Annotated in this window: 54 protein-coding genes and 1 pseudogene (2 of these 55 cut by a window edge); 27 read left to right on the top strand and 28 right to left on the bottom strand. The window is 61.9% G+C overall.

The features are described 5' to 3' along the window. Positions 1-622: the 5' portion of a sulfite exporter TauE/SafE family protein gene (locus AC0IW7_RS03615; protein WP_471815803.1), read on the bottom strand. It extends 89 nt beyond the left edge of the window; only the first 622 of its 711 coding nucleotides appear in the window; the start codon lies at positions 620-622; its stop codon lies beyond the left edge, outside the window. 304 nt (positions 623-926) lie between these two features. Between AC0IW7_RS03615 and AC0IW7_RS03620 the strand changes: the two genes are divergently transcribed. The 5 genes from AC0IW7_RS03620 (at position 927) to ureC (ending at position 4,741) form a co-directional block, all read left to right on the top strand. After that, positions 927-1,778, top strand: a complete 852-nt coding sequence (locus AC0IW7_RS03620) for an urease accessory protein UreD (RefSeq protein WP_471815805.1) — start codon at positions 927-929, stop codon at positions 1,776-1,778. 3 nt (positions 1,779-1,781) lie between these two features. Further along, entirely contained in the window at positions 1,782-2,084 is a 303-nt protein-coding gene (ureA, locus tag AC0IW7_RS03625) for an urease subunit gamma (protein ID WP_471815807.1), read from the top strand. Between the two features lie 10 nt (positions 2,085-2,094). Beyond that, positions 2,095-2,607, top strand: a complete 513-nt coding sequence (locus AC0IW7_RS03630) for an N-acetyltransferase family protein (RefSeq protein WP_463381783.1) — start codon at positions 2,095-2,097, stop codon at positions 2,605-2,607. Then, positions 2,604-2,909 (top strand): urease subunit beta, encoded by a 306-nt coding sequence (locus AC0IW7_RS03635; RefSeq protein WP_471815809.1) that lies wholly within the window; start codon positions 2,604-2,606, stop codon positions 2,907-2,909. The genes AC0IW7_RS03630 and AC0IW7_RS03635 overlap by 4 nt, the downstream gene beginning before the upstream one ends. A 131-nt stretch (positions 2,910-3,040) precedes the next feature. After that, the gene (gene ureC, locus AC0IW7_RS03640; RefSeq protein WP_122492909.1) at positions 3,041-4,741 is read left to right on the top strand and encodes an urease subunit alpha; all 1,701 of its coding nucleotides are present in this window, start codon (positions 3,041-3,043) and stop codon (positions 4,739-4,741) included. 286 nt (positions 4,742-5,027) lie between these two features. Here the strand turns inward: ureC and AC0IW7_RS03645 are convergent, their stop codons facing one another. From AC0IW7_RS03645 to AC0IW7_RS03685, 9 genes are all read right to left on the bottom strand, one after another. Then, positions 5,028-5,618, bottom strand: a complete 591-nt coding sequence (locus AC0IW7_RS03645) for an HAD family hydrolase (RefSeq protein WP_471815811.1) — start codon at positions 5,616-5,618, stop codon at positions 5,028-5,030. A 121-nt stretch (positions 5,619-5,739) separates the two neighbouring features. Next, positions 5,740-6,753: a Csu type fimbrial protein gene (locus AC0IW7_RS03650; RefSeq protein ID WP_122492911.1), complete on the bottom strand. Its 1,014-nt coding sequence runs from the start codon at positions 6,751-6,753 to the stop codon at positions 5,740-5,742. Positions 6,754-6,775: 22 nt separating this feature from the next. Continuing rightward, positions 6,776-9,073, bottom strand: coding sequence for a fimbria/pilus outer membrane usher protein (locus tag AC0IW7_RS03655; RefSeq protein ID WP_471816112.1), 2,298 nt, complete (start codon positions 9,071-9,073; stop codon positions 6,776-6,778). 345 nt (positions 9,074-9,418) lie between these two features. Further along, positions 9,419-10,192, bottom strand: a complete 774-nt coding sequence (locus tag AC0IW7_RS03660) for a fimbrial biogenesis chaperone (RefSeq protein WP_471815813.1) — start codon at positions 10,190-10,192, stop codon at positions 9,419-9,421. 39 nt (positions 10,193-10,231) lie between these two features. Then, complete coding sequence (locus AC0IW7_RS03665; RefSeq protein WP_471815815.1) at positions 10,232-10,801, bottom strand: Csu type fimbrial protein; 570 nt, start codon at positions 10,799-10,801, stop codon at positions 10,232-10,234. Next, positions 10,801-11,277: a Csu type fimbrial protein gene (locus tag AC0IW7_RS03670; protein WP_463384637.1), complete on the bottom strand. Its 477-nt coding sequence runs from the start codon at positions 11,275-11,277 to the stop codon at positions 10,801-10,803. Before AC0IW7_RS03670 ends, AC0IW7_RS03665 begins: the two co-directional genes overlap by 1 nt. A gap of 162 nt (positions 11,278-11,439) precedes the next feature. After that, positions 11,440-11,976, bottom strand: coding sequence for a Csu type fimbrial protein (locus tag AC0IW7_RS03675; RefSeq protein ID WP_471815817.1), 537 nt, complete (start codon positions 11,974-11,976; stop codon positions 11,440-11,442). A gap of 419 nt (positions 11,977-12,395) precedes the next feature. After that, on the bottom strand, positions 12,396-13,265 hold the full coding sequence (tesB, locus tag AC0IW7_RS03680; protein ID WP_471815819.1) for an acyl-CoA thioesterase II: 870 nt from the start codon (positions 13,263-13,265) through the stop codon (positions 12,396-12,398). Between the two features lie 112 nt (positions 13,266-13,377). Then, on the bottom strand, positions 13,378-13,950 hold the full coding sequence (locus AC0IW7_RS03685; RefSeq protein ID WP_471815820.1) for a GNAT family N-acetyltransferase: 573 nt from the start codon (positions 13,948-13,950) through the stop codon (positions 13,378-13,380). Between the two features lie 81 nt (positions 13,951-14,031). On the opposite strand from AC0IW7_RS03685, the gene AC0IW7_RS03690 reads away from it, so the two are divergent. From AC0IW7_RS03690 to AC0IW7_RS03705, 4 genes are all read left to right on the top strand, one after another. Then, a complete protein-coding gene (locus AC0IW7_RS03690; protein ID WP_471815822.1) occupies positions 14,032-14,946 on the top strand; it encodes a histone deacetylase family protein in 915 nt (304 codons plus the stop codon). Between the two features lie 26 nt (positions 14,947-14,972). Continuing rightward, a complete protein-coding gene (gene trhA / locus AC0IW7_RS03695) occupies positions 14,973-15,590 on the top strand; it encodes a PAQR family membrane homeostasis protein TrhA (RefSeq protein ID WP_471816114.1) in 618 nt (205 codons plus the stop codon). A gap of 126 nt (positions 15,591-15,716) precedes the next feature. Then, a complete protein-coding gene (locus AC0IW7_RS03700) occupies positions 15,717-16,802 on the top strand; it encodes an L-dopachrome tautomerase-related protein (RefSeq protein ID WP_471815823.1) in 1,086 nt (361 codons plus the stop codon). Positions 16,803-16,893: 91 nt separating this feature from the next. Further along, complete coding sequence (locus tag AC0IW7_RS03705) at positions 16,894-17,592, top strand: CTP synthase C-terminal region-related (seleno)protein (protein WP_471815824.1); 699 nt, start codon at positions 16,894-16,896, stop codon at positions 17,590-17,592. A gap of 114 nt (positions 17,593-17,706) precedes the next feature. Here AC0IW7_RS03705 and AC0IW7_RS03710 read toward each other — a convergent pair whose 3' ends face one another. Further along, a complete protein-coding gene (locus tag AC0IW7_RS03710; protein ID WP_471815826.1) occupies positions 17,707-19,143 on the bottom strand; it encodes a basic amino acid/polyamine antiporter in 1,437 nt (478 codons plus the stop codon). 98 nt (positions 19,144-19,241) lie between these two features. Here AC0IW7_RS03710 and AC0IW7_RS03715 point away from each other — a divergent pair, with 98 nt between their 5' ends. Next, positions 19,242-20,474, top strand: a complete 1,233-nt coding sequence (locus tag AC0IW7_RS03715; protein WP_471815828.1) for a TIGR03862 family flavoprotein — start codon at positions 19,242-19,244, stop codon at positions 20,472-20,474. 87 nt (positions 20,475-20,561) lie between these two features. Further along, a complete protein-coding gene (locus AC0IW7_RS03720; RefSeq protein ID WP_471815830.1) occupies positions 20,562-21,167 on the top strand; it encodes a GNAT family N-acetyltransferase in 606 nt (201 codons plus the stop codon). Between the two features lie 22 nt (positions 21,168-21,189). Here the strand turns inward: AC0IW7_RS03720 and AC0IW7_RS03725 are convergent, their stop codons facing one another. The 6 genes from AC0IW7_RS03725 to AC0IW7_RS03750 form a co-directional block, all read right to left on the bottom strand. After that, entirely contained in the window at positions 21,190-22,662 is a 1,473-nt protein-coding gene (locus AC0IW7_RS03725) for an aldehyde dehydrogenase family protein (RefSeq protein ID WP_471815832.1), read from the bottom strand. Between the two features lie 10 nt (positions 22,663-22,672). After that, positions 22,673-23,503 (bottom strand): ABC transporter permease, encoded by an 831-nt coding sequence (locus AC0IW7_RS03730; protein WP_463551492.1) that lies wholly within the window; start codon positions 23,501-23,503, stop codon positions 22,673-22,675. Position 23,504: 1 nt separating this feature from the next. Beyond that, complete coding sequence (locus tag AC0IW7_RS03735; protein ID WP_463551491.1) at positions 23,505-24,413, bottom strand: ABC transporter permease; 909 nt, start codon at positions 24,411-24,413, stop codon at positions 23,505-23,507. Positions 24,414-24,556: 143 nt separating this feature from the next. Further along, entirely contained in the window at positions 24,557-25,699 is a 1,143-nt protein-coding gene (locus tag AC0IW7_RS03740) for an ABC transporter substrate-binding protein (protein WP_471815834.1), read from the bottom strand. 60 nt (positions 25,700-25,759) lie between these two features. Beyond that, entirely contained in the window at positions 25,760-26,878 is a 1,119-nt protein-coding gene (locus tag AC0IW7_RS03745; protein WP_471815836.1) for an ABC transporter ATP-binding protein, read from the bottom strand. Between the two features lie 173 nt (positions 26,879-27,051). Beyond that, on the bottom strand, positions 27,052-27,873 hold the full coding sequence (locus AC0IW7_RS03750; RefSeq protein WP_471815838.1) for a LuxR C-terminal-related transcriptional regulator: 822 nt from the start codon (positions 27,871-27,873) through the stop codon (positions 27,052-27,054). A 260-nt stretch (positions 27,874-28,133) separates the two neighbouring features. Between AC0IW7_RS03750 and AC0IW7_RS03755 the strand changes: the two genes are divergently transcribed. Together AC0IW7_RS03755 and AC0IW7_RS03760 are read left to right on the top strand one after the other, a co-directional pair. Next, on the top strand, positions 28,134-29,132 hold the full coding sequence (locus tag AC0IW7_RS03755) for a response regulator (protein ID WP_471815840.1): 999 nt from the start codon (positions 28,134-28,136) through the stop codon (positions 29,130-29,132). Between the two features lie 10 nt (positions 29,133-29,142). Beyond that, positions 29,143-29,577, top strand: a complete 435-nt coding sequence (locus tag AC0IW7_RS03760; protein WP_122492929.1) for a PAS domain-containing protein — start codon at positions 29,143-29,145, stop codon at positions 29,575-29,577. 113 nt (positions 29,578-29,690) lie between these two features. On the opposite strand, the gene AC0IW7_RS03765 is transcribed toward AC0IW7_RS03760, so the two are convergent. The 3 genes from AC0IW7_RS03765 to AC0IW7_RS03775 all read right to left on the bottom strand — a co-directional run bounded on the left by AC0IW7_RS03765 (position 29,691) and on the right by AC0IW7_RS03775 (position 32,388). Next, complete coding sequence (locus tag AC0IW7_RS03765; protein ID WP_471815841.1) at positions 29,691-31,019, bottom strand: DEAD/DEAH box helicase; 1,329 nt, start codon at positions 31,017-31,019, stop codon at positions 29,691-29,693. 55 nt (positions 31,020-31,074) lie between these two features. Beyond that, complete coding sequence (locus AC0IW7_RS03770) at positions 31,075-31,686, bottom strand: 3'-5' exonuclease (RefSeq protein ID WP_471815843.1); 612 nt, start codon at positions 31,684-31,686, stop codon at positions 31,075-31,077. A gap of 186 nt (positions 31,687-31,872) precedes the next feature. Further along, the gene (locus tag AC0IW7_RS03775) at positions 31,873-32,388 is read right to left on the bottom strand and encodes an NYN domain-containing protein (protein ID WP_471816115.1); all 516 of its coding nucleotides are present in this window, start codon (positions 32,386-32,388) and stop codon (positions 31,873-31,875) included. Positions 32,389-32,506: 118 nt separating this feature from the next. On the opposite strand from AC0IW7_RS03775, the gene AC0IW7_RS03780 reads away from it, so the two are divergent. Then, entirely contained in the window at positions 32,507-33,166 is a 660-nt protein-coding gene (locus tag AC0IW7_RS03780; RefSeq protein ID WP_471815845.1) for a YciC family protein, read from the top strand. Positions 33,167-33,209: 43 nt separating this feature from the next. Beyond that, positions 33,210-33,644 carry a VOC family protein gene (locus AC0IW7_RS03785; protein WP_471815847.1) on the top strand — a complete coding sequence of 145 codons (435 nt, stop codon included), beginning with the start codon at positions 33,210-33,212 and terminating at the stop codon, positions 33,642-33,644. 6 nt (positions 33,645-33,650) lie between these two features. Here AC0IW7_RS03785 and AC0IW7_RS03790 read toward each other — a convergent pair whose 3' ends face one another. After that, complete coding sequence (locus tag AC0IW7_RS03790) at positions 33,651-34,391, bottom strand: substrate-binding periplasmic protein (RefSeq protein ID WP_471815849.1); 741 nt, start codon at positions 34,389-34,391, stop codon at positions 33,651-33,653. Between the two features lie 182 nt (positions 34,392-34,573). Here AC0IW7_RS03790 and AC0IW7_RS03795 point away from each other — a divergent pair, with 182 nt between their 5' ends. Continuing rightward, positions 34,574-35,677, top strand: a complete 1,104-nt coding sequence (locus AC0IW7_RS03795; RefSeq protein WP_471815850.1) for an endonuclease/exonuclease/phosphatase family protein — start codon at positions 34,574-34,576, stop codon at positions 35,675-35,677. A 65-nt stretch (positions 35,678-35,742) separates the two neighbouring features. Here the strand turns inward: AC0IW7_RS03795 and AC0IW7_RS03800 are convergent, their stop codons facing one another. The 3 genes and pseudogenes from AC0IW7_RS03800 to hrpB all read right to left on the bottom strand — a co-directional run bounded on the left by AC0IW7_RS03800 (position 35,743) and on the right by hrpB (position 40,247). Next, positions 35,743-36,573, bottom strand: a complete 831-nt coding sequence (locus AC0IW7_RS03800; RefSeq protein WP_471816117.1) for a methyl-accepting chemotaxis protein — start codon at positions 36,571-36,573, stop codon at positions 35,743-35,745. A 24-nt stretch (positions 36,574-36,597) separates the two neighbouring features. After that, positions 36,598-37,698, bottom strand: a pseudogene (locus AC0IW7_RS03805) (HAMP domain-containing protein); the annotation flags it as partial. 14 nt (positions 37,699-37,712) lie between these two features. Further along, positions 37,713-40,247, bottom strand: coding sequence for an ATP-dependent helicase HrpB (gene hrpB / locus AC0IW7_RS03810; RefSeq protein WP_471816119.1), 2,535 nt, complete (start codon positions 40,245-40,247; stop codon positions 37,713-37,715). Between the two features lie 213 nt (positions 40,248-40,460). Here hrpB and AC0IW7_RS03815 point away from each other — a divergent pair, with 213 nt between their 5' ends. Together AC0IW7_RS03815 and AC0IW7_RS03820 are read left to right on the top strand one after the other, a co-directional pair. Further along, complete coding sequence (locus tag AC0IW7_RS03815) at positions 40,461-40,880, top strand: polyribonucleotide nucleotidyltransferase (protein ID WP_122492937.1); 420 nt, start codon at positions 40,461-40,463, stop codon at positions 40,878-40,880. Next, the gene (locus AC0IW7_RS03820; RefSeq protein ID WP_471815852.1) at positions 40,877-41,767 is read left to right on the top strand and encodes a cation diffusion facilitator family transporter; all 891 of its coding nucleotides are present in this window, start codon (positions 40,877-40,879) and stop codon (positions 41,765-41,767) included. Before AC0IW7_RS03815 ends, AC0IW7_RS03820 begins: the two co-directional genes overlap by 4 nt. Positions 41,768-41,972: 205 nt before the next feature. Here AC0IW7_RS03820 and clpB read toward each other — a convergent pair whose 3' ends face one another. From clpB to rluD, 3 genes are all read right to left on the bottom strand, one after another. Next, the gene (gene clpB, locus AC0IW7_RS03825; protein WP_471815854.1) at positions 41,973-44,537 is read right to left on the bottom strand and encodes an ATP-dependent chaperone ClpB; all 2,565 of its coding nucleotides are present in this window, start codon (positions 44,535-44,537) and stop codon (positions 41,973-41,975) included. A gap of 200 nt (positions 44,538-44,737) precedes the next feature. Then, entirely contained in the window at positions 44,738-45,466 is a 729-nt protein-coding gene (gene pgeF, locus AC0IW7_RS03830) for a peptidoglycan editing factor PgeF (protein ID WP_471816121.1), read from the bottom strand. Positions 45,467-45,482: 16 nt separating this feature from the next. After that, a complete protein-coding gene (gene rluD / locus AC0IW7_RS03835) occupies positions 45,483-46,427 on the bottom strand; it encodes a 23S rRNA pseudouridine(1911/1915/1917) synthase RluD (protein WP_471815856.1) in 945 nt (314 codons plus the stop codon). A gap of 176 nt (positions 46,428-46,603) precedes the next feature. Here rluD and AC0IW7_RS03840 point away from each other — a divergent pair, with 176 nt between their 5' ends. The 4 genes from AC0IW7_RS03840 to AC0IW7_RS03855 all read left to right on the top strand — a co-directional run bounded on the left by AC0IW7_RS03840 (position 46,604) and on the right by AC0IW7_RS03855 (position 50,952). Next, entirely contained in the window at positions 46,604-47,623 is a 1,020-nt protein-coding gene (locus AC0IW7_RS03840) for an outer membrane protein assembly factor BamD (RefSeq protein WP_471815858.1), read from the top strand. A 176-nt stretch (positions 47,624-47,799) separates the two neighbouring features. Beyond that, positions 47,800-48,027, top strand: a complete 228-nt coding sequence (locus AC0IW7_RS03845; RefSeq protein WP_122492942.1) for a PP0621 family protein — start codon at positions 47,800-47,802, stop codon at positions 48,025-48,027. Next, the gene (locus AC0IW7_RS03850; protein ID WP_471815860.1) at positions 48,017-49,609 is read left to right on the top strand and encodes a sensor histidine kinase; all 1,593 of its coding nucleotides are present in this window, start codon (positions 48,017-48,019) and stop codon (positions 49,607-49,609) included. The genes AC0IW7_RS03845 and AC0IW7_RS03850 overlap by 11 nt, the downstream gene beginning before the upstream one ends. A gap of 2 nt (positions 49,610-49,611) precedes the next feature. After that, positions 49,612-50,952, top strand: coding sequence for a sigma-54-dependent transcriptional regulator (locus AC0IW7_RS03855; protein WP_471815862.1), 1,341 nt, complete (start codon positions 49,612-49,614; stop codon positions 50,950-50,952). On the opposite strand, the gene thiO is transcribed toward AC0IW7_RS03855, so the two are convergent. Continuing rightward, positions 50,953-52,056, bottom strand: a complete 1,104-nt coding sequence (gene thiO, locus AC0IW7_RS03860; RefSeq protein WP_471815863.1) for a glycine oxidase ThiO — start codon at positions 52,054-52,056, stop codon at positions 50,953-50,955. Positions 52,057-52,258: 202 nt separating this feature from the next. On the opposite strand from thiO, the gene AC0IW7_RS03865 reads away from it, so the two are divergent. The 5 genes in view from AC0IW7_RS03865 to AC0IW7_RS03885 are tightly spaced (each overlapping or abutting the next) and all read left to right on the top strand, a layout consistent with a single transcriptional unit that may run on beyond the window. After that, on the top strand, positions 52,259-52,744 hold the full coding sequence (locus AC0IW7_RS03865; protein WP_471815864.1) for a GspH/FimT family pseudopilin: 486 nt from the start codon (positions 52,259-52,261) through the stop codon (positions 52,742-52,744). After that, a complete protein-coding gene (gene pilV / locus AC0IW7_RS03870; RefSeq protein ID WP_471815865.1) occupies positions 52,741-53,226 on the top strand; it encodes a type IV pilus modification protein PilV in 486 nt (161 codons plus the stop codon). The genes AC0IW7_RS03865 and pilV overlap by 4 nt, the downstream gene beginning before the upstream one ends. Next, a complete protein-coding gene (locus AC0IW7_RS03875; protein WP_471815867.1) occupies positions 53,223-54,209 on the top strand; it encodes a PilW family protein in 987 nt (328 codons plus the stop codon). Before pilV ends, AC0IW7_RS03875 begins: the two co-directional genes overlap by 4 nt. Continuing rightward, entirely contained in the window at positions 54,206-54,688 is a 483-nt protein-coding gene (locus tag AC0IW7_RS03880) for a pilus assembly PilX family protein (protein ID WP_471815869.1), read from the top strand. The genes AC0IW7_RS03875 and AC0IW7_RS03880 overlap by 4 nt, the downstream gene beginning before the upstream one ends. Beyond that, a protein-coding gene (locus tag AC0IW7_RS03885) for a pilus assembly protein (RefSeq protein WP_471815871.1) crosses the window boundary here: on the top strand, positions 54,630-56,022 show its start. It continues 2,684 nt past the right edge of the window; the window shows 1,393 of its 4,077 coding nt (coding positions 1-1,393); its start codon is at positions 54,630-54,632; its stop codon lies off the right edge, out of view. The genes AC0IW7_RS03880 and AC0IW7_RS03885 overlap by 59 nt, the downstream gene beginning before the upstream one ends.

A 56,022-nucleotide genomic window follows, 5' to 3' on the forward strand; every position in this document is an offset into this window, starting at 1 on the left:
ACAACACCTGCCCCGCCACATTCCCCAACAGCGCCGGCACCAGCAAGCTGGCCGCCAGGCTCAGGTGTTCATGGCCGAGCACGTTCAGCCAGTACAAACTTCCCAGCGCCAGTACATCGCTCGCGGCAAAAAATACGATGGCGGTGGCGCGCACGCTTGCTGGCGAAAGCCCGCTGCGCAGTAAGTACACCACCACCGGCGGCCCGCCCGCCGAGGCCATGGCCGTGACCAGCCCAGAGACAAAGCCGGCCGACATTGCCCAGCCCGTCTTGACCTCACTGACCGCAACCGGTCTACGCCACAGCACCAGCACCCCGCCAACCAGGCAAAGCAGCGCCACCACAGGCGCCATCCACTGCTCCGGCACGCGAGCCAACGCCAGGGAACCCACCGGCACCGCCAGCACCATGCCCAGCACCAAGCGAATGCCCACACCCCGGTGAACCTGTTTGGCCGCGCCCGACCACAGGCTCGCGCTGCACAGCAGGTCGAGCAGCAGCACCACGGGAATCGCCACGGCTGGCGGGCACACGGTGAGCAAGCCCAACGCCAGCACCATGGCAAAACCGAAGCCGCTGTAGCCGCGCAACAGCCCGGCGACGAAGGCGAGTATCAACAGCATGTCAGGCGCCCCTGGTAGTGGTGGCGCGAGTGTAAGGAGGGGGCTCGCCTCGGTGCGAGGGCCAGATCGGCCAAGTTACCGAGCCAGCTGGCGCGTATTGCACCGTTTTTGCCCCTCGCCTCCTGCGCGCACCAATATAGCGCACACGATCGATTCCTTTACCCGTCCGCAGAGCTGCAAAAGCTGATCAGCAGGCCAACAAACCCGCCACCCTTCACCGCGTTCCCCACCCGCGCGCACCGCTCCAGCGCAAGAGGCACGGCTATTGCTCTAGCCCCTGGGTCCGAATTGACCTAAGCCTTTGATGAACGCACCCCTTCCCCCAGCCCTGTTCACCCCCAACTGGTACGCCGAGTTGGAGCTGGCCTATGCGCGTCAGGGCGACAGCACGCGCCCGGTCATGCGCCGCCATCAGGGTCCGCTGCGGGTGCAAAAGCATTTGTATGCCGAAGGGCCCGAGGTGTGTCAGCACATCATCGTGCACCCGCCGGGCGGCATTGCCGGTGGCGACCGCCTGAACATCAGCGTGCAGGTGCAGGACCACGCCTGGGCGCAGCTCACCAGCCCTGGCGCGGCCAAGTGGTATCGCGCCGCAGGGCCGGCGTTTCAGCAGCTGACCATCGACGTCGCCGCCGGTGCCACCCTGGAATGGCTGCCGCAAGAGACCATCGTCTACTCCGCCGCCCAGGCCGAACTCACCACCTCAATCGAACTGCACGGCGATGCTCGCTTGATGTATTGGGACATGGTCGCCCTGGGTCGCCCGGCGGCCGGCGAGCGCTTCGACAAGGGCCACTTTCAAGCGCACCTGGACATCCGCCGCGACGGCAAACTGCTCTGGCATGAACGCCAACGGGTAATCGGCGGCGATGGCCTGCTCGACTCACCTATCGGCCTCGACGGCCACCCGGTATTTGCCACGCTGCTGATCACCGGCGAGCTGGCGCCCGAATTACTCGAACACTGTCGCGACCTGTGCGCCGGGCCCCATGCCCGCGTGCGCGGCGACCTTAGCCAATTGCCCGGTTTGCTGGTTGCACGCTGCCTCGCTGTCGAGGCGCTGCACGCGCGAGCCTGGCTGATCGATCTTTGGCGTGTGCTGCGCCCGGCCCTGCTGGGTCGCGCTGCCGTCGCGCCGCGAATCTGGAGTACCTGACCGATGGACTTGAGCCCACGCGAAAAAGACAAGCTGTTGATATTCACCGCTGGCCTGGTGGCCGAACGGCGCCTGGCGCGGGGAGTGAAGCTCAATTACCCGGAAGCCATGGCCTACATTTCGGCGGCTCTGCTGGAAGGCGCGCGCGACGGCCGTACCGTGGCCGAGCTGATGCACTTCGGCACCACCTTGCTGAGCCGCGATCAAGTGATGGAAGGCATCCCCGAAATGATTGCGGAAATTCAGGTTGAAGCCACCTTTCCCGATGGTACAAAGCTGGTCACCGTTCACCAGCCCATCGCGTGAGAAAGCCCTGATGATTATTCGTGACGCCATTTCTGCTGACCTGCCTGCCATCCGCGACATCTTCAACGACGCGGTGCTCAACACCACGGCCATTTGGATGGACAGCACGGTCGATCTGGCCAACCGCGAGGCCTGGTTTGCCGCCCGCGCGCAGCAGGGCTACCCAATTCTGGTGGTTCTCGACGACAGCAGCGACGTGGTCGGCTACGCCTCGTTTGGCGACTGGCGCCCGTTCGATGGCTTCTGCAACACCGTGGAGCACTCGGTGTACGTGCGCGCCGACCAACGCGGCAAAGGCCTCGGCCCGTTGCTGATGCAAGCGCTGATCGGGCGGGCTAAAAGCTGCGGCAAACACGTGTTGGTGGCGGCGATTGAAAGCGGCAACGCCGCCTCGATTCGTCTGCACGAGCGCCTCGGTTTCAGCATCACCGGGCAGATGCCGCAGGTGGGTCGCAAATTCGGCCGCTGGCTGGACCTGACCTTTATGCAACTGATCGTCACCCCCGAAAGGAGCGCGCCATGATTCCCGGGCAATACCAGATTCAAGACGGCGACATCGAACTCAACGTCGGCCGCCGCACCGCCACGGTCAACGTCGCCAACAGCGGCGATCGGCCGATTCAGGTGGGCTCGCATTTCCATTTTTTCGAAACCAACGACGCCCTCACCTTCGACCGCGCCGCCGCGCGCGGCATGCGCCTGAACATTCCCGCCGGCACCGCCGTGCGCTTTGAGCCGGGGCAATCGCGGGATGTGGAACTGGTGGAGCTGGCCGGCCAGCGCCGCGTGTTCGGCTTTGCCGGGCGGGTGATGGGCGAGCTTTAAAGAGCCCCTCACCCCGGCCCTCTCCCGCAAGCGGGAGAGGGGGCGTTGGCTTGGCTTCCCTCGCCCATTTATGGGAGAGGGGCTGGGGGTGAGGGCAAGGGAACACACAGAAGCACTTCTGGAAACCGACTATGAAAATCAGCAGACAAGCCTACGCCGACATGTTCGGCCCCACCGTCGGCGACAAGGTGCGCCTGGCCGACACCGAGTTGTGGATCGAGGTGGAGAAAGACTTCACCAGCTACGGCGACGAGGTGAAGTTCGGCGGCGGCAAGGTGATTCGTGACGGCATGGGCCAGAGCCAACTGTGCGCCGCCGACGTGGTGGACACGGTGATCACCAACGCGCTGATCATCGATCACTGGGGCATCGTCAAAGCTGACGTCGGCCTCAAGGGCGGGCGCATCGCCGCCATCGGCAAAGCTGGCAACCCGGACATTCAACCTGAGGTCACCATCGCCATTGGCGGCGCCACCGAAGTGATTGCCGGCGAAGGTATGATTCTCACCGCTGGCGGCATCGACACGCACATTCATTTCATCTGCCCGCAGCAGATCGAAGAAGCCTTGATGAGCGGCACCACCACCATGATTGGCGGCGGCACCGGCCCGGCCACCGGCACCTACGCCACCACCGTCACGCCCGGCCCGTGGCACATGGCGCGCATGCTCCAGGCTGCCGACGCGTTCCCGATGAACATCGGCTTTACCGGCAAGGGCAACGTCAGCCTGCCGGAGCCGTTGATCGAACAGGTGAAAGCCGGCGCCATCGGCCTGAAGCTGCACGAAGACTGGGGCACCACGCCGGCGGCAATCGACAACTGCCTGAGCGTGGCCGACCAATTTGACGTACAGGTGGCGATTCACACCGACACCCTGAACGAGTCGGGCTTTGTCGAAACCACCCTCGGCGCGTTCAAAGGCCGCACCATCCACACCTACCACACCGAAGGTGCCGGCGGCGGTCATGCGCCAGACATCATCAAAGCGTGCAGCCTGCCCAACGTGTTGCCCAGCTCGACCAATCCGACCCGCCCGTTCACCCGCAACACCATCGACGAACACCTCGACATGCTGATGGTCTGCCACCACCTGGACCCGAGCATTGCCGAAGACGTGGCCTTCGCCGAAAGCCGCATCCGCCGCGAAACCATCGCCGCTGAAGACATTCTTCACGACCTGGGCGCCTTCTCCATGATCAGCTCCGACAGTCAGGCCATGGGCCGTGTCGGCGAGGTGATCACGCGCTGCTGGCAGACCGCCGACAAAATGAAAAAACAGCGCGGCGCCCTGCCCCAGGACGGCGCCGGCAACGATAACTTCCGGGTTAAACGTTACATCGCCAAATACACCATCAACCCGGCCATCACCCACGGCATCAGCCATGAAGTGGGCTCGATCGAAGTGGGCAAGTTCGCCGACCTGGTGCTTTGGCGCCCGGCATTTTTCGGCGTGAAACCCACGCTCATTCTGAAAGGCGGCGCCATTGCCGCCAGCCTGATGGGCGACGCCAACGCCTCGATTCCCACGCCGCAACCGGTGCACTACCGCCCCATGTTCGGCAGCTACGGCGGCATGCTGCACGCCACCAGCCTGACCTTCATCAGCCAAGCCGCCATGGACCTCGGCGTGCCGGAACAGTTGGGGTTGAAGAAGCAGATTGGCGTGGTGAAAGGCTGTCGCAGCGTGCAGAAGAGCGACCTGATTCATAACGACTACACGCCACAGATTGACGTGGATCCGCAAACGTATCAGGTGAAGGCGGATGGGCAATTGTTGTGGTGCGAGCCGGCGGATGTGCTGCCGATGGCGCAGCGGTATTTTCTGTTTTAGGGGATGGTTTTGTGGTCCCCCGTGAGGGTAGGGTTTGTGGCCTTTACGGTGTCCCCTTCACGAGCCTGGATCCCCGCGTGCGCGAGGATGACGGAAGTTTTTGTCACGTCATCCGTCATCCTCGCGAAGGCCGCAGCCCGACGAGTCGGACCTCCCAGTCGTGCAGGAAAACACCACTCGCCACCCCACACACCCGTCATCCTCGCGAACGCGGGGATCCAGAATTTCGGACCGTACGAAACTCTGTAATCCCAAAAAATCCCGCCCGGCTAAGCCGTCAACCTAATCACCGACTCAACCCCAACAACCCCCAACAATCCTGCGAATACCAATCCGCCAACTCCGGCCACACGTTCTCCGGCACATTCACCAACACAGTGTGGGTGCCAGCCGCCCGCCCGCTGTCCAGGTCGAAGCGGTAATCCCCAACCATCACCATCTCACTCGGCGACACCTGCCATTGCTCGGCCAAGTGCAACAACCCACCGGGATGCGGTTTTGGCGGCGCTTCATCACGCCCCAGCACATCCTCAACCGCGAAGCAGTCGCCCAAGCCGATGGCATCAAGCGTCAACAGCGCCAGTGAGTGCGCATTGCGGGTCAGGATGCCGAGCTGATGGCCGCGCCCGTGCAGCTCGCGCACCAACTCGACCGCCCCGGGCGCCGGCTGCGAATTCAGCGCCAGCTCGCGTTCGTGCTCCAGCAGCCACGCATGTTTGGCCGCCGCCACATCGGCTGGCAGCGCGGCGAGGTGATGAAGAATGTCGTCTTCGGGGGGAATGTCCAGATGCCGGCGGATGGCGGCAAAGTCATGCACGGCAATGGTCAACGTGCCGTCCATATCGAACACCCAATGGCGAATAGCGGCCAGGCTCATCAGTTCACTCCAGTGCGAGATAGCGCTGAAGTATACGGAGCATCAAGGCTAAAGCCTCTCCCACAGGCAATCACAAACCTGGAGGAGAGGCTTCAGCGTCGAGCTTTTTCCAACCGGGCACTCAGTAATTCAACGTCATGATGATGCTGTCCTGGTAATTCCCGGCTGGCACGTTTTGCTGCGTCGCGTCGATGAGCGCATCAAAAGTGAAGTTTTGCGCCAAGCCGGTGCCCAGAAACGCCATCGGTTGGGCGGCGTTCCAGATCACCGTGGTGTCCGGCTGATACAGGTTGTAGTTCATCCGATTCGCGCCGCTGGCCATGCGCCGCCACGGGGCGAGGTAGTTGGCGCCGTTGTCGAAGCTGACGCTGTAGCCTTCGTTGTTGGTGCAGGTAACGTTGACGGTCTGGGTCACTTTGGCGAACTGGTTGACCAGGGCTTTGCTGCCGAAGTCGACGTCCAGGGTGGCGGTGTTGATGAGGCACGATTTGGTTACCACCAGCGTCAAGGTCGCACTGGTCAACACGCCCGTGCCCCAGTTGGTGGGGTCGGTGCAGAACACAATGCCCAGCACCGGCGCGCAGGCTTGTACCAAACCAGGCGAACGATCCCAGGCGCAGGCGCCGAGCAGGCCGCTGTCGCAGATGGCGTAGTACCAGCGAAAACTCACGGTGCCGGTGTAGGTGCCAGCTTGTACGTTTGGCCCCAACGGCACGGTGAAGTACAGGGCAATGCCGTTGCTGCCACCGCCCAGCGACAACACGGTAAGCCCGGTGGCGGTGCCGGTGACGCCGTTTTGCAGCGGCGCGCCGCCCTGGGTCGTGCTCACGGTGTAGGGAATGCTGTAGCCGCCGTTGGTGAGGTTAAGGCTGGCGGTGTCGAGCATCAGGCGAATATACGAGCCGGACAATAGCGACAGCCCACCCGTGCAACTGATGCCCGCTGCGCCGTAGTTGCCCACGGTGGTGGTTTTCAAGGCCAGCGAGCTAACGGTGCCGAGGCTGACGTTGGTGGCGCCGGTGGTGCACACGGCGCTGGCCAGTCCGCTGGCGCTCAGCAGCAGCGCACCTAGCAACCAGCGGTGCAGGTGTCGGAGCAAGCCTGGCAGGCTTGAACGCGGTGATGTGGGGCGCATGTCAGCTCCTGTTTTTATAGGCTCAGCGGCAGGTCAACGGACCCACCAGACTGACTTCTTCATGGGTATCGGCCAGGGCGAACCCGGCTTTGCAGGCCTGGCCATCGGGACGCGTGACCAGCAATTGGTTCTGCGCGCTCAGCCCCTCGAAATACACCAGGCCGTCCCAGCCAACGAAGGCGCGCAGGCTGGTGCCTTGCACTTTCACTTCGCTGCCACGGGGAATCACTTCGCCACGGCTGTCGATGAGCACAATGCTGGCGGCCACCACGCGGTGCAGGTCGAAGTTCAGGAGCGCCCCGCTGCCTTGGTGCACTGCGATTTTGCTTTCCACCTGCGGCACGCGGAAATTCGCCGGCAGGCCCAAGGGGTCGATTTCGTACTGACCGCCGTAGTACGACGGCACCGAGGGCACCAGCAAATGGCCGTTCTTGTTGGTGTTGCCCATTAGCTGATGCTCGAAACTCACCGGCACATCGCTTACCCCGTTGGTGCTGATCAGCACAAAGGCATCGTCAACGCGATTACCAGGGAATATCTCGCCGTCCATGGCGATAAACGAGCCGGTGATATCGCCCCACTGGGTCAGGCGGCCGTCGTCGCGGTACACGCCGCCTTGCAGCTGGGCGTAGGGCGTGCGCCAGGTCAGGTCGGCCTGTTCGTAGGTGCCGCCGCCGGTGGCGTAGCCGAGGTTGTAGCCAACGCCACCACTGGGTGGCGGCGTGCGGCCGAAGTTCACCCGCTCGCGCAACTGGCCCTGGGTGTCGCGCTCGACGCTGGCGCTGAAGGTGGAGCGCACGTCGAACGGAATGATCAGCTGCATCACCGCCGAGTAACCCTCGCCGTCGAGGTCGCGGTTCATCGCCACGTACATGCTGCTGTTGCCCCACAAGCTGCGCGACCACGACAGGTTGACCAGGCGCGTGCGCTGGCCGTCCATGGTTTCGCTGGCGAAGTAGCCGACGCCGACATTGCCGACGTTGCCGGGGCTAAAGGAGAAGGTGATCTGGTCACTGGATTTGGCCAGCGTCAGCTCATCGCGCCCCAGCTCCAGCGCGCTGAGCATGCTCACGTCGACAAAGCCCTTGCTGCGCTCGACATGCTGGGCGCCGAAGCCAAAACGGTTGGAGTAATAGCTGTAACCGACGTTGGCTTGCTGGCCTTTGCTGCCCTCGTACTGGCTTTGCGCGAACGAGCTGCTGAGGGTGCCGAAATTGCCCAGGCCGACAGTGGCGCCGAGGCCGCCCAGGCGCAGCGCTTCGCCGAACTCGGCGTGGGTTTCAGCGGTGAAGAAATCGGTCACGCCGTAGCGGAACGTGCCGCTGGTGACCGACGCCCCGTAGGAGAAGTTCTTCAGCCCGTAGTCGTCGCGCAATTTACCGGCCGACACCGAGTAGTCGTAGAGGTCTTCCTGCAACAGGGAGTTGGTGACGTAGAACGGCACGTCGGTCGCCACCTGCCGGCCGAGGGCGTCGGTGGTGACGACGGTGGCGTTACCGGCACCGCTGATATACGGCACGTTGCTGACGGTATACGGGCCGGGGTTGAGCTGGTCACTGCTGACCTTGGCGTTGTTGATAAACAGGTCCACAGAGGTCGGCACGCTGGCCTCGCCGGTGAAGCGCGGCAGTGGATACGTGATCAGGTCCGGGCGCAGGGCGAAGTTGCGCGAGATCTGAACGCCGCCGATGCGCACGGCACTGTTCCAGGTCAGCGCGCCGGTGATCAGGTCGCCGGCGATGTAGCGCGTCATGGTTTCCTGATTGTTGTAGCGCCAGTAGGTGTCGTAGCGCATGTAACCGTCCTCCTCGGCGCCCAGTTCGTTGAAGCTGTGGCGGTACACGCCGGTGTTGCCGAACACGCCAGCGCTGCCAAACACGCGTTGTTCGAGGAAGCTGCTGAGGTAATGGGCGCCGTCATCGGTGTCGTTGTAATAGGCGTCGTAGTTGAACAGCAGCCCAAACGAACTTTGCGCCGGCACCGAGGCGTAGACCGATCGCGCGCCGACCTGCTGTTCCGGCAGCCAGTCGCTGGGCAGCACCAGCTTCAGGCGCTGCAGTTCTTGGTCGTAGCTGAACTGCAATCCGCTGATGCTATCGAGCGCCAGCTCGCCGGTAGCGCCCTCCGGCACCCGCACGCCGACGGCGCGCAGGTCTTCGCTGTCCACGAAGTAGCGTTCGCCACGTACGGTCACTTGCGCCACGCGGTCACTGGGCAATTCATTCACCACCAATTCCAGAAACAAGGTGTATTCGCCGGCTGCGGCGTCCGCTGCCGCCGGTACGTCGGGCGTTGCCTCGGGCACCGCGCTGGGGCGCATTCGTGCGGCCGGTAAGCCGTCCAGCTCCGGCGCAGGTGCCGGCAACTGCGGCGCCCCGGCGGTTGCTGAAGGCGGCGTGGCGGCCACGGCGTCACGCAAGGGCATGGGCTCGTTTGCCGCGACCACCACCGTCGGCCCCGCCGTCGTTTGCTCAGGCGCGGCGGCCACCGGCACGGCAGGCGCGGCGGCCAAGGCGTCGCGCAAGGGCCAGGGCATGGAGCTGGCCGCCTGCGCGCTGGGCAACCACACCGCCAGGCAGGTGAACAGCACATACGCGCCACCGGCGCCGCCCATAAAGGGCGACGGCGTCGGCGCTTCCCTGACGCTCCGCATCCGCTGTGCTGGCTATCGTTGCGGCGAAATCGGCTGGAGATCAGCCAGTTCGTTTATTCGAGCTTCCAACGCAAACGAGTCGCCCGCCACGGCGGCCGGCAACTCCCAACGCATTCGCGCACCGGGCAATACGTAACCGAGCAAGCCTTCGGCGATTACCGTGCGTTTTTCGCCCTGTTTTACCGACACGCTCGCCAATCGCGCGTGGGCTGGTCCCTGATTGTTGAGTAGCAGGAAGCGCTTGCCGCCCTCGTTCTGCACCTGGAAACGCAGGTCGGGTTTGAGCAGTTGAATGCCCGGTTCCGGCTTGCTGGCGGCGCTGGCCAGGCTTACGCCATCGCCGAACACGAACAGCGGCACGGAATAGCGCATCTGGAATTTCACGCCGAGGGCGGCATCGGTTTTGGCGTCGGGCGGCAACAATTCATCCACCAGCACGCGGAAGGTTTGTTCAGTGGCAGCGGGCACCGGCTGCATTTTCATCAGGCGGATCATCTGCCGCTTGCCCGGCTCGATGGTCGCTACCGGTGGGCTGGCGACCACGGTGCGCTGGGCGCTGAGCTGGTCGCCGTAGTCGGCCTGGCCCCAGGCCAATACCCGAATCTGCAGGCTGATGGGCGCTTGCCCGCGGTTTTCCAGCCATAACGCAGCGGCCTTTTGCGTGCCCTCGATTTGCGGGTTGATGGGCCAGATCAGCACCGAACTGGCGGCCTCGACCAGCCCGCTGGCCAGCGCAAGCAGCAGCGCGGCAAGGGGCAGAATCCGGTAACGGCTCCATTCAGGCATTGGCAGCTCCTTTTAGATTGTTGTCCGCGCTCGCTCAGCTCAGTAGGTGATGGTCACCGTCACCGTATCGCTGTAGATCCCGGCAGATGGCATTGGCGTAACGGCGAACAACCGCGCGAATACCGGGTACGCCACGGTGGCGCTGCCGGCGGGGAAGGTCAGACTTTTCACCGTGCCGCCGTTGCTACCGTTTCCCCAAAGGGTAGTCCCTGTGTCTTGGTACAGCTGGTAGCGCAGGGTTTCGGCGCCTTTGTTGAGGAAGCGACCGCTGGCGATGTTGCTGGCGTTGAGGCCGGCGCTGATGCCGATGGTCAACGACGTGCCGGGCGTGCACTGGAGCAAAATCGAGCCAGCGCCGGTGGTGCTGGTCACATCGACATTGCTTGGCAGCAGGCTGACCTGGCCGAAATTGATGCTGCCGAAGGAGGTTACATCCGCCGCGCCGGAACCAAGAATGCAGCCGTTGACGATGGCCGCCTTGACCAGAAAGTTCTTTTGAATGGGGGTGTCGTTGACATTGGTATCGGCGCAGCTGAAGGCGCTGAGCACCAGCAGCAAAGCACCGAGCAAACGGGCGAGCATTGGCGCACGGAGGCGGTCCACGCTCATTACCAACTCACAGTCACGGTGACGGTATCGGTGTAAGTGCCGGGGGTGGGCGCGGCTTGTTTGGGCACGCGGCCGAACACTTGCAGGTATTGGTCGGCGCCATTGCCCGTGCCGGTGACGCCGGTGGTGTTGTCCCAAATGACGCTGTACGCCGCCGAGGTGTAGAGGTTGTAGCTGATCTGCGCGGCGGCCGGCCCGCTCATGCGGCGCGCCGCCACGTTGCCGCTGCCGCCGGCACTGAGCAGCACGCGGTACGGCGTGTTGAGCAAACAGTTCACCCGCAGCGAGCCATTGCCGACGCTGCTGCTGGCTGACACCAGTGTATTGAGGGAAAAGTAGGTACCGAAATTCAACGTCCCGAATTGGCCCAGCGTGGTGGGCGCCGTGCTGCCGGCGCTGCACGCGGGAAGAACCTCGGCGCTAAGACCGATGGTGGCGGACTTGGTGACAGCGAAAGCGCCAGTGCTGCCCAGCATTACGCTGAACAGCAATAGCCACCGGCAAGACGGATCACGTAGGCAACGCATGGCAGATCCTGGCGTTGGAAAGCGTGGCAGTGGCGAACATCCGTGTTGCGCCGGTGAGCGGAGCCCTCGGGAAGGCGGCGACTTCAGCCCACTGCACCCGAACGTCCGGCGTTACCAGGTGATGGTCACTTGTACGGTGTCGGTGTAGGTACCGGTGGCCGGCGTGGTCTGGTTCGGCACACGGCCGTAAACGACCATGTCCTGATTCGCGCCGTTACCAACGCCTGCCAAGGCAGTGCCGCCATTGGTGCCATTACCCCACGGCGTGGCTCGCGCAGCGTCTTGATACAGGTTGTAGAGCACGTAATTGCCGCCACTGGCCATGCGCCGCTGGGTGCCGGTGCTGTTCAGGCCGGAGTTCAGGGCAACGCTGTAGTTGGTGGCGTTGGCGCATTCGATGCCGAACGAGCTGCCGGCACTGGCACCCACCGACTGAGCGTCGATGTTGTTGCTCAAACTTGGATAGGAGCCGAACGTGATGCTGCCGAAGTTGTTGGTGGTGGCGTTGCTGGTGCCGTTATTCACGGTGCAGCCGGCGCCAATGATGATCTGGATGCCCAGTTGACCCTGCACGGATCCTGCTGCGTCCACCGTCAACGAGTACGGCACCAACAGCAAGGCAGGGAACAGCAGAAAGCGGCGTTTCATCTCTAAGAACTCCTACGAAATAGTCGCGTTTTCACGCTTAATTGCAACGTAGTAGAAATTCGGCCGCATTCAAAACAACTTTATGGCGTCAACTAACAAGCAAAACCGTGTCGGTAAAATCTGTAGGAGCTGTAAGTAATTGTTCTTGGGAACAGGTCGTAAGTTTTGTAAGTGAAAGTACTCGGTTGCTGTAGCCAATCACTTACAAAACAAACCGCGATTAAACCCCGAACAAACCCCGGTACGCGTTGTATTCCGAGGCTTAGAGAGGGGCTAACGGCAAATTGATATGTCAGATAAGCGCTTGTTGTCTCAACTGTTTTACAACAGCGCCGTAGACGAGGCGGCAACATTCCTATAGGCCGCCATATAGCGATTGGCACTAACTTTTATTTCAACTTGGTTTTAAACCGAGCGAATTAGCGCCAGTCTTCGCGCACTCTTGTCAGCCCTTCCTGCGCAACAGAAGCCACTAATTGACCCGCACGGTTAAAGATACTGCCGCGCGCAAAACCGCGACCATTGCCCGACCATGGACTGTCCATCGCATAGAGCAGCCAGTCATCCATGCGCAGGTCAGCGTGAAACCACAGCGAATGGTCGAGGCTCGCCACCTGCATGAACCTCTGAAACACCGACACGCCGTGAGGCTGCATCGAAGTCGTGAGCAAGTTGAAGTCCGAGGCGTAACCGAGCAGGTATTTATGCAGCTGGCGTTCGTCCGGCAGGGTGCCGTCGGCGCGAAACCACACGTACTTGATCGGCTCGCGCACCACTGGCTCGAACGGATTGGCGATGGTCACCGGGCGAATTTCAATGGGCTTTGGGCTGGTGGCGCGTTCGAGCATGCGCGGCGGAATGAATTCGGCGGCTAGTGCGGCCAGCTCGGTTTCCGATTTCAAATTTTCCGGGCCGGGTACGTCGGGCATTTGCAACTGGTGGCTGAAGCCTTCTTCGTCGGTCTGGAACGAGGCGCTGCAGGTGAAGATTGGCGCGCCTTTCTGAATGGCGGTGACGCGACGGGTACTGAAACTGCCGCCATCACGCACGCGGTCCACCAAGTACACCACCGGCAAACTGGCATCGCCCGGACGCAAGAAATAACCGTGCAAGGAATGCACATGGCGCTCGGCGTCCACGGTCTGGCTGGCGGCCGACACACATTGGCCCAGCACCTGACCGCCATAGAGTTGCCGAAAACCAAGGTCCTGGCTGACGCCACGGAACATATTTTCCTCGATCTGCTCCAGGCTCAGCAGGGCCACCAGATCATCGAGTAATTGGCTCATCGGTCATTCCTCATCACGCATTATTCAGGCGGAGGGAATGGTAAAGGCTTTGCCGGCCGATGTCGGCTCCCGGAGGAAAAAAGCCCGGTGGCCATTGGTCCAACCTCGGCGGCTATTGCGCCAACCAGATTTGGCGAGCAATGCGATACAGCACATGCGCACGCAACGGGTGTTGCGCCGGCAGGTTCGGGTGCTGAAAGTCGTCCGCCGGATCACGCCGCATGCCGATGCGCTCCATCACCCCGCGCGAGGCGACGTTCGCCGGCACGGTAAAGGCCACCACTTCCGGCAACTCCAAGCGCTCAAACGCACAGGCCAGCGAGGCCCGCGCCGCCTCGCTGGCAAAGCCTTGGCGCCAGCTATCACGGGACAGGCGCCAGCCTATTTCAATGGTCGGGCCATCCGCCCGGCAAAACGGTGCCTCGAAACCCACTAGCCCCAAACCGGTAAAGCCGATAAACGCCCCGTTGTCCTTGCGCTCCAGCGCCCACAAGCCAAAGCCATGCTCGGCGAAGTGCGCCCGCACGCGCGCCATCAACGCGGCGGCTTCGGCGGTGCTTTGCGTGGCGGGGAAAAACCGCATCACCTCGGGGTCGGCAACCATTTCGGCGAAAGGCCGCAAGTCGTCGTCGCGCCAGGTGCGCAGCAGCAAACGCTCTGTGTGCAATTCAATCGGTGCGCTCATGCAAGGTTCCTTCACAGTGCTCGGCTTGAGGTCACCCGGTGGGGCGGGGATACTGGCGACCTCTTTTTATCGGTTCAATGTATGCGTGTGCCCCTGGTCTATCACGACGACTACAGTCCGCCCTTCCCGGCCAACCATCGATTTCCGATGGAGAAATTTCGCCTGTTGCGTGACCACCTAATAGACAGCGGCCTGACCACAGACGCGCAACTTTTTCGCCCCGACATCTGCCCTGCCGACGTCCTCGCCCTCGCCCACGAGCCGAGTTACATCGAACGCTTTCTCAGCGGCAACCTTAGCCACGACGAACAACGCCGCCTCGGCCTGCCCTGGAGCGAGGCGCTTGCGCGGCGCACCGTGCGGGCGGTCGGCGGCTCACTGCTGACCGCCGAACTGGCCTTGCAACACGGCCTGGCCTGTCACTTGGCCGGCGGCACACACCACGCCCATTACGACCACGCCGCCGGTTTTTGCATCTTCAACGACCTGGCCATCATCAGCCGCTACCTGCTTGAAGCCGGACGGGTGAACTGCGTGTTGATTTTCGACTGCGATGTTCATCAGGGCGACGGCACCGCGCGCATTCTGGCCGACACGCCTGAAGCCGTGACGGTGTCGCTGCACTGCGAAAAGAACTTTCCCGCACGCAAAGCTCAAAGCGATTGGGACATTCCGTTGCCCATGGGCATGGGCGACGACGATTACCTGCGGGTGGTCGACGACACGCTCAATTATCTGCTGCCGCTGTACCAGCCCGACCTGGTGCTGTACGACGCCGGGGTCGACGTGCACAAAGACGACGCCCTCGGTTATTTGCAGCTCACCGACGCGGGCGTGGCTGCGCGTGACGAGCGCGTGATTCGGCACTGCCTGAGCCGGAACATTCCGGTGATGGGCGTGATCGGCGGCGGCTACGACAAAAACCGCGTGGCGCTGGCACAGCGTCATGGAATTCTTCACCACAGCGCGCAACGGGTGTGGCAACACCACGCCTGAACGCGCCACGAGGCACCTTCGACACCATGTACTACGGAGAAAAATTCAACGCCTGGACCCACCTGGTCGGTTCGGTGCTGGCCGCTATTGGCGCGGTATGGCTGTTGGTATTGGCAGGCTTCACGGGCGATGTGTGGAAAATCGTCGGCGTCGCCATTTACGGCGTCACCCTGGTGCTGCTTTACAGCATTTCGACCCTCTACCACAGCGTGCGCGGCCCGGCGAAACGGCTGCTGCAAAAGCTCGATCACCTGTCCATCTACCTCCTGATTGCCGGCAGCTACACGCCGTTCTGCTTGATCACCTTGCGCGGCCCGTGGGGCTGGACCTTGTTCGGCATCGTCTGGGGGCTGGCCGTCATCGGCATGTTGCAGGAAATCAAACCGCGCTCCGAAGCGCGCGTGTTGTCGTTGATCATCTACGCCGTGATGGGCTGGATTGTGCTTATCGCCGTGAACCCGCTGATCGCTGCCCTTGGTCTTACCGGCTTCAAATGGTTGGCGGCGGGGGGCGTGCTGTACACGGTGGGCATCATTTTCTTCGCCTTTGATAGCCGCTTCCGCCACTGGCACGGCATATGGCACTTGTTCGTGATTGCCGGGAGCTTGCTGCATTTCGTGGCGATATTTTTCTACGTGCTGTGAGGTCAGCAATTTTCGCCACTGGCTTGAAAGTGGTTCAACGCTACCGCGCTTCTTCAACCTGACCGCACGGGGCAAGCTGCCCCGCACTGCCGTCGTGCAGTCCTTGGTTGAACAGGAAGCCCTGCCATGAAACATCGTCCCCACTTACTTCGCACCAGCGCCAAGGCGGCCTTGTTGGCCGTCAGTATCAGCGTATTCACCAGCGCCATCGCCGCACCCAATGCCGGCGATCTGGAAGTAGTCGCCGAACTGCCGATGCGCCCCGGCAACGTCACACCGGCGCCCGGTAACCGCGTCTTCGCCACAATCCATCCACTCGACGCGCCAAACGCCGCGCAACTGATCGAAATCACCGACCGCACCCATTTCAAGGCCTGGCCCAACAGCGACGTGCAGCGCGGCACCGCTGAGGCCAGCGACGAAAAAATCGACAGCCCGCTGGGCATCTTCGCCGATGGTAAAAACCGTCTGTGGATAACCGACATGGGCCTGAACCTCGGCAAAACCCGCCTGTGGGCTTTCGATATCGCCACCGGCAAGCAGCTGTACCGAATTGAATTGCCGCAGGCCATCGCCCCCAAAGGCAGCTTCATTCAAGACCTGACCGTCGACGACGTAGCGGGCTGGGTATACCTCGCCGACATCGCCGACCCGGGCCTTATCGCCGTGGAAATCGCCACTGGCAAAGCCCGACGCTTCAGCGGCCATCCAGCCCTGCAAGCCGAGGCAGACGCGAAGATGGTCATCGGCGGCAAGGCCATTCAATTCCAGGGCAAACCCGCCAGCGTGGCAGTCAATCCGCTCACCCTTTCGGCCGACCGCAGCACCCTGTTCTTCGGCGCCATGAATGGCAAAACCTGGTACTCCGTGCCGAGCACGTTGCTGCGCGACGGTGCCAGCGACGAGCAGATCGGCGCGGCCATCAAAGTGGTCGGCGCCAAGCCGATCTCCGACGGTGCCGCCACAGATGCGAACGGCCGGCACTTCTTCACCAACGTCAACGACGGCGGCATCGACGTGCTCAACACCGACGGCACGTTGCAACCGCTGGTGCGTGACGCCCGTCTCGACTGGCCAGACAGCGTGCACACCAGCGACAACGGCTGGCTGTACATGTCCGTCAACCAGCTCTACAAAGCGCCCGCCTTCAGTGGCGCAGAAGACAGCGGCAAAGCGCCTTATCTGGTGATGCGCGTGTGGCCGGGAAAATAACACCCGCCGTTGGCGACATTCGCGCCTGAAACCGCGGCGATAGATGCGTATGGTTAGCGCTGGCTAACCCTACGCACGGAGCCCCGCAGCCATGACCACTCTGCACATCGGCCTGATCGGCGACTACAACCCCGACGTCATCGCCCACCAGGCGATCCCCAACGCCCTGGCCCTGGCTGGCGCAGCGGTTGGGGTACACGTCGAACCGCAATGGCTGGCCACCGACAGCCTCAATGGCCATAAGCATCTGGCCGAATACCACGGCTTTTGGGCTGTTCCCGCCACGCCTTACCGCGACACGGACGGCGCGTTATTCGCCATCCGCTACTGCCGTGAAAAGCTTGTTCCCTTCTTCGGCAGCTGCGGCGGTTTCCAGCACGCCCTGCTTGAATACGCCCGCAACGTAGTGGGCTGGGCCGACGCCGAACACGCCGAAACCCACCCCGACGGCAAGCGTCTGGTCATCACCCCACTGAGCTGTGAACTGGTGGAAGTCAGCGGCGACATCAACCTGGCCGCCGACTCCCGCCTGGCCGAAGCCTACGGTGCCCTGCAAACCACCGAAGGCTACCACTGCCGCTTCGGCCTCAACCCCGACTTCGCCGCCGTCCTGAAAGGCAGCCCCTTGCACATCACCGCCTGGGACACCGAGGGCGACGCGCGCGGCGTTGAACTGCAAGACCACCCCTTCTTCGTTGCCACCCTGTTCCAACCCGAACGCGCCAGTTTGCATGGACAAACCCCGGCCATCATCAAAGCGTTTATAGAGGCCGCGCATCAGCAGGATTGATCTGGCGCTCGCCGGTTTCCGTTGCTGAGCCGCGGGTTCGGCGTTTGCAGGAATCGCGGCTGAAGCCGCTCCTACAGTTCTGTGGGAGCGGCTTCAGCCGCGAGCTTTCATGAACTACCCCAACTCCACCAACCCGGTCGAAAACGCCCACACGGCCACCCCTGCCACCAGCACCAACGACCCGGCACCCACCGCCTCCGCCCGCGAAAAAACCGCCGACTTGCGTCCACTCTCCCGATGCGCAAACCAGAACACCGGCAGGCCCAGCACAAACAACAAACTCGACATCAGCACAAACTGCGGCCCCGCTGCATACAGCAACCACACCGCGTACACGCTGCCCAACACGCCACTGCGCAGCGCCCTGCCCCGCTCCGCCATCTGCCCGTGCTGCAACGCAAACCGCCACAAATAAGCGGTGCTCGCCAAGTAGGCCGGCAAGATCATTACGCCCGTCACGCTGATCAGCCAGATCCACGCGTTCTCGGCAAACAGCACCACAAACACGATCACCTGCATCACCGCGCTGGATAACCACAGCGACGGCGCGGGTGAGTGGAAGCGGTTTTCACGGGCCAGAAAGCCTGGAAACACGCCATCTTTGGCGCCCGCAAACGGCAGCTCGGCCACCAGAATGGTCCACGCCAGCCAACAACTGAGCAGGGAAATCAGCAGGGACACGATCACAAACACCGCGCCCCATCGCCCCACCAACCGCTCAAGAATGTAAGCCGCCGCCGGCTCATCCAGCGCGGCCAGCTCCGGCTGGGTCATAAAACCGAAGGGTAAAGCCGAAAGCAGGAAATACAGCAGCGTGCACACCACCAAGCCGATGTAGGTGGCCTGGCCGACCTGTTGCGGCTTACGCGCGCGGGCCGACATCACCACCGCGCCTTCAATGCCGATAAACACCCACAGCGTCACCAACATGGTGCTCTGTACCTGACTGGTGACGCTGCCCAATTGCTGGCCCATGCCCCAGACGTCGAGGCGAAACATGTCGGCCTTGACCATCACCGCCATGATCGCGATGGTTGCCAACAAGCTGCCGACGTTCAGCACACTGGCCACCGAGCCCAGCACCGCCGCGCGGCGCACGCCGAACAACACGGTGAAGTGCATCACCCAGATCAGCAGCGACGCGCCGCCGATGGACAGCCAGTTCTTGCCGTCGCCAAACGCTGGAAACAAATAGCCCAGCGATTTCATGATCAGCACCGCAAACGCGACGTTGCCAAACGCCGCACTCAGCCAATAACCCCACGCCACCTGAAAGCCGGCCAGGTTGCCGAAGCCTTCGCGGGCGTAGGCGTAAACGCCAGCAGTGAGGTCGGGGCGTTGCGTCGAAAGCAGGCGAAAGCAGTTGGCGAGAAAGAACATGCCGACCAACGTCAGCAGCCAGGCGATGGCGATCGCGCCGAGGCTGGCGTGGGCCGACATGTTTTGCGGCAGGTTGAAACCGCCGCCGCCAATCATGGAGCCGATCACCACACCGCTAAGTAGAAACAGCCCAAGCTTGGCCGGTGCTGCGCTGCTGTCATCGTTTGCCATCGCTCAATCCTTTGCGTTGCGTGCCCGCAGCTGAGTGTAGCGGCCGTTTTTGCCGGCCTCGGTTAGAATGCCGCACCTCCCAGCCGTAGCCCGTCGCCATGCCCGCATCCCACGCCACTGCCTCACCGCCCGTCGTCGTCATCGGTGGCGGCCCTGCTGGATTGATGGCCGCCGAAGTGCTGGCGCTGGCCGGCATCCGGGTCGAACTGTTCGACGCCATGCCCTCGGTCGGCCGCAAGTTTTTGCTGGCAGGCGTGGGCGGCATGAACATCACCCATGCTGAAGCCAAACCGGCATTTATCGGCCGCTACGGCAAACGGGCCGGCGAGATCGGCGAGCTGCTCCATGACTTCGACGCCGAACAGTTGCGCGCCTGGATTCACGGGCTGGGCATCGACACCTTCGTCGGCACCTCCGGCCGCGTTTTCCCCACCGACATGAAAGCTGCCCCGCTGCTGCGCGCCTGGCTCAAACGCCTGCGCGAACATGGCGTGGCGATTCATACGCGCCAGCGCTGGTTAGGCTGGAGCGCCGATGGCCGCCTGCGCCTGGCGGGCGTCGACGGTGAGCAGCTAATCGAAGCCCGCGCTGTGGTGCTGGCGCTGGGCGGCGGCAGTTGGGCGCGCTTGGGTTCCGATGGCGCCTGGCAGGCGCTGCTGGCCGAGCGCGGCGTGCCGTTGCAGCCCCTGCAACCGAGCAACTGCGGTTTCGAGGTGGCAGGCTGGAGCGCCGTGTTCGCGGAGAAATTTGCCGGTGCGCCGGTTAAGTCGTGCGCCCTTGCGTTGCCCGGCCAGGCGCCGCGCCTGGGCGAATTCGTGGTGACCGCGCACGGCGTGGAAGGCAGTTTGGTCTACGCCCTGTCGGCGCCGATTCGCGACACCCTCACCGAGCACGGCAGCGCCACCGTCTACCTCGACCTGCTGCCGCATAAAAGCCCCGAGCAGGTGGTGACCCTGCTGAACAAACCTCGGGGCAGCAAATCCATCAGCAACCATTTGCGCAGTACCCTCGGCCTGGATGGCGTGCGCGCCGGCCTGTTGCGCGAACTGACCAGCGCCGCCACCTTTGCCGATTCAGCAGCGCTGGCCGCCGCCATCAAAGCGCTGCCGCTGACCGTGGTGCGCACCCGGCCGCTCGACGAAGCCATCAGCAGCGCCGGCGGCGTGCCGTTTGAAGCGCTGGATGCCCGCCTGATGCTCACGGCCCTTCCCGGCGTGTTTTGCGCCGGCGAAATGCTCGACTGGGAAGCGCCCACCGGCGGCTACTTATTGAACGCTTGCTTTGCCAGTGGGCGCCAGGCGGGATTGGGCGTTCTCGATTGGCTGCGCTAAAACCGTCAGCCACCTCGACTATTGGAACCATCGCGCTAGATTGCCGGCTTACGCTGCACCACCCGTAATCGCCCGCACGAGGCCGCCATGTCCGTCACCTTTCGCCCAGCCCGCCCCGATGATGCCCCCGCCGCCGTTCCACTGATTTATAGCTCCGGCCCCGCGGCCTTCGATTACGTGTTTGGTGCGGAGCAGGTGCTGGGTTTTTTGCACCGGGCGTTTGTCGGTGAGCACGGACAGTTCAGCCATCGTCAGCACTGGGTGGGTGAATGGCAGGGGCGCGTGGTAGCTGCCGGCACCTTGGTCCGCAGCGAAGACAATCTGCGCCATATGCTCGCGGCCACGCAGCAGATTCTCGGCTTCTATGGGCTGTGGGCAGGCGCCGGGGTTATGCGCAGAGGTTTGCAGGTGGAACACCTGATCAAGCCGCCCAAGATAGGCTGCAACTACCTCGCCCATTTAGGCGTGCAAGCGGGCCTGACCGGTCAGGGCATTGGCAGTCAGCTGATCGAGCATTTGCTGAAACTGGGCAGCGCCCGTGGTTTGCCGAAGGCGGCGTTGGATGTGTCCGCGCAGAACCCGCTGGCGCAGGCGCTGTATGAGCGTTGGGGCTTTCAGGTGATGGCCCGGCGGGTGTCCACCTTGCCGGGGGTGCCGGACCATCACTATATGGAGCGCGTTCAGGCGCCGTGACTGCAACGCCGCCTGTACGGGTTTACTTCAGGTACCACCCCCACGGCTCGGTGCCGATGTATTCGGTGACCTGTTTCACCTCCAGGTAATTGTCCAGGCCCCAGCGCCCTAGCTCGCGGCCGATGCCACTTTGTTTCATGCCGCCCCATGGCGCCTGGTTGAAGGTGGGTTGCGAGCAATTCACCCACACGATGCCTGCGCGCAGACCATTAGCCACGCGCGTGGCGCGCTGCGGGTCGGCGCTCATCACGGCGCCGGCCAGGCCAAAGCGGCTGGCGTTGGCCATGCGAATGGCATCGGCTTCGGTGGCAAAGCGCTTCACGCACAACAGCGGCCCGAACACTTCCTCGCGCCAGATGATGCTGTTCTCGGCCGGCTCATCGAAAATGGTCGGCTCAATGAAATAACCGCGATCAAGATGCGCTGGGCGTTTGCCGCCGGTGAGCAATTTCGCGCCGCTGAGCTTGGCTTGTTCCACAAAGCCGATCACCTTTTCCAACTGCCCCTGGCTCACCAGCGGCCCGAGCAATACGCCCGGTTCCATGCCATTGCCGATGGTGATGGCGCGCGCGGCTTCCACCAGACGTTCGAGCAATTTATCGGCGATGCCCTGCTGCACCAGCAGCCGCGACGTAGCGCTGCACACTTGGCCCTGGTTCCAGAAAATACCGAACAGAATCCACTCCACCGCAGCTTCGATATCGGCATCGTCAAACACGATAAAGGCCGACTTGCCGCCTAATTCGAGGCTGATGTTCTTGATGTCGGCAGCCGCCGCCGACATGATTTTCGCCCCCGTCGGCACGCTGCCGGTGAACGCCAGTTTGTCCACTTGCGGGTGCTGACTCAGCGGACTGCCCGCCTCCGCGCCAAGCCCCGTGACGATGTTCAGCACGCCCGCTGGCAAACCGATACGGTCAGCGGCGGCGGCCAGTTCAAGGGCGGTGAGCGGCGTCAGTTCGGACGGCTTGAGCACCACGGTGGCGCCCGCCGCCAACGCCGGGGCGACTTTCCACGAGGCCATGAGCAACGGGTAATTCCACGGGATTATCTGCCCCGCAACGCCAATCGGTTCGCGGCGAATGTGGCAGCGAAAGCGCTCATCGGGCAATGCCAACGGTTCGTTCTGCTGGCCATCCAGCTCGCGCGCCAGGTCGGCGTAGTAGCGAAAGCAACCGATGGCATCGCCAATATCCCACTGCGCTTCAGGCAGGGGTTTGCCGTTGTCGCGCACTTCCAATTTCGCCAGGTCGTCCTGGCTGCTTTCCAGTTCGCTGGCGAGCGCGTCCAGCCATTGCGCGCGCTCGGCGCCAGTGGTTTGCCCCCAGCCATTGTCGAACGCACGCCGCGCCGCGCGCACCGCGTGGTCGATGTCTTCTTCGGTGCCTGCTGGCACGCGCTGAATGACCGTTTCGGTGGCCGGGTCCAGCGTTTCGAAATGGCCACCCAAATCGGGGCTCACCCATTGCCCGTTGATATACAGCTGATCGCGCATGACGCTCTCCTTACGCCGACACGCCGGCACGGCGGTTTTGCAAATAACGGGAGGTGAACAACAGCGCCAGAGAGGCGAGGATGATCACCGTGGATACGGCATTGATCTCCGGGGTAACGCCCCGGCGGATCGAGGAAAAAATGTAAATCGGCAAGGTGGTTTCCGACCCCGCGACGAAAAACGCGATGATGAAATCGTCAAAGCTGAAGGTGAACGCCAGCAGAAAACCGGCCATGATCGCCGGCGCAATCTGCGGCAGAATCACTCGCCAGAAGGTTTCCAGCGGCGGCGCGTAGAGGTCGGCCGAGGCTTCGAGCAGCGATTTATCCAGCGCATCGACCCGCGTGCGCACAATCACCATCACCAGCGCCATGGTGAACAGCGAGTGCGCCGCCACCACGGTGAAAAAGCCCATGCGCAGTTTCGGAATGCCCATGTCCAGCGCCGCCAGCAGCGGGTTGAACAGGTCAAACAAGGTGATAAAGGCGATCAGCGTGGCGATGCCAATCACAATGCCGGGCACGATGATCGCGCAGTACGTCAGCGCATCGAACAGCATGCGCACGCGGCCGCTCACGCGCTGCAAGCCGAACACCGCCAAGGTTCCAAACAGCGTCGCCAGCGTGGCCGAGCACAGTGCGATCAGCGCGCTGTTGCCCAGCGCTTCCATGATGAACGGGTTTTCAAACGCCCGGCCAAACCACTGCGTGGAACAGCATTCGAACGACAGGCCGCTGCGCCCGGCGTTGAAGCTGAACAACATGATCAGGGCGATGGGCGCATACAGAAACAGGTACACCGACGTGGAATAGCCACGCAGCCATAACGCTTTGTCGTTCATGTCAGAGCATCCCGTCTTGCTGGCGGCCGCCGTAGCGCGCCACCAGTTTCAGATACACCGCGATAATCGCCAGCATCATCGCCACCAGGGTCATGGCCACCGCGCTGCCAAACGGCCAGTTGCGCGATTGCAGAAACAAGTCGACCAGCGCGTTGCCGACAAAGAACACCTTGCCGCCGCCCAAAATCGCCGGAATCAGAAACTCGCCCATCAGCAGGATGAACACCAGCATCACGCCGGTAATCACGCCCGGCGCAGACAACGGCAAGGTCACGCGGCGAAAGGTTTCCAGCGCGCCGGCGCCCAGGTCGTGGGACGCCTCGAGCAAGCGCTTATCGAGTTTTTCCAGGCTCACGTAGATGGGAAACACCATCAGCGGCAAATAGCCGTAGACGATGCCGATCAGCACGGCGGTTGGCGTGTTGATCAGGCGCACATCGTCCAGCCCGAGGCTGGCCAGCAGCGCGGGAATGCCTTTGCCGCTGAGGATGAAAATCCACGCGTAGGTGCGGATCAGAAAGCTGGTCCAGAACGGCACGATCACCAACGTCAGCAGCAGCGAGCGGTTGCGCCGCACCTTTACCGCGAGGAAATACGCCAGCGGATACGCCGCCAGCAGGCACACCAACGTGCCCAGCGGCGCCAGGATTAAGGTATTGCTGAACGCCGCCGCGCGCGAGGCCAGATTTAGGTAATTGGCAAAGGTAAACGCCGGGCTGTAGCCGCCGACGGCGCTGCGCTCGCCGACGCTGAACAGCAGAATGACCACCAGCGGCATCAACAGCAGCAGCACGAACCACAGCGTCGAGGGCAACAGCAGCAGCCAGGTGATACGCCGACCGAGGCTGGCCGGTCGCGCCGGGGCAGGCGCGGCCGCCGTGGAGAGCGGTGCGCTAACGGCAATGTTCATGGGGGAGTCCTTGGGCATATGTCAGTCTCACTCGGTCAGCCCCCTCTCCCTCTGGGAGAGGGTTGGGGTGAGGGTGCTTGCCAGCAAAACCCTCTCCCTAACCCTCTCCCGCAAGCGGGCAGAGGGGACAGACCGTGGTGGCGTTACGCGGCTTTGAACCGCGCCATCAATTCCGCCCGCACGGGGCTGGTGAGGGTTGCCGCAGCGCCAAATTCCAGGGCACTGAGCAGTTCGGCGGCCGGGTACATGATCGGGTCGCTGAGCATTTCTTTGGGCAGCAACGCATCCACGCGTTTGTCGCCGCTCGGGTAGCCGTGGGCTTCCACTTCCAGCTTGTTCACCTGCGGGTTGAGCAGGAAATTGATAAAGGCGTAGGCCGCGTCGCGGTGCTCGGCGTCTTTGGGAATGGCGAAGAAGTCGCTCCACAATTCGCCGCCTTCCTTGCCCAGGGTGAATTGCAGGTTCGGCAGGTCGCGGTGCAACTGCGAGCCGTCGCCGGTCCAGCACATGGACATCCACGCGTCGCCGCTGCGCATGCTCGGTTGGTAGTCGGAGTTGATGGCGAACAGGTGCGGTTTCACTTCGATGAGCAGCTTTTCCGCGTCGGCCAGTTCTTTCTCATCCAGCGAGTTGAAGCTGTAACCGAACGACTTCAGCGCGTTGCCAATGGCCGTCAGCTGATAGTCGTGGACCATGACGCGGCCGGTGGCCGGGCCTTTGGCCAGGTCCCAGAATTCTTTCCAGGACGTGGGCTTGCCTTTGATTTTCTGGTCGTCGTAAACAAAACCGGTGGTGCCCCAGTTCTTCGGCACGGCGTACACCTTGCCGTTGACGATGCCCTGTTCCATAAAGCGTTTTTCGTAGGCGTTGGGGTCGAAGTTGCTCAGGCGCGTGAGGTCCAGCGGCTCGATCAAGCCCAGCTCCACGTAGGTGCTGATGGTGTAGTTGGTGGGCACGAACACATCCCAGCCGCTGCCACCGGCTTGCAGCTTGGCGAGCATTTCTTCGTTGGAACCGAACACGCTCATTTGCACCTTCGCGCCGGTCTGGCTGGCGAAAGCTTCGAGGTTTTTCGCGTTGTGGTAGTTGGGCCAGGTGGCGATGGCGACGCGGTCGCCGATGGCGCCTTTTTCGGCAGCGAAAGCGTTGCTGGTGAGCACGCCGGGCATGTTGGTGGCGACCACTGCGGCGGCCACGCCCAGGCCGGTACGGCCGAGGAAGTCGCGACGGGTGATTGAGCCGTTCTGCCAGCTACGCATCGTTTTTATGAAGTCTTTGCCATCCATCGGTCATCCCCTTAAACGTGTCGGTTAGTTATTGGTGCACCTGCTGAACTGCGCTGCCTATCAAACCCCCATCGCCAAGCCATTGGCCTGGTCCCATCCAATCTGCACGGCGGCGCCGTGTTCGAAACTTGCCTGGTTGTGTTCGCGCACTCGCGGCACGCGCACGCAGACGATGCCGAAGGGATCGGTGCGCACGCGGTATTCGGTGAGGTTGCCCAGGTAAATGCGGTCTTCGACGCGCCCGTTCAGGGTCACTTCGCGGCCCAGCGGCGTGTTGGCGGCGCCGATGCTGATCAGCTCCGGGCGCACGGCAATGCAGCCTTCCACTTGCGGGCTCAAGGCCACGCCGCTCGGGCTGCGCGGGCTGCTTAGTTGCAGGCCTTGGGCGGTTTCCAGCACCACGCTGTCGCCGTCGATGCGGCGCACGGTGCCGCTGAACAGGTTGGATTCACCGATAAAGTCGGCGACGTAACGGCTGGCGGGGGTTTCGTACAGTTGCTCGGGGCTGGCGGTCTGCACGATGAGGCCGTCCTGCATCACGCTGATGCTGTCGCTCATGGACAGCGCCTCTTCTTGGTCGTGGGTCACCAGCACGAAGGTGATGCCCACTTCCCGCTGTAAGCGCAGCAATTCGGACTGCATTTCCTTGCGCAACTTGCGGTCCAGCGCGGCGAGGGGTTCGTCGAGCAACAACACCGTTGGCTTGTTCACCAGTGCCCGGGCCAGGGCCACGCGTTGTTGTTGCCCGCCCGACAGCTCGCTCGGTTTGCGCTGCCCGTAGCCGCTCAAACGCACCATTTCCAGGGCTTCGTCGGCGAGGCGGCGCTGTTGTTTTTTGTCTGGACGCGGCGTTTGGTAGCGCAGGCCATAGGCGATGTTGTCGGCCACGCTCAGGTGCGGGAACAGCGCGTAGCTCTGGAACACCATGTTCACCGGCCGCTGGAACGCCGGCACGCCCGCCACTGAACGACCGGCGAGCAACACCTCGCCTTCGCACGGCTGCTCGAAGCCGGCAATCATGCGCAGGGTGGTGGTTTTGCCGCAGCCTGAGCTGCCGAGAAACGAATGAAAGGCGCCGCGCCGCACCTGGAAACTCACGCCGTTCACCGCCGGCGTGGCGCCGTAGCGCTTCACCACCTGACGGAATTCGATATCGAATGCTTGGCTGGAATCGCTCACCGTTCGCCCCTTTCTGGTTCTTATGTGCGTTGGGGAGAAACTAGCAACGGCGGTTTGCGGGCGTATATATCCCTTGAGGGATAGAGAGCGAATGAAAGCAAGCGCTCGAGGCTGAAGCCTCTCCTACAAAATCGCGATTCAGTGTGGGAGAGGCTTTAGCCTCGATTGATGGCTCACGAAGCGTGGCGCAAGGCGAACTCTTCGCCGCCCTCGGACCCGGCCAACTCGCGAATGAACAAGCCCAACAACTCAGCCTGGCTGCCAATCCCCAGCTTGGCGTAGATATTCTTGCGATGGATTTTCACCGTGCCCGGGCTGATTTCCAGATGCTCGGCCACCGAGGCGCTGGAGTGGCCGCGCAACAATAGCTGGACAATTTCCTGCTCGCGCGCGGTCAGGCTGTGGGCGCCGAACTGGTCGAAGGCCGCGCGAATTTTGTGGTCGAGGTCTTGTGCCGGGCGTTGCACCCGGCACTCTTGCCACGCTTCCCGCACCACCTCGGTGACCACCGCTTCGGCACATTCCAGCAGCTGCACTTCGTCGCGGCTGAACGCTGGACTGGTGGTGCTGCGCATCAGCGACAGAACGGCCTTGGCGCCGTCAGCGAGGTCGACGAAAAACGCCACTTCCTCGGCCAACCCGGTGAGTTGGTAATAGTTGAGGTAATACTCGCCGAGGTAAAAGTGGTCCGGCGCGAATTGGCGCAGACGCCACAGGCCAGGCGGCTGATTGCGGGTGCAGGCGAGGTAGAACGGGTCCAGCAAATAGGGGCCAACTTGGTAGTCGTCGACGTAGATTTTGCGTTTGTCCGCGGCAAAGGTGTCGAACAGCGCCAGCGGGCGGTGGTTGCCTTCATAGATGAAGAGCACGAAATGGTCGACCGGGCAGATTTGCTTCAACCATTGGCTCAGGCCCAGCAAGCGCGGCCGGCCGGTTGGCAAGGTGAGCAAATGGGCGAATCCGGTGGTCCAGTGTTTCAGGTCCTTGTGGCGCATAGCGGTGGTGCTTCAGCCAATGTTCAGAATAGCGAACGAGAATGCAGGTTTTGCGCCATTATCCTGAAACCCCCAGCCTGGCGCCCGATGGCGCTTTTAACCGGCTCGGTAATGCACCAGCATGGGCCAATCGGCACCAGTAAACGTCACTGCAGGTAACGCCTGCTCCGCTGAGCGGCAACCAGCACTGACGACTATGCTTGCTTTCATTCGGCCGGCGGATGGCCGCATTTCTTCTTGCTCATGGTGGTAATGCGATAGTGATTCCTCTGTTGGTCTGCGACGACTCCATGATGGCCCGCAAGCAGTTGATCCGCTCACTCCCAGCGGATTGGCCGGTGTCCATCACCCAGGCCGCCCATGGTCAGGAAGCCATGCAGGCGATTCGCCAAGGCCTCGGCCAGGTGGTGTTGCTCGACCTGACCATGCCGGTGATGGACGGCTACGAAGTACTTGCCGCCCTGCGAGCTGAAGGCCTGGCGGCCAGTGTGGTGGTGGTTTCGGGTGATGTGCAGGAAGAAGCGATGCGCCGCGTGTTGGAGTTGGGCGCGCTGGCCTTCATCAAAAAACCAGCCGAACCGGAAAAGCTGCGCGAAACCCTGCAACGCTTGAACTTACTCGGCCAGCCTGCCCCGCCCGCTGAAGTGCCGCTGCGCCCGGCCTTTGAGCTGAAAGTGAACTTCCGCGATGCCCTGCGTGAAATCACCAACGTGGCCATGGGCCGCGCCGCCGCGTTGCTGGCCAAGGTGCTGGGGGTGTTTGTCGAGCTGCCGGTGCCGACCGTCAACATTTTCGAAGTCAGCGAATTGCACATGACCCTGGCCGATGCCCAACGCGGCGAGCGCTACAGCGCGTTGTGCCAGGGTTTCATCGGCGACGGCATCGCTGGCGAGGCGCTGCTGCTGTTTCACGACTCGGAAATTGCCGATATCGGCCGCCTGTTCAAGTGGCAGCCCAAGGACGAACACGATGTGTCGGAAATGCTCCTGGACCTGGCGAGCATTCTGATCGGTGCTTGCCTGAGCGGCATTTCCGAGCAGATCGACGTACGCTTTTCCCAAGGCCACCCGCAACTGCTCGGCCTGCACAGCTCGATTGAAAGTTTGATCACGGTGAACAAACAGCGCTGGCGCAAAACCCTGGCGGTGGAAATCAGCTACAGCCTGGAAGGCCACAACGTGCACTTCGACTTGCTGCTGCTGTTTACCGAAGATTCGATTCAGCGCCTGACTTACAAAATCAATTACCTGATGAACTGAGACCCGGCCCATGCCTGCGCAGATCGACATCAAAGAAGTTCACTGGCTGCTGGATATCGTGCAATGCATCGATGTGGGCGTGATCGTGCTCGACCGCCAGTACCGCGTGGAAGTGTTTAACAGCTTTATGGAAAACCACTCCGGCTTGGGCCCGGATGAGGTGCACGGCAAGTCGTTATTCGACTTGTTTAAGGAAATTGACGAAGACTGGTTTCGGCGCAAGGTCGACACTGTGGTCACCCTCGGCACGCGGGCGTTCAGCCTGTGGGAACAGCGGCCGTACCTGGTGCATTTCAAGAACTACCAACCGATCACCGGCCGCGCCGACTTTATGTACCAGAACGTCACCCTGCTGCCGCTGGCCTCTAGCGGCGGGCAGGTGGAGCACATTTGCGTGGTGATCTACGACGCGACTGAGGCGGCGGTGCATAAGCGCGTGTCCTGAGCCCACGCCAATTCTAATTTATGTAGGAGCCAGCTTGCTGGCGAACCCTGGAAACTCCGACTTCCGATGTTTGCAGGGTTCGCCAGCAAGCTGGCTCCTACAAAAAGGCAGCGTTATTTCTTCTTGCGCGGCCCCGTATTAAAGCTCGGCACCTTGCGTATCGCTTTCACCGGTGCGTCTAGCGGCTCGGCGCTTTCGGTCCATTTGCCCAGGGTTTTCTTGCCGCCACCGCCGCCGGTTTTTGGCTTTTTCGGTTTCTTCGGTTTTTTCAGCACCTGGCCGGTGGGGTCGGTCACCGGTACGCGGTGCTCGGGTTCGAAGTCTTGCTCTTCGCTGCGTTGCAAGGTCTGGCGGGTGAGCACTTCAATGGCCGACAGCAGCTGCACTTCATCGGCACACACCAGCGATATCGCCTGACCACTGTTGCCCGCGCGGCCGGTGCGGCCGATGCGGTGCACGTAGTCTTCGGCCACGATGGGCAGGTCGAAGTTGACCACCAGCGGCAGGTCGTCGATGTCCAGGCCGCGCGCCGCCACGTCGGTGGCGACCAGTATTTGCACCTCACGGTTTTTGAACCGATCCAGGGCGCGCTGACGCGTGGCCTGGGGTTTGTCGCCGTGGATGCCATCAGCGTTGACGCCTTGCTGCTGCAGCATTTCGCAGAGCTGATCGACACCGTTACGGGTTTTGGCGAACACCAGTACCTGGCCCCAGCGGTGCTTTTTAAGCAGGTGGGAAAACAGCTCCGACTTGCGCTTTTTATCCACCGGGATAATCCACTGCTTCACGCTGCTGGCCGCCACGTTGCGCGGGCTCACTTCGATGCTCAGCGGGTCGTTGAGGGTGTTGCCGGCGAGCGCGCGAATGGCGTCCGAGAAGGTGGCGGAGAACAGCAAGGTCTGGCGTTTTTTCGGCAGCGCCGCGTAGATATCGCGCAGTTCTTCAGAGAAACCCAAGTCGAGCATGCGGTCGGCTTCGTCGAGGATCAGGGTTTGCAGCTGGCCGAACTTGATGGCGTTCTGGCGGAACAAATCGAGCAGCCGCCCCGGCGTGGCGACCAGAATATCGACGCCTTTGCGCAGCTTCATCATCTGCGGGTTGATGCTCACCCCGCCGTACACCGCATAGGTGGTCAGTGGCAGATTCTGGCCATACAGACGAATGCTTTCGTGCACCTGCTCAGCCAGCTCGCGGGTCGGACACAGCACCAGCGCGCGCACCGAGTTGCTGGAAACGGTCGGCCCTTCGAGGGTCAAGCGCTGCAGCAGCGGCAAGGCGAAACCGGCGGTTTTGCCGGTGCCGGTCTGGGCGGCGGCCATCAGGTCACGGCCGGCCAGCACGGCTGGAATGGCCTGGGCCTGAATCGGCGACGGGGTTTTGTAGTCGAGCGCTTCGAGCGCGCGCAGCAGGGGTTCGATCAGACCAAGGGCGGCGAAAGTCATAAGGGTAACCAGGGGGCGTTGCCAGGAAAGCGCGCAGTTTACCCTGTCCGCTTCTTCAGGCGTTACGCGCCAGTTTCAGCGCTTCGCCAATTTTCGCGGCCGGCACTTTTTGCAGGCGGCACAGCAGGTTGTGGGAGATGGCTTGAATGCCATGCTGGTCGCGCAGTTGGCCGGTCATAAACAGCGTGAGATTGGCGGCCATTTCGGCGTCGGCCATGGCCCGGTGAGCCTTGCCAGTCACGGGCAAGCGCGCCCAGCTATTGAGCGTACCGAGCTTATGATTCGGCGCCTGCGGCAACAGCCGACGCGCCAGGAGCATGGAACAGGCGAAGGTTTGCCGACGCTGACGGCGGATCAGCGCCAGTTCGGCGTCCCAGAATTTTTGGTCGAACGAGGCGTTGTGCGCCACCAGCGGAATGTCGCCAACGAACTCGGCCACCGCCTCCATCACCTCATCGGCCGGCGGCGCGGCGTGCAACATGGCGTTGCTGATGCCGGTCAGGTTCTCAATGAACGGAGGCACCCACACGCCCGTTTTCATCAGGCTTTGAAAGCGCCCAACAATGCGCCCGTCTTCGACGATCACCGCCGCAATTTCAGTCGCACGGCAACTCTGGCCAGGGGAAATGCCGGTGGTTTCAAAGTCGATTACAGCGATGGGTTCCACGGTCGGTCTCGGCGGTTTCAACGGCCGCGTAGGTTAACAGCGTTTTCGCCTTCTAACGCCGCTCAAGGCCGAGCGAGCTAGAGCTGCGCAAGGCAAAAATGGTTTTTGAAGCGCAGTTGGCTGTAGCCAATGAGCATTCAAAAAGCATTTTTAACGCCGCGCAGCCGACGCGCAGCCGGCCGGTAGTTACCGCAGCAGTAGCGCGCCTTCGATCGGAACGTAACGTGTGGCCGCCCGCACCAATGACTGCGCCGTCAGCCCAGGCACGCCGTAGGCCACGGCTTCAGTACCGTAGCTGCGAACCTTGTCGAGCAGCATGTCGAAGTCACCATCGCCCGAGGCCAGCACCACGCAGTCGACGCGCTGGGCGGCGTCCATGATGTCGATGGTGATGCCCACGTCCCAGTCGCCTTTGGCCGAGCCGTCGCTGCGTTGGATGTAGGGTTTGAGCCGCACGGTAAAGCCGAGGTTGCGCAGAATTTGCTGGAATTGCTGCTGCTTGGGATCGCCACGGTCGATGGCGTAGGCGTACGCCTCGACGATTTCCCCGTACTGGGCGATGTCTGCCCATAGCGCCGAGTAGTTGAAGTGGCAGCCATGGGCCTGACGTACGGTGTAGTAAAGGTTCTGCACATCGGCGAACACGGCAATTCTTTTCACCAGCCTGACTCCTGGGCGGCCAAAGTGTGGGCAGTATGCCATCACCGCGTAGGAAATAGCCGAAGCAATCTGCCAACCGGTCGCCACAATTGGCCCGTTGGTGCACCGCCGCCCTTCGGCTACAGTGGCGGCCTTGCTCCTGCTGCCGTGACCGTTTGCGATGAATCCTTTTCCCGTTATCCGCGATGCCTGGTTCTTTTTCAGCCGTAACCTGCTGAGCATCGCCCTGCTCTGTTTGCCGCTGATCATGTTGGAAAGCCTGGCGCAATACGCCTTGGCCAGCGCCAGCGGGCCGGATACCTCGCCGGCTTACAGCGTGGTGATCGGCTTGTTTTTCTACCCGTTGTACACCGGCTCGCTGATTATTTTCCTGGCGGCGCGCAGCAGTGGTGAACAGCCGGCGCTCAGCAATGTGTGGGCACTGGCCCTCAGCCTGTGGCCGCGCTTTGCGGTGCTGGCGGCGCTCAGCACGTTGTTGATCATGGTGGGCATCAGCCTGATGGTGATTCCCGGCTTGTATGTGATCGTCAAGCTGGCCTTTTCCGAATACCTGCTGGTGCTGCGTGGCCTCAGCCCGCTGGCGGCGATGCGGGACAGCTTCAGCCAAACCAACGGCCATTTCGCGCGGATTCTGCTGTGCGTGCTCTGCGTGATGGTGCCGCTCTGGGCGCTGGATCTGCTGAGCTTCAACCTCGCTGGCAAAAACAACGAGCTGATTATGTTCGTGCTGGATTGCGCCAACGGCTTCCTGCAGTTGTTCGCCAGTGTGGTGACGTTCCGGCTGTTTATGCTGATCAGCAGCGAAACGGCGCGCGGCTGATTTCCAGCTAGGCTTGGGACATGCGTTTTGCGGAGCCCACGCCATGGCCGAGAGCAATCCCAGCGTCCTTTCCCACGTGTCTGTTGGCACGAATCACTTCGAACGCGCGGTGATCTTTTATGACCGGGTGCTGGCGACCCTGGGTTGCCAGCGGCTGTTGGAGCATCCCGGCGCCGTGGCGTACGGCCGCATGTACCCCGAGTTCTGGCTGCAAACCCCCTTCGACGAGCAGCCCGCCACGGTCGGCAACGGCACGCACATTGGCTTTGTCGCCCAAGACAAAGCCTCGGTAGACGCCTTCTACGCCGCTGCCCTCAACGCCGGTGCCAGCGCTGATGGCCCACCCGGCCCGCGTCCGCACTATGGCGAGCAGTATTACGGCTGCTTCGTGCGCGACCTGGACGGTCACAAAATCGAGGCCACTTATTGGGAAGCGACCTCGCTGTATGAAATCTATGTGGAGCCTCCCGCGGGCTGAAGCGCCCTAGCGCTGCGCCTGGTAACGCTTGGCCTGGCGCGTGATCCAGCCTTCCGCCAGCATTTTCTTCAAGGCCGCGCTCATCAGCGCTTGCTCGCTGGACTGCTCCAGCACGCGGGAAAAACCAATAAACAGTTCTGTTTTTGCCAGGGGCTGATAGCGGGTCTTGGCGATGGTGGCGGCGTACTGCGGCTGCAGCAGTTCATAGTCGACCTGGCAGTCGGTGCCAATAAACGCGGCCAACCTTCCGCGCAGCAGCATTTGCAGCAATTGTTGCTCGTTGTTGACGCCGTGCTTGATCAACGTGGAGTCGGAGTCGAACGGCTCGAAATAAACCGACTCATGGACGAAGCCAATCACTTTGCCTTGCAAGTCGGCATAGCGCTGCACCTGCCCGGCCGCCCCGCTGGCGGTGTAGAAGCGCGGTGCGCAGGCGTAATACGGGGTGGGCAAATACTGCACGTACTGTTCACGGTCGGCAGTTTTCGCCAGGCCAATCATCAGGTCGGCGCGGCCTTGTTGCAGGTCCGCCAGGCCTCGCGCCCACGGCGCCCGCTGGATGTCGAAACGCAGCCCGCTGCGGCGCTCGACTTCGTTCAGCACGTCGATGTCCAGCCCAACCAGCTTGCCCTGCGCATCGAGCATGCGAAACGGCGGCCAGAGATCGGTCATCACCCGCAACGGCGCGCGCTCGGCAGCAACCACGAGCTGGCACAGCACAGTGAGCAGCAACAGAGCCCAGCGCATTTATCATCCTTAATAAGAGGCCCGCACCCTTGGCCCGGGCGGGATTGCCGAAGAGATCGTACAACCGCGGCGTAATCTACAGTGCTGTCTATGACATTCGCCAGCCACCCGGGCCATTTGGGCTAAACGCTGTGCTCGGTTATGCTCCGGTTCGCATCTTTCTCGCCAATTGGCCACTGCTCATGCCTGTGTTACGCCCGTTTCCGTTCCGAAAACTACTGCTGATCACCGTATTGTTTGCCGTCGCCCTTTGCGTGCTGGTGTACAGCATCACCTGGCACCCGGCCGACCGCGAGCCCGCTGCGCTGAGTTGCGAGGCGAACACCGCCACCTTGCAACCCGGTCAGGCGCTCAAGGTGGTGACTTGGAACGTGCAATACCTGGCCGGCAAGCGCTACGTGTTCTGGTACGACCTGGCCGACGGCAGCGGCCCCGACACCCGCCCCACCGCCGCGGACCTGGCCTACAGCCTGGACGAAGTGGTGCGCATCCTGCGTGATGAACAGGCCGATGTCGTGCTGCTGCAAGAGCTGCACGAGAACACCAAGGCCACCGATTACCAAGACCAGATGGCCCTGCTGCACGAGCGGCTGGCCGACCTTTATCCGTGCAGCAGCCAAGCGTTCTACTGGAAAGCCTCGTTTGTGCCGCACCCGAAAATTCGCGGCAGCGTCGGCATGAAACTCGGCACCCTGAGCCGTTACCGCATCAGCCAGGCCGAGCGTTTGCAGCTGCCTACGCCGCCGGCTGATCTGCTCACCCGCCAGTTCAACCTCAAGCGCGCCATGCTGGTCAGCTATCTGCCGATCCGCGACGGTGGCCAGATGGCCGTGATCAACACCCACCTGGATGCCTTCGCCCAGGGCGACGACACCATGCAACGGCAAGTGGCGATGATCGACGAGCAGCTGCACGCCTTGAACGTCGCCAATACGCCATGGTTGATCGGTGGGGATTTCAACCTGTTGCCGCCAGGCCAGTACGAACGCTTGTCCGAGCGGCAGCGCAGTTGGTATGCGCCGCAAAGCGAGTTGCAGGTGTTGGCTGGCAAGTACCCGATGATTCCGAGCCTTGAAGAAACCGGCGGCGCGAATCAGGCCGCGTGGTACACCCTTTTCCCCAACGACCCGCAGGCCACCGGCCCCGACCGCACCCTCGACTACCTCTTCCACAGCCCGATGCTGGCCCGCGTAGCGGCGAATGTTCGGCAGGTGGATACCTTGCGTATCTCCGATCACCTGCCGCTGGTGGCGCGGTTTTTGTTGCCGGAAAAGGCGCAGCCGTAACGCAAAAGCATCGCGGCTAATCGGAATGCCGCCCAGCCGATCAACAGAAGCCGGGCTCGCGTTGTTTAAATCCTGAAACTACGCACCAACTGGCTTAGCTGCGCGGTCTGCTGTTCCAGCTCTTTGCACGCCTGCAAGGTGGTGCGTAGGTTTTCGACGCCGTCCTGGTTGAGGGTGTTGATTTCGGTGATGTCCATGTTGATGGTTTCGACCACGGCGGTTTGTTCCTCGGTAGCCGTGGCGACCGACTGGTTCATGCCGTCGATTTCGTCGATGCGACTGGTCACGCTGCCCAACCGCTCACCCGCCAGATTGGCGACCTGCACGGTTTTGTCGCTCTGTTTCTGGCTTTCTTCCATGGTGCTGACGGCGCTGCGGGCGCCGGTTTGCAGCTCGTCGATCATCTGCTGAACCTGCTGCGCAGACTCTTGCGTGCGGTGCGCCAGGTTTCGCACTTCATCAGCCACCACGGCAAAACCGCGCCCCGCTTCACCGGCACGCGCGGCCTCGATGGCGGCGTTCAACGCCAGCAAGTTGGTCTGCTGGGAAATGCCGGTGATCACTTCGAGGATCTGGCCAATGTTGGCCGTCTTGGCGTTTAGCGTTTCGATGGTGCCGCACGACTCGCTGATTTTCTGCGACAGCTCGCGCATGGAACTGATCGACTGGCCCAGCACCTGCTGCCCTTCGGCGGACAAGGCGCTGGCGTCGGCCGAGCTTTCCGAGGCGACAGCCGCATTGCGGGCAATTTCATGGGCAGCAGCGCCCAGCTCGTTGATGGCCGCCGCCACGCTGGTGGTACGCGAGGCCTGTTGATCCGAGTTTTGCAGCGAGGCGTTCGACGCGGCCAACACGCGCGACACCACTTCGTTGACGTGTTGGGTCGCCGACGACACCTCTTTGATCGACTGGTGAATACGCTCAACGAAGCGGTTGAACGAGGTGCCCATCTGGCCGAACTCGTCCTGGCGCAACACCACCAGCCGCCGAGTCAGGTCGCCCTCGCCTTCGGCGATGTCCTGCATGGCTTTACCCATAACGAACAACGGCTGCATCAGCACGCGGATCAAGATGCTGAGCAAGGTGATGATGGCGATTACCGCAATCACGGTGGCCAAGGTGGCGGTCACGCGGAATTCCTTGAGCATCGAGAAGGCGAAAGACTGCTCCAGCGCCAAGCCCAGCTGCCAGTTTGCCGAGGCGATGCCTTGCATTGGCGTGAACTGCACCAGCATGTCTTCGCCATTGACTGTCACATCGCTGAGCCCGCTTTTGGCCACCAGACCGCTGCCCGGAAAAGCTTCACCGAGGGTTTTGAGGATCAGGTCTTTGTTGGGGTGAATCAGAATTTTGCCGTCGCTGCTGACGATAAATGCATGGCCGTGGCCATCGAAGTCCAGCGAGTTGATGGTGGCGCTGACGCTGCCCAAATCGATGTCGGCGCCGGCCACACCGATCACTTGCCCGCCTTGTTTAACGGGCGTGGCAACGGTAATCACCAGCTTGCCCGACGAGGCGGCGATGTAGGGTTCGGTGACCACGGTCTGCCCGGCGGCCATGGCGGCTTTGTACCAGCCACGCGCCCGAGGGTCGTAGTCTGCGGCCCGCGAGCCGGCCGGCACCGAGAACATCAGACCGTCTGCGCCGCCAAAATAGCTGAGCTGAAACGCCGCGCTGTACACCGGCAGGCCGACGATTTGTTTGAGGGTGTCGGGCGCTGCGCCTTGTGCGCTGATTTGTTGGGCCATGGAGTCAACCAGCGCCATGTTGCCACGCAGCCAGGTCTGAATATTGGAGGTGGTCAGTGCGCCCAATTCGCCCATGGAGCGCTCGGCATCGACGCGCAGCGTCTGCCGTTGTCGGTAGTCGTTGAACAGCACAAACACGGTGAAGGCAAACACCACGGTTAAACCTGCCGCCAACAAAATCTTGTGGCGAAACTTCAGATTGAGCGCCATACCATCATTCTCCACGGTGTTCGGCGAAACGGTTGAAGGGCAGCTATCGGCTGCCCTGGGCATTGCATGAGCGCCACTTAGCGGCGAGGTTTGGCGCGGGCGGTGGGCTCGGCGATCAGCGGGTCGTCAGGCCAGTAATGCTTGGGGTAACGCCCCTTCAATTCCTTTTTGACTTCGGCGTAGGTGCTGCGCCAGAAGTTGGCCAGGTCTTGCGTCACCTGCACCGGTTTGCGCCCTGGTGAGAGTAGATGCAGTTTCACCACCTGGCGGCCATCGGCAATGCGTGGCGTATCCGCCAGGCCGAACAGTTCTTGCATGCGCACCGCCAGCACGGGCGGCTCCTCGTTGTAATCGATGCCGATCCGCGAGCCGGACGGCACTTCAATGGCTTTCGGTGCGAGCTGTTCCAGACGCTGCGGCAGCGGCCAGGGCAGCAGCGTTTGCAGCATGTTGTGCAGGTCCAGCGCGGCGAAGTGGCTCAAGCGCGTGACCTTACCGAGATAAGGTTGCAGCCAGGTTTCCAGGCTCGCCAGCAAGGCCGCATCGCTGACGTCGGGCCATTCGCTGCTGGCGTTGTGGGCCAGGTCGAGGCGGCGCAACAAGGCGATGCGCGCTTGCCACTGGCGCAGCTCGGGCGTCCAGGACAACAGTTCCAGCCCTTTGCGCCGCACCAAGCCGAGCAAGGCGCGGCTGCGGGTGGCTTCGTCGAGGTCTGTCAGCGGCTCGCGGTTGAGCACCAGTTCGCCGACGCGCCATTGTCGTTCGGCTTTCAGCGCGCCTTGGCGTTCGTCCCACTCGAGTTCTTCGCGCACCGTTACCTGCTCGCGCAGCACGCTGTCGAACAGCGCCGGGTCAAGCTCGGCGGCCAGGTAGATGCGCTCTTCGCGCTGGCCCTGACGACTGCCCAATTCGGCGACCACCAGCCACGGCTGTTTCATCAGTGCATCCGGCTCACCAAACTGCGCGGCGCGGCCATTGGCCAAGCGATATTCGCCGCCGCCAGCGCGGCGTTGCTGGGCAACACGGTCGGGATAGGCGAAGGCCAGCAGTGCGCCCAGCCAGCGTGAATGCTCGGGGTCGCTGACCGGTTCGGTGGGTTTGCCGCGCAGGTAGGAACGGAATTGTTTGGCCAGTTGCCGGGCACGCTGCACGCCACCCTGCCCGCCTCGCTGGCCGCGCTCTTCGCCGCTGACCAGGGCCAGGCGGCTGTGCAAGTCCGCCCCGCCGCCGCGTTGGATGTCGCGCTCGCCGAGCAACGCGGCGATGTCGCAGGCCAAGTCGCCCAATCCCAAGGCCTGCCCGCGCAGCAGCAAATGGGCGATGCGCGGATGGGCCGGCAGCTCGGCCATGGCCTGACCGTGGGGCGTGAGCTGACCGTTCTGCTGCAAGGCACCGAGGCGCATGAGCAGGTCCTGCGCCTGGGCATAAGAAGCGCTGGGCGGGGCGTCGAGCCAGGCCAGTTCTTGCGGCGTCACGCCCCAGCGCGCCAGTTGCAGGGCCAGGCCGGCGAGATCGGCTTGCAGAATTTCCGCGCTGCCGTAGGCGGCCATTTGTTCGTGCTGGGCCTGGGACCACAGGCGATAACACACGCCCGGTTGCAAACGCCCGGCGCGGCCGGCGCGTTGGGTGGCGCTGGCGCGGGAGATGCGTTGGGTGTCGAGGCGGGTCATGCCGCTACCCGGATCGAAACGCGGCACGCGGGCGAAACCGGCGTCCACCACCACGCGCACGCCATCGATGGTCAGGCTGGTTTCGGCGATGTTAGTGGCGAGCACCACTTTGCGTTTGCCCTCGGGCGCAGGCTCGATAGCGGCGCGTTGGGCGCGCAGGTCCAGATCGCCATGCAATGGGCACAACAGAATGTCGCTGCGCCCTTGCAGCGCTTCGGCCAGTTGATCGTTAACCCGACGGATCTCGCCCTGCCCCGGCAAAAACACCAAGACGCTGCCGGGTTCGTCGGTCAGCGCTTGCAACACCGTTTGCACGGTGCGCGGTTCGATGCCTTCTTTGCCATACGGGCCGGCCGGCTGGAACGGACGGCCCCAGTGGGTTTCCACCGGGAACATGCGCCCTTCACTGCGCACCACCGGCGCGTTGTCCAACAGCGCCGACAAGCGCTCGCCTTCCAGCGTGGCCGACATCAGCAGCACTTTCAGCGGCGGGTCGTCGCGTAATAAGGCGCGGCCGTTGAGGGTGAGGGCCAGGGCCAAATCGGCGTCCAGGCTGCGCTCGTGGTATTCGTCAAAAATCACCAGCCCTACGCCTTCGAGCGCCGGGTCGTCTTGCAAACGGCGGGCGAGAATGCCCTCGGTCACCACTTCAATACGGGTGGCCGCGCTCACTTTGCTTTCCAGGCGAATGCGATAGCCGACGGTGCCGCCCACCGCTTCGCCCAGTTCACTGGCCAGCCGTTCGGCGGCGGCGCGTGCCGCGAGACGGCGCGGTTCGAGCATGATGATCGACTGCCCGGCCAACCAGCTTTCGTTGAGCAACGCCAAGGGCACGCGCGTGGTTTTACCGGCACCGGGCGGCGCTTCCAGCACGGCTTCGTGGCGCTCGGTTAGGGCCGCGCGCAGGGCAGGCAAAACAGCGTCGATGGGCAGCGGAGTCATGGACATGGAAAGGTCATTGGCGGCGTTCACAGTGGGGCGGCGAGTATACCGGCGAACGGCCAGTCGCTACCTGTGGTCTTAGCTGGGCAGCGCTTGCTGCGCCGGGCGTGCCTGGCTTGTATAGTTGCCCACTTTGCTGATTCAGCGAGCGAAGGTCGGCCGTGAAACCGCCCCAACGCCGCGCACAATTTTTATCTCAAAGGAGTGTTTGCGATGCCCGTAAAGTCTCGTGTAATTGGTGGTGCATTGATCGTTGCCCTGCTCACTCAACTGAGCGCGTGCGGCAGCATTTTCTTCCCGGATCGCCGGGGCCAGATTGAAGGCAAAATCGACCCGGTGGTCGCCGGCCTCGACGCCATCGGCCTGCTGTTCTATGTGATCCCCGGCCTGATCGCGTTCGGCATCGACTTCGCCACCGGCGCCATCTACTTCCCCGAAGGCCAGAGCGCGCAAATCGATCCGCAAAAACTGCAAGACACTCTCGGCGCCGACGGCAAGGCCGACCCGGTTCGCCTCAAAGCCCTCATTCAACAGGAAACCGGTCGCACCCTGCCGCTGGATGACCCGCGCCTGATTCAGCACACCGGCAGCCTGCAACAGCTGGCCGCTTTCGGTCTGCGTCCCGCCGCATGAAATTAACCGCAGCGCATGAGCGCCTGCTGCGCCAAGCCACCTTCGCTTCGCTGGCGGTAGCGATCACCCTGATCGTGGCCAAAGGTGTGGCGTGGTGGTTAAGCGGTTCGGTCAGTTTGCTGGCGGGCCTCACCGACTCTCTGCTGGATGGCGCCGCCTCGCTGCTTAATTTGCTGGCGGTGCACTACTCGCTGCGTCCGGCCGACGATGACCACCGCTACGGCCACGGCAAAGCCGAGGCGTTGTCGGCGATTGCCCAAGCGCTGTTTATTGCCGTGAGTGCGGTGTTGGTGGCGGTGCAAGCCGTCGAGCATTTGCGTCACCCAGAACCGCTCGGTTCGCCCGAACTCGGCATTGCCGTGATGGTGCTGTCGCTGGCGCTGACCGTGGCGCTACTGGCTTTCCAATACCGTGTCATCCGCATCACCGGCTCCACGGCCATTCGCGCCGACTCCCTGCATTACCGCTCCGATTTGCTGCTTAACAGCAGCATTCTGCTGGCATTGGTGTTGGCCTGGTTCGGCTGGCAACAGTTGGACGCGCTGTTCGGGCTGGGCATCGCCGCTTACATCCTCTGGAGCGCGGTGCAGATTGCGCGGGAGTCGGTGGCGGTGTTGATGGATGAAGAACTGCCGGCCGACGTGAGCGCCAACATGCTTGAACTAGCCTGCCAAGTGCCCGGCGTGCTCGGCGCCCATGACTTGCGCACACGCATCTCGGGCACGCATTGGTTTGTGCAGTTGCATTTGGAGTTGCCAGGAGAGCTGAGCCTGACGGTGGCCCATGACCTGTGCGAGCAAGTGGAGAAGGCGATTATTGCGGCTTATCCACGGGCTGAGGTGTTGGTGCATGCCGATCCGCAGGAAGTGGTTCGGCAGCGGGGATGAGTGGGATATCGAGGTAACTGTAACGGTTTCAAAACCGCGTCATTCCCGCGAAAGCGACGATCTGACGACGGGGAATCCAGGCTGGAGCAGGTAAACGCGCTCGTCATGCAAGCCTGGATTCCCGCCTGCGCGGGAATGACGGTGGATGGGACGTAGACTGTGAAACACCCCAACTTATCGCAGGGATGAAGCCCAGCAGTGACGATCACGCAAACGTAATCTCGTCGCCATCGACCACGCCGGTCACGGTCGAGCCCGGCGCAAACTTGCCGCTCAGGATCAGTTGCGCCAACGGGTTTTCGATCCAGCGTTGCACGGCCCGTTTCAGCGGCCGCGCGCCATAGACCGGGTCGTAACCCACGGCGATCAGCTTGTCCAAGGCCTCATCGCTCAAGTCCAGGTTCAACTCGCGCTCGGCCAGGCGTTTGCGCAGGCGACCCAGTTGAATCTGGGCGATGCCGGCAATCTGATCACGGGCCAGCGGCTCGAAAATCACCACTTCGTCGATACGGTTGATGAACTCTGGCCGGAAGTGATTGCTCACCGCGTCCATGACTGCCGCGCGCTGGGCTTCCTGATCGCCGACCAATTCCTGAATCTGTGCCGAACCGAGGTTCGAGGTCATCACGATCACGGTGTTGCGAAAATCCACGGTGCGGCCATGGCTATCGGTCAGGCGACCGTCTTCGAGCACTTGCAGCAGCACGTTAAAGACATCCGGGTGCGCCTTTTCCACTTCGTCGAGCAACACCACCGAGTACGGTTTGCGCCGCACGGCTTCGGTGAGGTAACCGCCTTCTTCGTAGCCGACATAGCCTGGCGGTGCGCCGATCAAGCGGGCGACCGAGTGCTTCTCCATAAACTCCGACATGTCGATGCGCACCAGCGCCTCTTCGGTGTCGAACAGGAACTCGGCCAAGGCTTTGCACAGCTCGGTTTTACCCACGCCGGTCGGGCCGAGGAACAGGAACGAGCCGCTCGGACGATCCGGGTCGGACAAACCGGCACGAGAACGGCGCACGGCGCTGGCCACGGCGGTCACGGCTTCGTTCTGGCCGATCACGCGCTGGTGCAGCAAGCTTTCCATTTTCAGCAGTTTGTCGCGCTCGCCTTCGAGCATTTTCGCCACGGGAATACCGGTCCATTTCGAGACGACTTCGGCAATTTCCTCGTCGGTGACGCGGCTGCGCAGCAACTGGTTTTCCGTTTTGCCGTGCTGGTCGACCATCTGCAGGCTGCGTTCCAAATCAGGAATGATGCTGTATTGCAGCTTGGCCATCTGTTCCAGGTCGCTGCGACGGCGCGCCGTTTCCAGCTCTTGCCGGGCTTGCTCAATTTTTTGCTGAATCTGCGCGGAACCCTGTACTTCGGCTTTCTCCGACTTCCAGATTTCTTCCAGATCGGCGTATTCGCGCTCGAACTTGGCGATGTCTTCCTGCAACTTGTCGAGGCGTTTGAGCGCCGCGTCGTCGCTTTCCTTTTTCAGCGCTTCACGTTCAACTTTCAGTTGAATCAAGCGACGTTCCAGGCGGTCGAGCACCTCCGGCTTGGAGTCGATTTCCATACGGATGCGGCTGGCGGCCTCGTCCATCAGGTCGATGGCTTTGTCGGGCAGCTGGCGGTCGGTGATGTAGCGGTGGCTGAGCTTTACCGCGGCGATGATGGCGCCGTCGGTGATCGCCACTTTGTGGTGAACCTCGTAGCGCTCTTTCAGGCCGCGAAGAATGGCGATGGTGTCTTCCTCGCTCGGCTCATCGACCAGCACTTTCTGGAAACGACGCTCCAGCGCCGCATCTTTCTCGATGAACTGGCGGTACTCGTTGAGGGTGGTGGCGCCCACGCAATGCAGTTCGCCCCGCGCCAGCGACGGTTTGAGCATGTTGCCGGCGTCCATGGCGCCTTCGGCCTTGCCGGCGCCGACCATGGTGTGCAGCTCGTCAATAAACAGAATGACGCGGCCTTCCTGTTTCGACAGTTCGTTGAGCACCGCTTTCAGGCGCTCTTCAAACTCGCCACGGAACTTGGCGCCGGCGATCAAGGCGCCCATGTCCAGCGACAGCAGGCGTTTGTCTTTCAAGCCGTCGGGCACTTCGCCGTTGACGATACGTTGCGCCAGGCCTTCGGCGATGGCGGTTTTACCGACGCCGGGTTCGCCGATCAGCACGGGGTTGTTTTTGGTGCGGCGCTGCAACACTTGAATGGTGCGGCGAATTTCGTCGTCACGGCCGATCACCGGATCGAGCTTGCCTTCTTCGGCGCGCTTGGTGAGGTCGACGGTGTATTTGTCCAGTGCCTGACGCGACTCTTCCACGTTCGGGTCGTTGACCGCGTCGCCACCGCGCAGGTTGTTAACCGCGTTCTCCAGGGCTTTTTTGCTGACGCCCTGGCCCAGCAGCAGCTTGCCGAGCTTGGTGTTTTCGTCCAGCGCGGCGAGCAGCACCAGTTCGCTGGAAATGAACTGGTCGCCCTTCTGCTGCGACAGGCGATCGGCCTGATTGAGCAGGCGCGCCAGGTCTTGGGAGAGGTTAACGTCGCCTGTGGGGTTCTGGATTTTGGCCAGTTGGTCGAGCTCTTTGGTCAGCGCCTGACGCAGGCTGTTGACGTCGAAACCGGTCTGCATCAGCAGCGATTTGATCGAGCCGCCTTGCTGCTCAAGCAGGGCCTGCATCAGGTGCAATGGCTCGATGGCGGCGTGGTCCATGCCCACGGCCAGAGACTGGGCGTCGGATAACGCCAATTGCAATTTGCTGGTTAAACGATCGATACGCATAGGTTTACCTTCCTTTAGAGGGCAGCCGGCGCAATGAACGCACCTGATAAAAAATGTCTGCCGAGATGCTCAAGTAAGTGAGGCCGTTTGTTCGGGATTCAAGGTGTGTTGCCGGCGAACACGACTGAACGAGCCGACCTTGTGGGCGAACGGCGCATTTACTGACTGTAGATGACGGGCGGCGTGGCGCCGGGTTCAGCTTAGGGGGCAAGCCAGATTAAAGAGGCGAAACGGCCGGTGCGCGCGGCGCGGCGGTAGGAGAAAAAGCGTGGGTCGCTGACGGTGCACAAGCCGCCACCGTAAACGGCCGTAACGCCGCAAGCGGCCAGGCGCAGGCGGGCGAGCTGATAGATGTCGGCCAGATATTTTCCAGCATTGGCGCTAGGGATGAACGCTTGCTCGGCCTGTGGTTGAACGGCCATGAACGCCTCGCGTACCTCGGCGCCCACTTCAAAGGCTTGCGGGCCGATGGCGGGGCCGAGCCAGACCAGCACTTCGCTTGGCGGTACGGCGAGTGAATCCAGCGTGGCTTCCAACACGCCGTTGACCAGCCCGCGCCAGCCTGCGTGTGCTGCCGCCACGCGCGTGCCGGCGCGGTTGCAGAACAATGCCGGCAGGCAGTCAGCGGTCATGACGGTGCAAGCGATGCCGGGCGTGGCGGTCCAGCTGGCATCGGCTTCGGCAACAACTGTGGGGTCAGCAGCGGCGACGGCAACGCCATGCACTTGTTTCAGCCAGGCAGGCTGACAGTGCAGTTGGGCGATGAGGGAATGGCGGTTGGCAGCGACCGCGCTAGCGTCATCACCGACATGGTCACCGAGGTTGAAACTATCGAACGGGGCTTGGCTGACACCACCGGCGCGGGTGGTGACGCAGGCTTTGACCTGCGCCGGCGCAGGCCAATCCGGCGTTAGCCAGAGGGAAGTCAGCTCAGCCGACACCGATTCAGCCGACAAAGGCTTCGCGGTCCTGGCGCAGCAACGACAGCAGCCAGACAAAGTCTTCCGGCAGCGGAGACTCCCACTTCATGCGCTGGCCCGTCACCGGGTGCGTCAGCTCAAGAAAGCGCGCGTGCAGCGCCTGGCGTGGGAATTCTTTCAACGCGAGCAACATGGTCGGGTTGGCGGCTGGCGGAATGCGGAAGCGGCCGCCGTACGCTGGGTCGCCCACCAACGGGAAGTTGATGTGCGCCATGTGTACGCGAATTTGGTGGGTGCGGCCGGTTTCCAGTTTGACCCGGGCATGGGTGTGCGAGCGGAAGCGCTCAAGCACGCGATAATGGCTGATGGCTTGCTTGCCGCCTTCCATCACGGCCATGCGCTGGCGTTGCTGACCGTGGCGGCCAATCGGCGCGTCAATCTTGCCACCGGCGGTAATCACGCCAATGACGATGCATTCATAGATGCGGCTGACCGAGCGCTTTTGCAGTTGGTCGACCAGTTGCGTCTGCGCCTGAATATTTTTCGCCACCACCATCAAGCCGGTGGTGTCTTTGTCCAGGCGATGGACGATGCCGGCGCGCGGCACATTAATAATGTCGGGAACGTGGTGCAGCAGCGCATTGAGCAGCGTGCCGCTTTGGTGGCCCACGGCCGGGTGCACAACCAGACCTGCCGGCTTGTTGATGACCAGGATGTCGTCATCTTCGTAGACGATGTCCAGCTCGATGTCTTCGGCCACCCATTCGCCTTGCGCTTCTTGCTCGGCGTCCAGCGCCAGCACGCTGCCGCCATGCACAATGTCACGGGGGCGCACCACCTCGCCGTCCACCGTCAAAAGACCTTCTTTGATCCAGGCAGTAAGGCGCGAACGCGAGTGTTCACTGAAGAGTTGGGCGGCGACTTGGTCGAGGCGCTGGCCGCCCAATTCGGACGGAACCTCGGCGCGCATCTGGATGGCTAACTTATTAATTGGAGGAATGCTCGGTAACGGCGCGGCGTAGGCTTTGGTTTCGGCTACGCGCTTGTGGTTAAATACGGCGTCTTTGTCCCGGGGTAACCGGGGCGCTCATCATAACAGGACGGCTCTGCTCAAGACAGCCAGCCGTCACAGGGACGCAAGCCGCCATGCAAGTGAAACACCTGCTGCTGATCGCCATCCTCGCTCTCAACGTTGCTTGTTCTTCTAATGAAGTTGTAGACGAAAACCTGAGTGAGTCCGAGCTGTACCAGCAGGCACAGACCGATCTGGACAACAAGAGCTACACCAGCGCCGTCACAAAGCTGAAGGCATTGGAGTCCCGCTATCCGTTTGGCCGCTACGCCGAACAGGCGCAGTTGGAACTGATTTACGCCAACTACAAAAACGTTGAGCCGGAAGCTGCAAAGTCCGCCGCCGAGCGTTTCATCCGCCTGCATCCTCAACACCCGAACGTTGATTACGCCTATTACTTGAAAGGCCTGGCCTCGTTCGACCAGGACGTCGGCCTGCTGGCGCGCTTCCTGCCGCTGGACATGACCAAGCGCGACCCTGGCGCCGCTCGTGACTCCTTCAACGAGTTTGCCCAGCTCACCAGCCGCTTCCCCAACAGCCGTTACGCCCCCGACGCCAAGCAGCGCATGATTTACCTGCGCAACCTGCTGGCGGCCTATGAAGTACACGTGGGCCACTACTACCTAACGCGCCAGGCTTACGTAGCCGCCGCCAACCGCGGTCGTTATGTAGTTGAAAACTTCCAGGAAACCCCAGCCGTCGGCGATGGCCTGGCGATCATGACCGAGGCCTACCAGCGCCTGGCCCTGAATGACCTCGCTGATACCAGCCTGCAAACCCTGAAGCTCAACTACCCAGACCACCCGAGCCTGGTGGACGGCAAGTTCGTGCCCCAGGAAGACGAAGCGGACAACCGCAGTTGGCTGAGCAAGGCCACCTTGGGCCTGATCGAAAGCGACGCGCCACTGCCACCTGGCGAAACCCGCGCCAGCCAAGACGTAATCAAGCAGTACCAGGATGCCGAACAGGAAATTCCGGAAGACTTGCTGCCGCCTGAAGACGAAAACAGCGAAGCCGAGGAAGAACACGAAGCGGAAGGCAATAACGCCGACCGTTCCTGGTTCAGCTACATGACCTTTGGCGTGTTCGACTGAACACGCAACGGGTAATTAAAGAGGAGGCTTCGGCCTCCTTTTTTGTTGCCCACGTTTTTGCCGGCGTAGCCAGACAGCCGGAACTCACGGACACAACGCACACCGTGCCATTTCCCGGCTGTGCGGGCGCCACCAGCTTGGCTAAACTGCCAGCCTCACGAAACGAAGAGTCAATTATGGGACGCTTGTTAATCTGGATCGGTTTGATCTGTGCCGTGTACTGGCTATGGCGCCGCGCAACGCGCCCCGCCCCGGCCAAACCGGGCCTTGAAGAAGCCGCGCCGATGGTGCGCTGCGCCCATTGCGGCGTACACACGCCTCGCGTGAGCGCCGTCAACCAAGGCTCGCAATGGTTCTGCAGCCAGGTCCATCTCGAGCAGGGCGCTACCCGCAGTGACCGGTGAAACCCTGACCCTAAGCAGCCTGCAAGGGCAGCGAATTCTCAAGATCTACCACTTGTACCGCGTCGCGATCGGCGTGCTGCTGGTGGTACTGATCTACAGCGAGCTGGATAACCAGCTGCTACAAATGGCCAACGACAGCCTGTTCAAATACGGCAGCTGGTTGTACCTGATCCTCAACGCGCTCATCGCTTTAGGTGTACGCCGACCGCAACACCTGGCGCAGGTGTTCAGCCTGAGCATGGTCGATGTGATCTTGCTGTCCGGCCTGTTTTACGCCGCTGGCGGCACGCCGAGCGGCATCGGCACTTTGCTCATCGTCGCGGTAGCCATTGCCAATATTCTGCTGCGTGGCCGTATCGGCCTGCTGATCGCAGCGGTTGCTGCAATCGGCATGATCTACCTGACCTTCTACCTGAGCCTGAGCAATCCAGCCGCATCAAGCCAGTACGTACAAGCCGGGGCATTCGGCACGCTTTGCTTTGCCGCCGCGTTATTCGTCCAAGGCGTAACCCGGCGTTTGCAAGTCAGCGAAACCCTGGCAGAAAAGCGGGCGGCCGACGTTGCTAACCTCGAAGCCCTCAACGCCCTGATTCTGCAGCGCATGCGCACCGGCATTCTGGTGCTCGACGGTCAGCACCGCGTGCTCTTGGCAAACCAGGGCGCGCTGAGCCTGCTTGGCCGCGACGAGCTGGCCGGCAAAATCCTCGACCCCCACAGCCCCGAGCTGGTCAAACGCCTTCAGCACTGGCAGCGCAATCCCACGCTCCGCCCCTCAAGCATGCAAGCTGTGAACGACGGCCCCGTGCTACAACCCAGCTTCGTCACGCTGCAACGTGGCGAGAAACAAGACACTCTGGTGTTCCTCGACGACATCTCTCAAATCGCCCAACAGGCGCAGCAACTCAAACTCGCCTCCCTCGGCCGCCTGACCGCCGGCATCGCCCATGAAATTCGTAACCCGCTGGGCGCCATCAGCCACGCCGCGCAGCTGCTGCAAGAATCCGAAGACCTCGATGGCCCCGACCTGCGCCTGGCGCAGATCATTCAGGACCATTCGCGGCGCATGAATCTGGTCATCGAAAACGTGCTGCAGCTGTCACGCCGGCGCCAGGCCGAGCCGCAGCTGCTCGATCTCAAATACTGGCTGCACCGCTTCGCCAGCGAGTTCCGCACCACCACCAGCGAAAGCCAACTGCTGCATCTGGAAACGTCCGGCAGCACCATTCAGACGCGCATGGACCCCAACCAGCTCACCCAGGTGCTGACCAATCTGGTGGAAAACGGTTTGCGCCACAGCGCGATAAAAAACAAGCAAGGCCAGGTCTGGCTGAAGCTGTTCCGCGATCCTGACAGCGACCTGCCGATTCTCGAAGTACTGGACGACGGTGCCGGCGTACCGGCCGAACACCGGCAGAATATTTTCGAGCCCTTCTACACTACCGAAAACAAAGGCACGGGCCTCGGCCTGTACATTTCCCGCGAACTCTGTGAAAGCAACCAGGCCCGTCTGGACTACAAAACCCGCGATGTCGGCGGTGGCTGCTTCCGCATAACCTTCGCCCACCCGCGAAAATTGAGCTGACCATGACCGCCCGGCAAAAAGCCCTGATCGTCGACGACGAGCCCGATATCCGCGAGCTGCTGGAAATTACCCTCGGCCGCATGAAACTGGACACCCGCAGCGCGCGCAACGTCAAAGAAGCCCGCGAATGGCTAGCCCGCGAGCCGTTCGACCTATGCCTCACCGACATGCGCCTGCCCGACGGCACGGGGCTGGACCTGGTGCAGCACATTCAGCAGCGCCACCCGCAAGTGCCGGTGGCGATGATCACCGCTTACGGCAGTCTCGACACGGCGATCAACGCCCTCAAAGCCGGCGCCTTCGACTTCCTGACCAAACCAGTGGACCTCGGCCGCCTGCGCGAACTGGTCGCCACGGCCCTGCGTATTCGCAGCAACGACGGCGAGGAAGTCACCGTAGACAACCGCCTGCTCGGCGACTCGCCGCCCATGCGCGCGCTGCGCAAGCAAATCTTCAAACTGGCGCGCAGCCAGGCACCGGTTTACATCAGCGGCGAATCGGGCAGCGGTAAGGAACTGGTCGCGCGCCTGATCCACGAACAAGGCCCGCGTACCGAACTGCCCTTCGTGCCTGTGAACTGCGGCGCGATTCCGTCCGAGCTGATGGAAAGCGAATTCTTCGGCCATAAAAAAGGCAGCTTCACCGGCGCCATCGAAGACAAACAAGGCCTGTTCCAGGCCGCCAACGGCGGCACCCTGTTTCTCGACGAAGTGGCCGACCTGCCGCTGGCCATGCAAGTGAAATTGCTGCGTGCCATTCAGGAGAAAGCCGTCCGCACCGTCGGCGGCCAGCAAGAAGTGGTGGTGGACGTGCGCATTCTCAGCGCTACGCACAAAGACCTCGCCGCCGAAGTGGCCGCCGGTCGCTTCCGCCAGGATTTGTACTACCGCCTGAACGTGATCGAACTGCGGGTGCCGGCGCTGCGCGAGCGTCGTGAAGATATCGCGCAACTGTGCGACGTGATGCTCAAGCGCCTCGCCGAGGGCACAGGCCTAGCCGCCGCCAGCCTCGACCCCGACGCCCTGGAAAAGCTGAAAAACTACCGCTTCCCCGGCAACGTGCGCGAACTGGAAAACATGCTGGAACGCGCCTACACCCTGTGCGAAGACGACCGCATTCAAGCCAGCGACCTGCGCTTGGCCGATGCCAGTGGCTCCGGCGAAAACGGCGAGGCGAGCCTGGCGCAGATCGACAATATCGAGGACTACCTCGAAAACATCGAACGCAACCTGATCATGCAAGCGCTCGAAGAGACGCGCTGGAACCGCACCGCCGCCGCCCAGCGCCTGGGACTGACCTTCCGTTCCCTGCGCTACCGCCTGAAAAAGCTCGGCATCGACTGATCACAGCGGCCCGAGTCGACCCTGCGGCGCGTAAGGCGTGGGGTCGATGATCGGCGGGTTGCCCAGCATCAAATCCGTCAGCAACTGACAGGACGCCGGCGCCAGCACCAGCCCGTTGCGGTAATGGCCGCAGTTCAACCACAACCCCTCGAACCCCGGCACCGGCCCAATAAACGGAACGCCCTCCGGCGACCCCGGCCGCAACCCCGCCCAATGCCCAACCACCTCGGCATCTGCCAAGGCCGGCAGCAACTCGATGGCCGACGCCTTCAAGCTGGCAAGCGCCTCATCGGTAGGCGTCTTGTCGAACCCGCAGTGCTCCAGCGTGCTGCCCACGAGAATGTGGCCGTCCTTGCGCGGAATGGCGTAACGCCCCTTAGCCAACACCATGCTCGGCAAAAAGTCGGCAGCGCACTTGAACAGAATCATCTGGCCTTTTACCGGCACCACGGGCAAGTCGAGCCCCAGCGTGGCGAGCAATTCGCCACTCCAGGCGCCGGCAGTAAGTACCACGCGTTCCGCGCGGATTTCGCCTTCGGCGGTGTGCACACCAACAATCTTGTCACCCTCGCGAATAAACCCCGAAACCGGCGTTTGCTCACGCAGCGTGACGTTAGGCATTTGCATCAGCGCGGCACGCAGCGCTTTGACCAGGCGAGGATTACGGACGTTGGCAACGCCGCTCATGTGAACCGCGTGTTGGTAGCCCGAGCCGAGAACCGGAACGGCGTCGTACACCTGGCTCATCGGCACCGACGCCAATGGCCGACCGAGCGCTCGCGCCCAGGCCAGCGCTTGGGCCTCGTCGTCCAGATCCAGCCAATACAGTCCGGTGACGAAGACCTCGGGATCAATGCCGGTTTGCTCCAGCAACTGATTACCCAAGCCTGGATAGAAGTCTTGAGACCAGTGGGCTAGCGCTGTTACCGCCGAGGTGTAGCGCCAAGGGTAAAGGGGAGAAACGATGCCGCCGCCGGCCCAGGAAGACTCGGTGCCGGCGGTAGAGCGATCCAGCAAAACCACGGATTGTCCCTGCTTCGCCAGATTGAAAGCGGACATCAAACCGATTGCCCCGCCGCCTACCACAACAGTTCTACACGCCATCATTTCCCCACTTCGCCAGCACGACATAAGCCGCGAAGAATGCGCAGTTTTAAAACTGACGGCAAGGTCAGCAATGCCGCATCCGACTGAAAGCGAACGGCGCCTAGCCGTATAAACCCAATAACTGACCGGACATCTCCTACATGTTTGTAGGAATTAACGAAGCTGAGAGGATCCGCTCACGAAACTCCAGAGGTTGACCATGCTTCGTTCCCGTGGATTTACGCTCGTTGAGCTACTAGTAACGCTTGTGGTGCTGGCGATCCTTACGACGATCGCAATTCCCGCATTTAAGTCATGGGTGATGACCAGCCGCACACTGACAGTGACCGAGGAGTTGAACACCGCCATTCAACTCGCCCGCTCCGAAGCCCTTAAACGGCGTAAGAACGTGGTCATTTGCCGCGCCAACGCAGCGCTCACCGATTGTGAGAACGGTGTGGATTGGTCCAACGGCTGGCTGATCCGGCAGGTCAGCGGCAACACCATACGGGTTTGGAATGCGCCTACTGGAAGCACCGTGAGCGGCCCGGCTGCTGGCATTACGTTCGGCAGCAACGGCCTTGGCAATGGCGCGGGTAACTTCGAAATCAAAAATGGCGGCTGCGCCGATAGCAAAAAGCGCACGATTGCGGTGTCGACCACCGGCAATACCACCGCCAGCCAAGGGGAGTGCACGCCATCATGATGCCTAACCGCACCCAACAGCGTGGCGCCACACTTATCGAGGTCATGGTGGCGATGATCGTTCTGGCGATCGGCATCCTAGGTATCGCTGCCTTGCAGGTGACCAGCGTACAAGCCAACTACAGCTCCTATTACCGCTCACAAGCTACGCTGATGGCAGCGGATATTACCGACAGAATGCGCGCCAACCGCGCCCTGGCCATTGCCGGCAACTACGCCATTGCAACCGCGCCCGCCTCGTCGACAGGCAATTCGGTAACAGGATCACAGGCTGAAAAGGACAAGGCGCAATGGCTGAATCAACTGGCCGCAAGTCTGCCTGAGGGCACCGGGAGCATTGTCAAGGATGGCAATAACGTATTCACCGTAACGATTCAGTGGAACGACGCCCGAGGCCGCATCGACCGCAAGAGCAGCGAAGTGCAAGGCACCGCCAACCCTGAAGACGCCGTTCAAAAATTCACCTATCGAGCCAGACTATGATTGTTATTCGCCTATCTGCCCAAAAAGGGCTGTCGTTGGTCGAGCTGATGATTGCAATGGTCTTGAGCCTGTTGCTCATCGCCGGCGTGCTGCAGGTGTTTCTGTCTAGCAAGGTGACCTATAACACCACCTCCGCGCTCTCGCGGGTCCAAGAAAGCGGGCGTTTTGCCTCCGAGTTTCTGTCCTTCGACTTGCGTAACACCGGCTATAAGGGTGAATGCCTAACCCCCATCAACAACATTTCCGGCCTTACCGACGTTCGCTTTACGTTGGATGCTGGTCTGGAAGCCTGGGACAACTCTGAATCAAGCCTTCCTAGCTGGTTCACTGCCACCGACCGGCTTGCAGGCACCGACATGGTGCTAATCAAACATGCGGTGAACGCCACCGGTGCCACGGCGACAGCGACCAACAACACGCCGACCACCACTGCCACCATTGCTCTGACGGCAGCCAGTGGCATCCCTACCGGCACGCTCCTTGTCGCCACGGACCCCATCGGTTGCGACCTGTTCGCCAACCAAAGTGCCAATACGGCGACTAACGTAAGCCGCGCTACCACCAATGAATGGGGACACGCTTACGCCAACGACGTCGCTCTACTCAGCTATCAGAGCGCCGTCTATTTCATAAAAGCCGGTGCCGCCGGCGAGGTGCCCTCGTTGTGGCGCACTCGCTACAACACCGGCGCTGCCGCCATGCCGTCAGAGCTGATGGTAGAAGGCGTGCAGAACATGCAGCTGCAATTTGCACTCGGGGACGATAACGGCGCCATTACCGGTGAGTACCGAGACGCTCAAGACATTACCGATTGGACCAAAGTTGTTTCTGCCCGGTTTTCGCTTTTGGTCGTCAGCAGCGATACCAACGTCCTGCCTGAAAACCAGGTTATTTCTTTCAATGGCTCCGATGTGACGATTCCGGATCGTCGAATCGCGCAAGTCTTCACCTCCACGATTGGAATTCGTAACCGACTGCCATGAAAAAACAAAACTACTCGCTCACTCAGCACACACAACGTGGTGCCGTTCTGATCGTCGCCCTGGTGATGCTCCTGCTGTTGACCATCATGGGCATTAGCAGCATGCGCAGCACTAACATGCAGGAGCGTATGGCCGGCAACATGCGCGATCAGAGTCAGGCTTTCCAGGCGGCTGAAACGGCGTTACGCAAAGGCGAATCGACGGTGCTGGCGACCGCTATCCCTACGCTGCAGCTCACAACGGGCACCTCGGCCTGGCAGAACGCTGATCAGATCACCGATCTGCCCGTGGCACCCAAGTTCCGCGTTACTACCGTACCCGGTGTCACGATCCGGGAAGCGGGAGACGACATTACCGCCGGCGCCACCATTCAGATGGCCGCAGTTCGCGTAGAAGCGGAAGGCTACGGCGTGACTAAAAATGACGATGGCACGCCCGGCGCTACAGTCAATGTGCGCTCCATGTATATCAGACGATAACGATACAGTTCATAGCGGAGCGAGCCCCATGGTTCTCCAGCCCACGTTCAATAATTTCAAAGCGTTCAGTGTCTATTTTGTTCTGGCACTGGGCATTTTTTCCGGCGCCAACGCCAGCGCTGCACCTATCTCGCAAACTCCTTTGATTACGGGTGGCGGCAATGTGCCAGGCAGCCTGGCGTTAGTTCCATCGGTGGAATACCCGACCATCCTGACTTACGCCAACGTAGGCAACTACTCGGCTTCGACTGTCTATGCGGGCTATTTCAACTCCAACAAGTGCTACACCTACACGTACGTCGCGACCGAGTCTGCAACCAACGCCAGTCGGTTCACGCCCGTCTCGGAAGACTCGACACGTACCTGCGCCGGCAACAATGTGTGGAGCGGCAACCATCTCAACTGGGCTGCCACTCAGACTATCGACCCCTTCCGCAGCGCCTTGACGGGCGGGTACCGCATCGTTGATACGCCCTCGCTGACCATCGTGCAAAAAGCGCGTAACACCGGCCAGAGTGGCGGCGCCAACCGGGTCATCACCAAAACATTCACCGGCAACCTGAGCACTACCAACCAGTTGTACATTCGTATTTCGGGCTTGCAGGGCAAAATGGAATTCACCACAGGCCCCGGCGTTAACCTGTGCACCGCGTATGTCGCCAGTGGCGTAAACAAGGACAGGTGCAGCGCCGTAACCAACTACCCGTTCGGCGTTTGCCAAACGCCTAACACTGGCACTGGCGCCCTGGGCACCACGACGGCTACCACAGGGTCGTGCAAAACCTTGTCAGGCAACGAAAAGCCGCTGGTTACCTATAACGGCAGCAACTTCGACTCAACCGCCAACCGCTATGAAGCGTATGTGCGCGCGGAAGTGTGCAAGACCGGTGTGGGCGAAATGGAGAGCAACTGCAAGCAATACGGTTCCAATTGGAAGCCTGAGGGCTTGCTGCAGCAATACTCGGCCGACCTGCGTTACAGCGTGTTTGGCTACCTCAACGACTCGACTGCGACCCGTGATGGCGGTGTACTTCGAGCCTCGCAAAAGTACATCGGGCCAAAGCTGTACGATCAAACGGCCAACCCACGCCAGGAGTGGGACCCTGCCACCGGTGTCTTCGTGCAAAACCCCGACTCCATTACTAGCAGCATGGGAACCACCATTGCCAACAGTGGTGTGATGAACTACCTGAACAAATTTGGCGAGCTGACCAACAACAACGACAAGTCCTTCGACCCGGTGAGCGAGCTGTACTACACCGCCATTCGTTACTTCAAAGGTCTGGCACCTGTTCCGAGTTATTCGAACTACGCCTCGAACACCGCCGTTGCCA

The organism is Pseudomonas sp. AC229 (assembly GCF_979254655.1).

Excerpts from the sequence above, each read along its gene's own strand:
- trhA (WP_471816114.1), top strand. The coding sequence starts at position 14,973 with ATGTACTACGGAGAAAAATTCAACGCCTGGACCCACCTGGTCGGTTCG.
- AC0IW7_RS03775 (WP_471816115.1), bottom strand. The coding sequence starts at position 32,388 with ATGGCATACTGCCCACACTTTGGCCGCCCAGGAGTCAGGCTGGTGAAA.
- hrpB (WP_471816119.1), bottom strand. The coding sequence starts at position 40,247 with ATGACTCCGCTGCCCATCGACGCTGTTTTGCCTGCCCTGCGCGCGGCC.
- AC0IW7_RS03720 (WP_471815830.1), top strand. The coding sequence starts at position 20,562 with ATGTCCGTCACCTTTCGCCCAGCCCGCCCCGATGATGCCCCCGCCGCC.
- thiO (WP_471815863.1), bottom strand. The coding sequence starts at position 52,056 with ATGGCGTGTAGAACTGTTGTGGTAGGCGGCGGGGCAATCGGTTTGATG.
- AC0IW7_RS03760 (WP_122492929.1), top strand. The coding sequence starts at position 29,143 with ATGCCTGCGCAGATCGACATCAAAGAAGTTCACTGGCTGCTGGATATC.
- ureC (WP_122492909.1), top strand. The coding sequence starts at position 3,041 with ATGAAAATCAGCAGACAAGCCTACGCCGACATGTTCGGCCCCACCGTC.
- AC0IW7_RS03845 (WP_122492942.1), top strand. The coding sequence starts at position 47,800 with ATGGGACGCTTGTTAATCTGGATCGGTTTGATCTGTGCCGTGTACTGG.
- AC0IW7_RS03685 (WP_471815820.1), bottom strand. The coding sequence starts at position 13,950 with ATGAGCGCACCGATTGAATTGCACACAGAGCGTTTGCTGCTGCGCACC.
- AC0IW7_RS03670 (WP_463384637.1), bottom strand. The coding sequence starts at position 11,277 with ATGCTGGGCAGCACTGGCGCTTTCGCTGTCACCAAGTCCGCCACCATC.
- AC0IW7_RS03690 (WP_471815822.1), top strand. The coding sequence starts at position 14,032 with ATGCGTGTGCCCCTGGTCTATCACGACGACTACAGTCCGCCCTTCCCG.
- AC0IW7_RS03790 (WP_471815849.1), bottom strand. The coding sequence starts at position 34,391 with ATGCGCTGGGCTCTGTTGCTGCTCACTGTGCTGTGCCAGCTCGTGGTT.
- AC0IW7_RS03750 (WP_471815838.1), bottom strand. The coding sequence starts at position 27,873 with ATGCGCCACAAGGACCTGAAACACTGGACCACCGGATTCGCCCATTTG.
- AC0IW7_RS03880 (WP_471815869.1), top strand. The coding sequence starts at position 54,206 with ATGAAAAAACAAAACTACTCGCTCACTCAGCACACACAACGTGGTGCC.
- AC0IW7_RS03740 (WP_471815834.1), bottom strand. The coding sequence starts at position 25,699 with ATGGATGGCAAAGACTTCATAAAAACGATGCGTAGCTGGCAGAACGGC.
- AC0IW7_RS03635 (WP_471815809.1), top strand. The coding sequence starts at position 2,604 with ATGATTCCCGGGCAATACCAGATTCAAGACGGCGACATCGAACTCAAC.
- AC0IW7_RS03875 (WP_471815867.1), top strand. The coding sequence starts at position 53,223 with ATGATTGTTATTCGCCTATCTGCCCAAAAAGGGCTGTCGTTGGTCGAG.
- clpB (WP_471815854.1), bottom strand. The coding sequence starts at position 44,537 with ATGCGTATCGATCGTTTAACCAGCAAATTGCAATTGGCGTTATCCGAC.
- ureA (WP_471815807.1), top strand. The coding sequence starts at position 1,782 with ATGGACTTGAGCCCACGCGAAAAAGACAAGCTGTTGATATTCACCGCT.
- AC0IW7_RS03785 (WP_471815847.1), top strand. The coding sequence starts at position 33,210 with ATGGCCGAGAGCAATCCCAGCGTCCTTTCCCACGTGTCTGTTGGCACG.
- AC0IW7_RS03705 (WP_471815824.1), top strand. The coding sequence starts at position 16,894 with ATGACCACTCTGCACATCGGCCTGATCGGCGACTACAACCCCGACGTC.
- AC0IW7_RS03710 (WP_471815826.1), bottom strand. The coding sequence starts at position 19,143 with ATGGCAAACGATGACAGCAGCGCAGCACCGGCCAAGCTTGGGCTGTTT.
- AC0IW7_RS03820 (WP_471815852.1), top strand. The coding sequence starts at position 40,877 with ATGAAATTAACCGCAGCGCATGAGCGCCTGCTGCGCCAAGCCACCTTC.
- AC0IW7_RS03700 (WP_471815823.1), top strand. The coding sequence starts at position 15,717 with ATGAAACATCGTCCCCACTTACTTCGCACCAGCGCCAAGGCGGCCTTG.
- AC0IW7_RS03725 (WP_471815832.1), bottom strand. The coding sequence starts at position 22,662 with ATGCGCGATCAGCTGTATATCAACGGGCAATGGGTGAGCCCCGATTTG.
- AC0IW7_RS03655 (WP_471816112.1), bottom strand. The coding sequence starts at position 9,073 with ATGCGCCCCAGCGCGGTGCCCGAGGCAACGCCCGACGTACCGGCGGCA.
- AC0IW7_RS03730 (WP_463551492.1), bottom strand. The coding sequence starts at position 23,503 with ATGAACGACAAAGCGTTATGGCTGCGTGGCTATTCCACGTCGGTGTAC.
- AC0IW7_RS03855 (WP_471815862.1), top strand. The coding sequence starts at position 49,612 with ATGACCGCCCGGCAAAAAGCCCTGATCGTCGACGACGAGCCCGATATC.
- AC0IW7_RS03815 (WP_122492937.1), top strand. The coding sequence starts at position 40,461 with ATGCCCGTAAAGTCTCGTGTAATTGGTGGTGCATTGATCGTTGCCCTG.
- tesB (WP_471815819.1), bottom strand. The coding sequence starts at position 13,265 with ATGAGCCAATTACTCGATGATCTGGTGGCCCTGCTGAGCCTGGAGCAG.
- AC0IW7_RS03780 (WP_471815845.1), top strand. The coding sequence starts at position 32,507 with ATGAATCCTTTTCCCGTTATCCGCGATGCCTGGTTCTTTTTCAGCCGT.
- AC0IW7_RS03650 (WP_122492911.1), bottom strand. The coding sequence starts at position 6,753 with ATGCGCCCCACATCACCGCGTTCAAGCCTGCCAGGCTTGCTCCGACAC.
- pilV (WP_471815865.1), top strand. The coding sequence starts at position 52,741 with ATGATGCCTAACCGCACCCAACAGCGTGGCGCCACACTTATCGAGGTC.
- AC0IW7_RS03630 (WP_463381783.1), top strand. The coding sequence starts at position 2,095 with ATGATTATTCGTGACGCCATTTCTGCTGACCTGCCTGCCATCCGCGAC.
- rluD (WP_471815856.1), bottom strand. The coding sequence starts at position 46,427 with ATGCGCGCCGAGGTTCCGTCCGAATTGGGCGGCCAGCGCCTCGACCAA.
- AC0IW7_RS03765 (WP_471815841.1), bottom strand. The coding sequence starts at position 31,019 with ATGACTTTCGCCGCCCTTGGTCTGATCGAACCCCTGCTGCGCGCGCTC.
- AC0IW7_RS03645 (WP_471815811.1), bottom strand. The coding sequence starts at position 5,618 with ATGAGCCTGGCCGCTATTCGCCATTGGGTGTTCGATATGGACGGCACG.
- AC0IW7_RS03840 (WP_471815858.1), top strand. The coding sequence starts at position 46,604 with ATGCAAGTGAAACACCTGCTGCTGATCGCCATCCTCGCTCTCAACGTT.
- AC0IW7_RS03620 (WP_471815805.1), top strand. The coding sequence starts at position 927 with ATGAACGCACCCCTTCCCCCAGCCCTGTTCACCCCCAACTGGTACGCC.
- AC0IW7_RS03865 (WP_471815864.1), top strand. The coding sequence starts at position 52,259 with ATGCTTCGTTCCCGTGGATTTACGCTCGTTGAGCTACTAGTAACGCTT.
- AC0IW7_RS03665 (WP_471815815.1), bottom strand. The coding sequence starts at position 10,801 with ATGAGCGTGGACCGCCTCCGTGCGCCAATGCTCGCCCGTTTGCTCGGT.
- AC0IW7_RS03715 (WP_471815828.1), top strand. The coding sequence starts at position 19,242 with ATGCCCGCATCCCACGCCACTGCCTCACCGCCCGTCGTCGTCATCGGT.
- AC0IW7_RS03795 (WP_471815850.1), top strand. The coding sequence starts at position 34,574 with ATGCCTGTGTTACGCCCGTTTCCGTTCCGAAAACTACTGCTGATCACC.
- AC0IW7_RS03660 (WP_471815813.1), bottom strand. The coding sequence starts at position 10,192 with ATGCCTGAATGGAGCCGTTACCGGATTCTGCCCCTTGCCGCGCTGCTG.
- AC0IW7_RS03675 (WP_471815817.1), bottom strand. The coding sequence starts at position 11,976 with ATGAAACGCCGCTTTCTGCTGTTCCCTGCCTTGCTGTTGGTGCCGTAC.
- AC0IW7_RS03735 (WP_463551491.1), bottom strand. The coding sequence starts at position 24,413 with ATGAACATTGCCGTTAGCGCACCGCTCTCCACGGCGGCCGCGCCTGCC.